Genomic DNA, 57,671 nt, shown 5'->3' on the forward strand with positions numbered 1-57,671 from the left:
ACTCGTATTCCAGGCCTTTCAAGTTGAGCCCGATACGCACTCGGTAGCTGGCGGATGAGCGAAAGTATCCGTAAAGGTCCATTCTCTTTCCTTTTCTTTGTTTTGGCGTTTGGCTGTTTGAATGTCAGCCTTCTTGGTGTTGTCTGGATGCGCTGTATTCATTTTGGCTTCCAGGAGTTTACATAATCTGTTAGCTCCACGGCATGGGCATCCGGGAGAATATCCCAGGGGGTGCGGCTGTCGATCATTACAGCAACTTCATCGGTTTCCTTGCGTGCATGCCGGGCCCCGGTAGCAAATGCCTTGGGGTGGGGGCCGTGGGTAAATCCCATGGGGTGGAGGGTAAGCATCCCCGGATGAATATTGTCGCGGCTAAAGAAGTTACCACGGTGATAGAAGATGAGTTCATCAAAGTCATCATTGTTGTGAAAGAAGGGGACTTTGAGTGCGCCCGGGTCACTCTCAATCGGGCGGGGTACAAAAGTCGCTACAACAAAACCTTGTGCGATAAAGGTGGTATGAGCTGAAGGGGGGAGGTGGTAGCGGTGGCTCATCAACGGGCGTATATCGCGCCAGTTGATGCGAACGGCCAGGTTGTCCCCAGTCCAACCACAGGCGTCCAGTGGGTTGAAGGGGTAGGTAATGGTCGACAGTTGTTGCCGGGCCTTAACCGCAACCCGCCACTTATCATCGCCCTGTTGATCGAGGAAGGCTTTATCTATACGAGGCACATCCAGCATCGCTTGGTCAAAAATCGCATTGGGGCCAAGGATCCCTTTTTCGGGGAGCTGAAAATGGCTGCCTATCGCCTCCACCATCAATAGTTCCAGTGGCTCATCCTCTGTCGGCGTCAGGCGCCATAAGGTGCCGCGGGGCAGCAGGATATAGTCTCCATCGCGAATAGAGAGATGGCCGAAATCACAGAACAAGTCGCCGCTCCCATTGTGTATAAACAGGAGTTGGTCGCCGTCAGCGTTGCGCACCAGATGATCCATAGGCTCCCGGCAGGTCCAGAGGGCGACCTGGCTATCCTGGTTTCGCAGGATCGGCTTTTGATCCCAGGGGCTTGTTCCCTTGTGCTTCATTTGCGTGGCATCAAAAGCGTGGGGACGCAGTGGACCTTCGAACTGGCTCCAGCCGGTGGGGGGATGGCGGTGATAGAAGTGGGTGCAGGGCCCAAAAAAACCCTCTTTGCCCATTTCCCTTTCAAAGCTGTTAGGTGGGAAATCTGCATGGGCTTGGCGGCTTGTATTTCCTTCCGTTCGCGGAAAGCTGATCCACTGTTTCATGGCGTGGCCTCGCTTCTGTGCGGATGGTTCGAAGGTGTGGCGAAAAATTGAGCATCTCAGCGCCACTTACACGCAAATTTCTTGCGCCATAGACCCAATTAGTTCGCAAATATGGCGCAAAAAAACCTATACTGTCCGGCCATTTTTTCGTATGGCCCGGTAACTTTTCCAGAAAGTATTTGTGCCGATAGTGGTTACAATTGAAACCAATGTTAGTTAAATTGAGTATCAGGTACAACCGGGACACCCGAGCAGGCAGGTTTGAGGGCAGCTATGACAATCGAACAAAACACGCGACCCACGGTTGTTGAGAACGACGAGCTGCGCCTCGAAAAGTTCTTACCCTACCGCCTCTCGGTACTTTCCAACCGAGTGAGTAATGCTATTGCGCAAGCTTATGGTGCGCGCTTCCACCTCACCATTCCCGCTTGGCGGGTGATGGCAATTCTGGGTCGTTTTCCCGATTTATCTGCCGCCGAGCTGGTTGAGCAGACGGCGATGGACAAGGTCGCAATCAGTCGGGCCGTCTCTTCCCTGTTAAAGAATGACTACATTACACGCAGTGAAGATCCCGGTGACCGGCGCCGGCAAGTGCTGAACCTGTCGGAGCTGGGGCGTGATATTTATGCTCGCATAGTGCCGCTGGCCCATCAGTACGAGAATGACTTGATGGCATCCCTCTCCACTGAGGAGCGGGAACAACTGGATAGCATTATTGATAAGTTAATGGTGCGCGCGAAGGAATGGTCTGAGCGCGGCCTCGTTGATGAATAAATGAGATAACTAAGAGGAGTTTTCAGATGTTTGAGCATTTAAACAGCCTTCCGCCAGATCCGATTTTGGGCCTTTTGGCCAGCTACCGCGCGGATGAAAACCCCAGCAAAATTGATCTCGGTGTGGGCGTCTACAAAGATGAGGCAGGCCATACCGCTGTCTTGCAAGCCGTCAAGGAAGCCGAAACCCGCTTATTACAGGGTGAGGAAACCAAGGCCTATATCGGCCCGGCCGGAACTCCGGGTTTCAACACCGCCATGCAGGAGCTGGTACTGGGTGCCGGGCACCCCGCGTTGGTGGGCGGTCGCGTTCGCTCAGCTCAAACTCCCGGTGGATGTGGTGCTTTAAGAGTTCTGGCGGAATTGATTAATCGCGCCAAAGCTGGGGCAACCGTGTGGGTGAGTGACCCCACTTGGGCTAACCATGTGCCGCTTCTGGGTAATGCGGGCTTGCAAATCAAGAGCTACCCCTACTACGACCGCGCTACCAGCAGTTTGCAGTTCAACAAAATGGTCGAGACCCTGAAAGATGTGGGTGAGGGCGACGTTGTTCTGTTCCACGCCTGCTGTCATAACCCCTGTGGTGCGGATCTGTCCCGTGAGCAGTGGAAAGTGTTGGCGGAAATGGCGCAAAAGCAGGGCTTCACGCCGTTTATCGATATGGCCTATCAGGGCTTTGGCGAGAGCCTGGAAGATGATGCCTACGGCCTGCGCTTGATGGCTGAATCTGTTCCAGAAATGCTGGTTGCAGCTTCCTGCTCGAAAAATTTTGGCCTCTATCGCGAACGTGTCGGCCTGGCTATGGTGATTTATGCGAATGGCGAAGCCGCCGATAAAGGCCATAGCCAGATGCTGAGCGCTATTCGTGGCAACTATTCCATGCCACCTTCCCACGGTGCTGCCATTGTAGAATCTATTCTTACTGATGCGGGACTGAAAGCGAACTGGGAAGCTGAGCTGACCGAAATGCGCGAGCGTATTAACGGTTTGCGTGCTGGATTGGTAGAAGGGCTCGCCGCAGCGGGTGCTGCCGGTGAGTTTGGCTTTATCCGCCAGCAGAAAGGGATGTTCTCATTCCTGGGTATCAATCCCGAACAGGTACAACAGCTGCAAAAGGACTATTCCATTTATATGGTGGACTCGAGTCGCATCAGTATTGCCGGCCTGAGTTCCAATAATATGGAATACTTCTGTAAGGCTGTTGCCAGCGTGCTGTAAATTCGGCACATTTGGGGGTGAGCAATATGCTCACCCTTAAGATTTATCCTTTAGAAGTAAGAGTGAAAGATGGAAGTTGAGCTAGGAGTCCCAGTGCCCGAATCCCCCACCCAAATTTGGACCCCCCAGAGCTGGCGAAACTTCACCGCACATCAACAGCCCCAATACACGTCTGCCGAAGATGTTGCCCAGGTGGCTAAACAGCTCTCTGGTCATCCGCCCCTGGTTTTTGCGGCAGAGGCTCGCGAGCTGCGCCGTCAGCTGGCTCAGGTTGCCGAGGGGAAAGCCTTCCTTTTGCAGGGCGGTGATTGTGCTGAATCTTTTGCCGATTTTAATGCAAACCGCATTCGCGATACTTTCAAGGTATTGTTGCAGATGGCTGTCGTGCTCACCTTTGCCGGTAACCTGCCGGTGGTGAAAGTTGCGAGAATGGCCGGCCAATATGCCAAACCCCGTTCAGCAAATACCGAGACGGTGAACGGAGTAGAGCTGCCCAGCTACCGTGGCGATATTATCAACGGCATTGATTTTACCGCTGAAGCGCGCATACCTGACCCTCAGCGGATGGTAACTGCTTATAACCAATCGGCAGCCACCCTGAACCTACTGCGAGCTTTCGCCCAGGGGGGATTGGCCGATCTGCATCAGGTGCACAAATGGAATCTCAGCTTCCTAAAAAATAACCCTCAGCGGGAAAAGTATGCCCAGCTGGCGGAACGCCTTCAGGAAGCTTTAGAGTTTATGGCGGTATGTGGTGTTACCTCAGAGAACTCTCCCGCAATTCGTGAGACTTCACTCTATACCTCTCATGAGGCGCTATTACTTGAATACGAGCAAGCGCTGACAAGAACCGATAGCCTTACTGGCAAATGGTATGACTGCTCCGCACATATGCTGTGGATTGGTGAACGCACTCGGCAACTGGATGGCGCTCATGTGGAGTTTCTCTCCGGTGTTTGTAACCCGATTGGGGTGAAAGTTGGTCCAAAGATGCAACCGGATGAGCTGCTGCGTTTGATCGATAAGCTCAACCCCGAGAACGATGCAGGTCGCCTTACACTGATTACCCGTATGGGCGCCGATACTTTGGGAGAAAAATTGCCTGCATTGGTGCGCGCCATTCAAGCGGAGGGGCGCTCAGTGGTATGGAGCACTGATCCCATGCATGGCAATACCGTTAAAGCGGGTAACGGCTATAAAACTCGCGATTTTGAAAAAATCCTGCGGGAAATTCGCGACTTTTTCTCGGTACACTGGGCCGAGGGAAGCCATCCCGGCGGTATCCATCTGGAAATGACCGGACAGCATGTTACTGAGTGCACCGGTGGAGCTTGGAAAATTTCTGAAGCAGACTTGGCCAGTTGCTACCGCACCCAATGTGATCCGCGACTGAATGCCGATCAGGTGTTAGAGCTGGCGTTTTGTGTTTCTGAATGGTTGCGCGCTGGTCGAATCGCTTAATTGGCTGTTCTCTTTAATTAAGAAATTCTGAATGTAAAACCTCTTATCTTGAGCCTTTGGCTCGAATTAGAGGTTTTCATTTCTCTCGACTGAAACTCCCTCTAAATCAGTATTCTATATTTGTCAGCCTGTATGTGAGGAGCTGCTCCTGTTGCAGTTAAGTCATTCAAGCTGAACATTCTCCAGGTTTTACTCCGACTGAAAATATTTAATTTTCAATTAAGGTCACCTTATTTATTAGATTAGGGGGTGGATATCCCTTAACCGACATTGTTGATAATATTTGATAGTTTGTTCTGTCAATTTTTGTAAAAGTAAATTGTAGGGTGGGGCAATGGTGCGAACTATAGAGTTTTTGTTGGGTTTATGTCTTGTTGGCCTTGGTATTTACCAGGGGATCACTGTAGAAATCGATGTTTACGCGATAATGCTAGTCGTATTTGGTATAGGTTTGATGGCACGATGGTTCGGTTCATCAAGTAGCGATGAGGACAATGGTTGGTACGATAGTGATTCTGGCAGTAGTTCGAGTGGCAGTTCTTGCAGTAGCGATGATTAGTTTCTGTTTGACAAGTTGTTCTTGGAGGCTGCTATATTTGCTGGTTGTGCGTGCGTTGACTCGCATTTATCGGGATGAGCTATTGCGCTGTTAATAACCGCCAATTAGAATTCATTCCCTGTGCAAGGGCCTTGATTTATTTGATGGGAAGCGGCTTTCCACTTTTATTTGGGAGGCTTTACCTTTGCTTTATTTATTCTATTTATAATATGAAAATTGGGGGAAGTTATGACCAATCCATATGTGGCACCAAATTCGGATGTGAATGTTGATGCTGATAATAATTCTGGACAGAAAAGTGACATTGTTCCAGAAGGAGTTAAAGGCTGGAGCTGGGGTGCCTTCTTTTTGAATTGGATTTGGGCTGCCTTCAATAAAACCTATATTGGTTTACTGGCTTTGATTCCATATATTGGCTTTATTGTTGCCATCTATTTGGGTATTAAAGGTCGTGAGCTGGCTTGGAAGAATAAGCAGTGGGAAAGTGTCGAACATTTTAATTCTGTTCAGAAAAAGTGGTCTGTTTGGGGCGTTTGCTTAATATTGATTCCGTTTGCATTAGGTATTGTACTCGCAGTCGCATTACCTGCATATATGGACTACCAGAATGCGGTAGGAGCTCAGTAGATCGGGTTCTTTATCGACAAAGGGTTTGGCTTCCTGTCATTCCCTTTCTGATTAATTCCCTGACTTTTCATTCCTCTCTCTATAACTAGTATGATTGTATTTTCAATGTAATTAATTCATGTTCAATTTCCTAGAAGAGCGCTACAAGCTTGTTGAAGAGTGTGGCGTTTAAATTTTGGTCGATTATGACAGGATAGGTTTAGAAATAAGGTGTAATCGATTTCGGTCTTTAAATCTGTATCATGTACCATTTTGTGCTGACATGAAGCTTAAGTGACTTGTCAGCAGTGCTAGCTAACCAGCTTGACGCTGGTTGTATAGGGATAAAGCAAAATGACAGATATGGTAGAGGGACATTACTCAGTCAGTCGCAGGAAGTTTTTGGCTGCAAAAATATTGGGCGTATTGTCGGCATTAGTAGCTGTGCTATGGACACTTACCCAGTATCTATTTCCTGAGCCCATGATTTATCTATACGGCATATGGCGCCCTGAGTATTTTGTAGCCTTTATGGCTATTGTGATTGTGTGCACTTCTCTATCTCTTTGTATTTGGAGCTACTTAAAAAATCGCTACCTATTTGGTGTGGTTGTGGTTTTAGCTTATTCGATCTCTTGTTTTTCATTTTTTATTCTGGGGAAGGAGTATCACAGTCCGGATTTTGTTGCGGGTCTTCCAAAAACGACTTCTGAAGGTGGTGTTGTTTACCTGCAAGGGGTCGAGATTCATCACAATAATTGTGTAAGACAGGGCGGTACAGTGCAGTGCCGTATGACCGTGACTAATCGGAGAAGTCGGCAAAAAGTAAGGCTTTCCTCCTGGCGCCTGATTATGAAAGATGGCGCTGTCTTCAAGGAGTATGAGGCATTTAGGGGTGGGCAGGAAGTGAGGGGAATGGTATATCTGGAGCTTCCCCGCGGTTCTGAGGCCGAGCTGGAAATCGTGTTTTTTGAAGTCCCTGAGAACTATACTGAAATCTTGAATCTCGGCTTTAAGGCCGGGAGTAAAGAGTTTGGATTTAAAAACATAAATGTCAGATAGTTTTTTCTAAAGATAGAAAGGTATTGGAATCGGTAGGCTTGAAGCCACAGAAATTTTCCACTTAGGTGTTGTTTGCAGTGTTATCAAGTGTGGATTTGAAACGATATATTCGTGAGTTTTGGTTGTTTGGCTTGAGGCAGGCTTATGCCTGTATTTTCGGTGGCTTCTTGCTGGGAATTATGATTGTCACCAACTATTGGTATCCACTGGAATCGATTCACCGGTATGACTTTATCTTTCTGGCTGCTATAGCCTTTCAGGTCTTTCTTCTAGCTACAAAACTGGAAACATTCAGGGAGTCAATAGTTATTGTCGTATTTCATGTCGTTGCGACCGTCATGGAGATATTTAAGACATCTGACGCTATTGGCTCATGGAGTTACCCGGAAGAGTATTTCTTTGGGATTGGTAATGTGCCACTGTTTACAGGGTTCATGTATAGCGCAGTCGGCAGTTACATTGCTCGAGTGTGGCGAATTTTTGAATTTGAATATTCTCACTATCCATCGAAATTGCTGACAGTTGTTCTGGTTGTGTTTATCTATGTCAACTTCTTTACACATCACTATATCTGGGATTTCCGCTGGGCGTTACTAGCGGGAACAGTGTTATTGTTTTATCGAACCAATATTTACTTTAAGGTCGTTGAAAAGCATCGCTCTATGCCGCTTCTTTTGGGGTGGTTGCTGGTAGCACTGTTTATTTGGTTTGCTGAAAATATTGCTACTTTTGCAAATATATGGATTTACCCTAATCAATCCCATGAATGGCAAATGGTATCTCTGGCGAAGCTCAGTTCATGGTATCTACTGATGCTGCTGAGTTTTGTACTGGTCTCACTGATTAATAACGTGAAGATCCGCTCCGAGACTGCTGGTGCTCCGAGTACGGAAAGCAGGTCGCCCGCTTAAGGCGACCTAGCTGCTTGCTCCTTAAAGGTTAGGGCATTGTGGGGTAATCGGTATATCCGTTTGCGCCACCGGTATAGAAGGTGTTTGGGTCTGCTTCATTTAAGCTCGCATCGGCTTTAAAACGCTTTAGCAGGTCCGGGTTCGCCAGGAATGGAACGCCGAAGGCAACCGCATCTACTTGCTGCTGCCCAATGGCTGTATTGGCCTCATCTCGCCCGTACCCCATATTGCCAATCAGATTGCCCTGATACAGTTCCCTTGCTGGAGTCAATACATCTCCGAGTTGCTCGCCGAGGAAGTCGGCTCGCATCAAGTGCCAGTAGGCCAAATTATATTCATTCAATTTTGATGCAAACCAGCGAGTGTGTCCCTCAGGATCGCTATCGCGCATGCTGTTGAATCCGTTTAGGGGAGAAGTTCGCAATCCAACTTTGCCGGAGCCCCAAACTTCGATAACGGCTTCCAGAACTTCAAACAGCAAGCGTGCACGATTCTCTAAAGACCCACCGTACTCGTCTGTTCTAAGGTTTGAGCCATCCCGCAAAAAACTGTCCAAGAGATAGCCGTTTGCGCCATGAACCTCAACTCCATCGAAGCCAGCATCTCTAGCATTGATTGCTCCCTGTTTAAAAGCCGCGATAATTCCTGGGATCTCCACAGTTTCAAGGGATCTTGGGGTGGTGTAAGGTTTTTTTCCGTCCGGTGTGTGAACCGTATCGTCAATAGCGATTGGGCTGGCTGCAACCGGCGTTGTGCCATTATTCAAATCGGGGTGACTGGCTCGCCCACCGTGCCAAAGTTGCAGGAATATCTTGCCGCCTCTCTCGTGAACGGCGTCAGTCACTTGTCTCCAGCCTTCGATCTGTTCCTGGGAGTAGATACCTGGCTCAGAAATAAAGGCTGAAGTTCCCTCTGCCACCATAGTTGCCTCGGCAATAATCAGGCCGGCGCCAGCCCTCTGTGCATAGTACTCAGCCATTAAAGGGGTAGGTACGTGGTTTTCAGCTCTTGCGCGGGTCAGGGGGGCCATCACCGCACGGTTGGCAAGCTTCACATCACCTAATTGAATACCTGTAAACAGATCCTGTGTCGCAGTCATCTTGTGTGCCTCAATGTTGTCACGAAAAGCAGTTGTCTATCGATGGCGCACAGACTAAGCTCACAGCTTATTGGAAACAATAAGGTTTTTGGAAATTGATTGTTCGCGATTTGGAAACTATAGACTTTCGAACTTTATCGATCTTTGTGACCACTTGCAGACTGCTGAGTCTCACCCAGTGTGCCGAGGAGCTGGGACTGCCCAAATCTACAGTGAGCAAAGCCATTTCGAAGCTGGAAGAACAACTACAAGCCAAGCTGCTGGAGCGCTCTACACGGAAAATTGAGATTACTGATGCGGGTAGGGTTACCCTTCGCCGGGCCTCTTTACTGGTGGAGGAGTTTAAATCCTTGCGCGAGGATGTGCGGGAGATAGAGCAGCAAGTACAGGGGTTGCTGCGTGTATCGGCTCCCCCGGCCATGGGGAGCTACCTGGCCCAGTATATTTTCCCTCCATTTCTCCAGCAGTGGCCGAAAGCCCAAATCTCGCTGGAGCTATCCAACACTTTTGATGACCTGTTTATTCAGGGTATAGACCTGGCAATTCGTGTCGGGCAGATCGCCGATGACCGTTTGGTGGCGAAAGAAATCGGGTATACGACTCAGGTTCTGGTAGCCAGTCCGGACTATTTAAGGGAGTACGGAATACCTGAGTCACCCCAGGAACTCAGGCAGCACAATTGTATTACAGCCGGGACTGCCCCTGAGTCTGCTTTTTGGACTCTGGTTTCCGAAAACAAAACGGAATCTATCGAAGTGCGAAGTAACTTCCATTGTGGCAATCCAGAAACGGCAAAAAGAGCTGCTGCTGGCGGGGTGGGAATAGCTCAAATTCCGGTTAACAGCATGATCTGTGAGTTGGAGAAGCAGGAGTTAATACGAATATTTCCCGAATGGCACGCGATATTTATGCCAATTTATGTAGTCTATCGGCCCGGAGTCAATAAGCCCAAGAGAGTCTCGGCAATGTTGGAGTATTTAAATGAAATTAAAGGCCGATTTGAGTTCGGTCCTGATCACCAGCTATGCCAATATGAGACCTGCCCGTTGACTACTGGGAATTTGTAGAATTTAGGTATGGGCAATTATCTGGAGGTGCCGTTCTCACTAAATAGAGACCTGATCACGGATTGAAACCTTTGAAATACAGTAGTTGCTTTAGCGGTAAGACCATAAAATCTTAGGTTTTACTATTCCCAATAGGGTGCTTTACGACATGATTTCTCATATAACATTAGGTACAAATAACTTGCCTAGGGCGGGGCTGTTTTATTGCAAGATTTTAGCCCCTATTGCTGCGGAGGAAGTTTATCGCTCTGATACAGTTATTTTCTGGCAGTTTAAAGGCTCCTCCACAAAACTTGCTGTTACTGCTCCCTATGATAAAAAGCAGGCGAGTATTGGTAACGGTACAATGTTAGCCCTTAACGTTGGCAGTATTGATAAAGTCGATAAGATTTTTTCTCTAGCGCTTGGACTTGGAGAGACATCTGAAGGTGGTCCAGGCTATAGGAATTCGGAATCTTTTTATGGGGCCTATTTTAGGGATTTGGATGGAAATAAAATAGCCGTATTTACTCGTTAGAAGGAGTTAAAGTGAGAAAATTGATAAGCTCCGGTTCATACCTTGAGAATCCCATAGGGTTTTCAAGAGCCTGTAGGATCGGGGGGCAAATCGCTATATCGGGGACCGCTCCTATATCGGAGGGCAAAACTGCCTTTATCGGTGATGTTTATGGCCAGACCAAACTCTGCTTGGATATTGCTGTCGCTGCTCTTAAGGAGGCTGGTGGACATCTGCCTGACGTTATAAGAACCCGGATTATGTTAGTTGATATAAAGCGCTGGGAAGATGCGGCCAGGGCACATGGGGAACTATTTTCAGATATTCGCCCTGCCTGTACTTTTGTGGAGGTTAAGGGGTTTATTGACTCTAATTGGTTAGTGGAGATTGAGATGGATGCCGTTGTCTCTGAAAGTTAATTTGAAAAGGGGGTAATGCCGACCTGAAATAGTAGCATTGGCAGTAAGGGGGGGCGGGGTTATTGCCTTAGTTTAAAGGCTAATAACCCCGGCAGACGTAACTTAGGGTTTATTCAAGGCAGCTCGGCTCAGCTGATGAGAAAGTGTTGCCTGACCAAAGGTTATTGTTAACGCTACATTCCTCACTCTCAAAAAGATCTTCAAGGTCGAATAAGCCGTTTCCTGTGGCAGTGTTAAAGACAATGTTATTGCCAATGGCGTTAACACCGGTAACTAATATACCGTAAGCTCCATTGTCACTACTGGTATTTTGACTGATGCCATTGTTGGATGCGGAAAATTCTAATGAAATTCCAGAAGATCCATTTTCTGTTGTTGTGTTATTTGAAACGGTGCATGAGCTTCCTTCAATTTCAATACCTGTATTGTCATTGTCTTGTACAATGTTTGAAACAAAGACAGAAAAATCTCCATCTAATTCGACCCCATCACTGTCGGACCCAGTAATAGTATTGCCGATTATTGTATTGGAAGTGCCGTCAACTTCCATACCCTCGTCACCGGATAACTCAATAATGTTTTGGGAAATAAAATTAAGGTTACCATTGATATCGATTCCATCATCTGAGTCATTCCCGTCACCAAGTGCATAATTGCCTGTGACGATATTGCTATCACTGCTTACAACAATGGCATCGTCCAGTGGAAGCAATGCATTTATGCCATATACAGTGTGCCCACCCGCCTCTAAGAGTAAAACTGCATCATTGCAACCATTTACTGTTCCGGTGGATAATTCAGCTGATGTGCCTATAAGCACGATTCCATTGCCTGCATCTGATCCTAAGCAAGTCAAGGAATGTCCATTCATATACAGACTTCCAGTTGGCCCCTGAATTGTTAAGGCAGGAGCATCCGTAAACTCACAAACTAGATCCTCGGTTAGGGTGGCGGGTTCGGTAATGACATCTCCGCAATCTACCGCATTGACCGTTAATGATAGGGAGACTCCTAAAGTAAATAGAGTCATGGAAAGGGTTTTAGGGTATTGGATAGGGTAGAACATAGGTAACTCCTTTTAACAGCTATAAGAAGTGTAGATATTAATACGGTGATATACTTTAATGAGGCAGTATTAGCTGTCTACATCTTTTATAGCGCTACGGAGTTTTTGGTGGTTTTTGGTGGTTTTTGGTGGTTTTTGGTGGTTTTTGGTGGTTTTTGCGTGCGCCTGGGGCCTGTGTGTAATTATCAGAAAATTATATAAAGCTCCTCATTTTTCTGGTTTACATAATCAAGACAGTAGGAGTTAGATATTGTGAATATATTGTTTTCTATGATTTGTTTGAAGTGAAAACTGGATTATCTACACTGAAATATAATCCGTTAATACTACCATTGGTTAGTTGAGCGCCCCTATTATCTCTATTTCTATACCGAGTTCGCTAGTGTTGTACATGGGGTTGTAGACATTAATATATAAATCTTATGCCAGAATAAGATCTGCGGACTCACTATGCTAGAACCTGATCGAAAGTGGTAGGTAGGGTTATCCGTTGTTGTCTGAGTTAATTAACATGTAGAGGATTGCGGTATATTTTCCTAGTTGATATTGTCGTGTGTTTAAGGGTGACCCTCTTTTTGAAATTAAAAGAGGGTCGTTTGTACATTTAAATTCTCAATTAATGATTTTTTTGCTGGCCATATGCTTATATGGTCTTAAATTATCAATTCAATCGAGGCAGCCCGGGTCAGAAGTGGTGAATGTATTGTTTATCCAGGTATTGCTGCTTATGCAAGCAAAGTTTTCTGGGTCATATAAGTCGTAGGTATGGCCCTTGGAGAAGTTGCCAGAAATCGTATTGTCGGTGGGCATACTGTCCGCAATATATATCCCATAAGTGCCATTATAAATAACGTTATTATTGGCAATATTATTGAATTCGCCCTGTAGTAGCTGGATTCCCGCAAAATCATTATCTGCAATCTTATTTTGCGCGATAGTGCCGTAGCTACCAGCAACTGAAATACCTTGGTAACCATTGAAGTTGGATGTGTTGTGGGTTACACGTGAAAAAATACCGCCAGCTACAATTCCATCGGTTGCACAAAAATAGACCTCGTTAAAATAAACATGATTGTAGGCTCCTGTAATTTCGATGCCAGGATTGTCAGTATTTCCAACAAAATTGTTGTTGACGAGATTGTTGTTACCCTGGATTAGGATACCTTCATCCACAACCCCACTACCTCCAGTGATTGTCATGTTGCTGACTACATTGAAATTGCTTTTGACATAAACAGCATTATTACCAGAATCAGTGATAGTGACACCTGTAACATAATGGCCACCATCACCTCCAACAGTCACAGCGTCGCCGCAACCGATTACGCTACCCCCGCTAAGCCGCGCACCACTTTCCAGTAAAATAATACCTGTGCCAAATTTATTGGTGGAACAGGTCAAACTGTAATCTCCCATTGAAAGGCTGCCAGATGGCCCTTCAATTGCTATTGCGACAGAAAATTCATCAGCAATAGTGCACACTAAATCACTATCGAGGGTGGTTGGAGTGGTTATTACGTCACCGCAGCTAACCGCCTGAGCTTGTGAGCCTGTGGCGACACCCATTGATAAAACCGCAACAGCTGCACCAAGTGGTAAAATGGATTTCTTTTGCATGAGTCTTTCCCTACTTTTAATCAGTTAAGCGAAAGTATGAATAAAATAAAAAGCTAGGTTTTCTGGGTTGATATTTGTGCCTAAAAAAGAGCGCCTGCTTTTTGTTTAAATATTGCCCAGTTTGTCTTGAGTAGATAAATATTGTTTTGAAGTTTTAATAGTGTTTTTTAATGGAGATAATTATGAAAAGTCGCATAAGTTAAGCGCGGTTGCTTGGCGTCTATAGCTTTATTTTCGAAGTGCATTGATACGTATGGCAAATATTCTGATATTTTTACCGGTTGTCGCTCATTACACTTCTCTGCAGGGGAATATTTCCGGTAGTCAAGGGTTTTATATTGAGGTGACTATTTTCAATAGAGAAAAATTTATCTAATTATAAATGGGAGCAGGTTTCCCTAAATATATTTAAATGTGTTTGTTTGTGTTTAGTTTGGGGGCGGTTTTATTGGTCGCTAATTGTCTTAAATGAAACTTGGTTTCCTGCTGGGGGCTCCTCTGATTTAAAGCATCAGTTTTAGGTGCGAGGTAATACTCTTTAGTTTTTAAAAAGGCAAACAAGGATGTGGAGCTGCAATAGCTTGTTGCCGAAGGCTTTGTTTGTGTTGGGGTTTAAGTGAGCTGCTGATGGTGATGGAAGTAAACTGACTATGACCGAGTAGGCGATATGGGCCGAATTTTTTGATTTGGTTCCTTCAGAAGGGACCATTGAATAGGAGAGGTGTGGGCAGCCTAGACCGTATGGTCAAAGCTGAAGGAAGTCGTCGTGTATTTCTTTCACTCTGCCGCAGCCTTGGCTGAGAATGGCGGTAGTATTGGCGGGCAGAGGCCAACTGGGGTTAAACTCCCGCTCTTAAAACTATTACAAAGCTCTATCCTAGAGGAGATACCGATGCGTCAAACAATGATCGCACTATCCGTGGCCGCAGCTCTTGCGGTAGTGGGCGGTTGTGGTGAAAAGACACAACAGGCTGAGGTGGTCAAAGATACCGTGAATGCCGAGAAGTCCATGGCTGTAAGTCCTGAGCACGCCAGCAACATGCTATTGGCGGAGTGGACAGGTCCTTTTGGTGGTGTTCCTGCGTTTGACAAGATGAATCTTGAAGATCTCAAGCCCGCAATTGAGAAGGGTATTGAGATGAATCTGGCAGAGCTGGACGCCATAGCCGCCGATCCTGCCAAGCCTACTTTCGCCAACACTTTCGTTCCGATGGAGCGCAGTGGTGCAGAGTTGGGTCGTGCATCTTCTTATTATGGAATCTGGGCCGGTAATATGTCCTCCCCGGAATTCCGAGAGGTTCAGCGCGAACTGGCACCTCTGTGGGCTGACTACGAGTCCAAGATTTACCAAAACAAGGCTCTCTTTAAGCGTATCCAGTCTATCTATGATCAGCGTGAATCAATGGATTTGGACGCTGAGCAGAAGCGCGTAGTCGAGTTGGTATATACCCAGTTCGCAACCAATGGCGCCACCCTTGAAGGGGAAAAGAAAGAGCGCTATGCAGAAATCAATAAGCGCTTGGCGGAACTCTATACAAAGTTCTCCAATAATGTACTGGCTGATGAGGAAGGCTATGACATCTTCCTGACTAAAGATCAGCTGGGTGGCCTGCCGGATTCCTTTGTCGCTGCTGCGGCGGCCCTGGCGGAAGAGAAGGGCGAAAAAGGTAAGTACGCTATTACCAATACCCGCTCCTCCATGGATCCCTTCCTGACTTACTCTGACAATCGCGAGCTGCGTAAGCAGATTTGGACCAATTACTACAGCCGTGGCGACAATGGTGATGAGCACGATAACAACGCTATCATCGCTGAAATCCTGAAGCTGCGCGACGAACGTGTTGGCCTGCAAGGTTTCGACAACTACGCTCAGTGGCGCCTGCGCGATCGTATGGCGAAATCGCCTGAGCGCGCCATGGAGTTGATGGAAGCGGTATGGCCGGCGGCAGTTGGTCGCGTGAAGGAAGAAGTGGCTGATATGCAGGCTGTGGCTGATGCCGAGAAAGCCAATATCACTATTGAGCCCTGGGACTACCGCTACTACGCAGAAAAAGTTCGCAAGGCCAAGTACGACCTGAACTCCGATGAAGTTAAACAGTACTTGCAGCTGGATAACCTGCGTGAAGCCATGTTCTATGTGGCTGGAGAGCTGTTCAATTTTGAGTTCACTCCAGTGAAGGAAGGCTCAGTACCGGTATTCCATGAAGATGTTAAGGTCTGGGAAGTTACCGATAAGACGAGTGGCGATCATATCGGCCTCTGGTACCTGGACCCATTTGCTCGTGCAGGTAAGCGTTCTGGAGCCTGGGCAACCATGTACCGCGATCACTCCACTTTCGATGGTAAGAAGAACGTTCTCTCTTCCAACAACTCTAACTTTATCAAGGGTGCTCCCGGTGAGCCTGTACTGGTAAGTTGGGATGATGCAGAGACTTTCTTCCACGAGTTTGGCCATGCGCTGCACTTCCTCGCGTCCAACGTTACTTATCCGACCTTAAATGGCGGTGTGCGTGACTACACCGAGTTCCAGTCTCAGCTGCTGGAGCGCTGGTTGTCTACCGATGCGGTTATCGACAATTATCTGGTGCACTACAAAACTGGTGAGCCGATTCCTGCGGATCTGGTGAAGAAGATCAAGAAGGCGGCTAAGTTCAATTCAGGTTTTGCCACTACTGAGTACCTGGCATCTGCACTGGTGGATATGAAATTCCACACTGCTGATCCTGAAGGTATCGATCCAGACAAGTTTGAACGTGAAACTTTGAAGAAGCTGGGTATGCCGGATGAACTGGTGATGCGCCACCGTTCTCCTCATTTTGGTCATATCTTCTCCGGTGAAGGCTATGCGGCCAGCTACTACGGCTACATGTGGGCCGACGTGCTGACCTCCGATGCCTCTGAGGCTTTCGCCGAGTCCAAAGGCGGCTTCTACGATAAGGAAGTAGCTGCGAGACTGGTGAAATACTTGTTCGCTCCTCGCAATGCGTTGGACCCGGCAGACGCTTACCGCTCTTTCCGTGGTCGCGATGCCAATATCGAAGCATTAATGCGCGATCGTGGCTTCCCGATCCCTGAAAAGAAAGCAAGCACGGTAGCTGTTAAGGACTAATTAGCAATAGTTCCCGTGACGAAAAAGCCGCATCCTTGGGTGCGGCTTTTTTTATTGGTTTAACTTGGTCTGTGAGTATTTCAGCTGGTTTCTGATCTCACCCTCTGTGAAGTTCTTTTACTTGTTTAGCCGCAGGCGCTAATTAACTTAGCTGGAAACATAATCACCTTGAATATATTCCCGATGTATAACTTAATAAATGGCTTTCATAATTGGAGGGTTTCTTGATAATAGTTAGTGTATAGCTGGTACTAAAATAGGGTTTGGGATACTGGGGGGATCTGATGATAAAAGTTGGCTGTGGGGGTCAAAATAAGCCATTATTTAGCTAACCCGAAACCTTAATACGGTTTTCAATTTTTCCGGTGCAACTTTTCTTGTGTCTGAAAGATAAATTTCCTTGTGTACCTTGGATAGGCGATTTAAGCCCTGATCTTTAGCAAAGGCTTCCATTTTCTCAAAGCTGATAGGCTCATCCTCAAATCTCCCTAAGTGGAGCATTTGTACACACTTCCCCTCTAAAATAGTCTCAAAGTTAACTTGATTCAGTAGTGGATTTGGTTTTTTGTTCTTAACGTAGTTAAGTATTTCCTTGAAAAAGGGTAGCTCGACAAAATCAGGCTGACGTATCATCAGCTTATAGATTAAATCTTCTTTTTTGATCTTCCCAGAATAACTCTCTTTGGCTTTTTCATTGATGTCCCAGACTCCCTCTAATGGATAGACTGTAAAATCAAAGTACCCCCTCGGCTTCTCATCCGTTTTTTTGGGAAGCATCTTGATAGCATAAGCCAAGGAATATAGAGCGTCGATACAGTTTGTGAATGCCTCCTCGGCAGGGCTGCCCTCTCCATGAATAGTAATGTAATTGAGTTTGGGGATATCGATAACTTCAGGTAGAGTTTTAGGGAGATAGAGAGATTTTTCTTTTTTTCGCCATTCATGCTTTACTGGCATAGTATTCCCTTGGTGCTTTCTAGGTCGCTTTAAGTTTACTGTTTATAAATACAGTGTTCAAGATGGGTGGTTTAATGTTGATGTTTGGCAGGTCAAGTTAGATTAGATGAAAGGAAATTTTCACTTATAACTGAATGGCGTTACGACGACTTGGAGCCCGGTGTGAAGAGTGATGATTGAAAGGCGCACGTTTATTATTTAGGGTAGTTATTACACCGCCGATAGCTTTACTACCGTCTACTTGTAAGATCTAGTAAGAGTCGCAATATGTCTTTGTGTTGGACTCCGCCTTCAATAGTGGGGCGATACTATTACTAGTAACGTGGGTAGGTTATATCGAGGTGGTAAGGTTAGCTCCGTCGCCGATCGCATATGCATCGACTTGGAGCCTAGCGCTAGTATTCAACTTGGAGAGGATTACCTTGACAGGGGAGTAAAGTGGTTTTAACTAGAGTCATCTAGATCGTCACCGGAGGGGCGGATACACGATCGACATGCTGGCCCGTTAATATTGCCCTTATGTGATTATTAGATTTGGTTGTGGATCTCTGCTGAGCTTATGCTGTGAGTATTGATCTATAAGGCAGAACTAAATTTCTACAGGTTAATTGCGCTCCGCTTCTATTTTCTGTTTGAGAACCTTGATAGGGAGGCCCGACATGCCGCCAATTTTATCACCTGCATAGGAGCCAGCTATCACCATCTTAGCGGGGTTGCCAGCCATAAATATGATTTGCCCGCTAATTTTATTTTTTCGAATGCCGGCCTCGTTTTCTATTTTTTCATTGTACACATCACCCACTTTAAAATGTAAATCGACACCATCGTCCAATTTAAGTACTTCTGAGACTATTTCCGTCAAATTGCCATTTTCTCCCTCTTTAAATTCGGTGGCAATGATTGCTGTTGCGGCTTCTATACGTTTATCAATACCCATTTTCCAAAGAGGAGCTTTTCTCTCTGCGGCGAAAGCACTCAATGGAGTAGCAGTGCCAAGGCATGCTATGCTAAATCCTAACCCAAAAAATAGTCTATTTAAGAATTTTCTTAGTGCTTGCATATTTCCTATGCTCGATAATCGTTATATGAGGTGGGTTTCCTGTAATCTCTTAATAGTCTAGATTACTAAAAGATAATCTCAGTTCTTTTCAAAATTATCAAGTTAGAATGATGGTTTAGATTGATATCATTTTAATAATTTCAGGACAATTGCGACAATTAAGCTTTCCTGTAAAAATTCAAGGTTGGGGCTTTGGCCTTGGTGAAGATGTGAGTGGGAATCTTTTTTAGAAAGTAAGAATGTACCAATTTCACTGATAAATCTTAGTCAAAAGATTTGTTGTTTTTTAGTTTTGTTGATTTTTTGTATGTCTTGTAATTTCTAATAGTAGCCTTAAGGCATCTTTGTGTTGTACCCCATCTTCAATAATGGGCTGATCGTAATTATGTAAGAAATAATCTTTAATGACGGTTTCAACCCTGAACCCATGGCGTTGGTAGAACGTTAGTTGGTAACCAAATGTACCGGTGCTCAATTCAACTCTATGAACTCCCCTGGTGATGAGCTCTGATAGAGAGAACTTTAACAGTTTTGATCCAATCCCTTGCTGTCGCATTTCAGGAGAAACTGAGATATTGAAAATCTCAGCGATTGCGGTATCAATTTCTTTTACTACGCATATACCTTCCACAACGCCAGCATCAATTGCTGCGAAACACCAGGATTCAGGTAAATAGCTGTCTATTTTCTTCTTTGAGGGATCTGCTTCGAGTAGAAGATACAAAGGTGCGTCGCTTACGGGTATTTGGATGTATTTCATAGCGCGGTCTATTTGGTTTCTATTTGAGGCATTAACCTATATGCGCTTTATCAATAAAGTTTTCTTGTAGCCACAAAAAGTAGTATAGCAATAGTGCAATACAAGGCTCTTGGTGAATTATGGGACGGTCGTTGTTTCTGCGAATACCGACTTTCGCCGGTATTCGCGGTTTGAAGTGCGGGAATAATGGAGGTTAGTGGTTGGCTACAGGGGTTTACGGTAGACCTGCTCTCCTTCAACCCAGGTCTCCAGAACCTGTACCTTCCAGATCTCCTGGGGAGCTATCGTAAAAATATCCTTATCCAGCAAAATAAAATCGGCGAACTTCCCGGCTTCAAGGTTGCCGATGACTTTCTCCTGATGGCTGGCATAGGCTGCATCCAGGGTAAAGGCGCGCAGGGCTTGCTCCAGAGTCATAGCTTCTTCTGTGCGCCAGCCTTTACTGGGGTCTCCCTGGCGGTCGCGGCGGGTAACTGCGGCGTGTAGACCGAAAAGCGGGTTTGCGGGTTCTACAGGGAAGTCGGAGCCTGCGGCGATGGAAGTGCCTTGTTCCAGCAGGGTCTGCCAAGCGTAGGCGCCGATCAGGCGCTCATTCCCCAGGCGGTCGCCGGCCATGTTCTTATCGCTGGTAGCGTGAGTGGGCTGCATAGAGGCAATCAAGTTGAGCCGGGCGAAGCGCGGAATATCTTCCATCTCAATAACCTGGGCGTGCTCCACGCGATGACGATAGCTAGCCTGGCTCTCTGCCTTGTTTAGGGTTTCCAAATGGTTCAATACGATATGGTTAGCCCTGTCGCCGATTGCATGTACGTTAACCTGGAAGTTATTGTCGGTAGCCAGCTTGAGCAAAGCCAACATTTTGTCTTCCGGGTAGAGCAGCAGCCCCTTTTCCTGAGGACGGTCGTGGTAGGGCTCCAGCAGGGCAGCGCCTCGGCTTCCCAAGGCGCCATCGGCGGAAAGTTTAATGCTGCGCATATACAGCCGGTCCGAAGGCTCTCCAATATGCCCCGCCTGAAGTAACTGGGCATAGTTGTGGCTATCTACTGAAAGCATGGGGTAAATACGCAACGGGATGGCTTTCTTATTTGCCAGGTCTCGGTAGGCGTTCAGGGTCTGTTCGCTGATACCCGCATCATGCACACTGGTTAATCCCAGTGAGAGAGCGGTGGTAAATGCATTTTGTAGACTCTTTTTCTCCTGGGCTAAAGTAGGTGCGGGTATCGCCTTGTACATCAGGCTCATGGCGTTATCGATCAGGATGCCTGTCGGGTTGCCGTTTTCATCCCGTAGAATCTCACCGCCATCTGGTGATTGGGTTTCCTTGTCGATCCCCGCTAATTGCAGGGCCCTGGAATTGGCCCAACCTGCGTGGCCATCGACCCGGCGCAACCAAATTGGCTGCTTTATTTCCAATTTATCCAGTTGTTTACGGGTTGGAAAAGCTTTGTTGGGCCAGGTAACCTGGTTCCAGCCACGGCCCGATAGCCATTCGTCGGGCCCCAGATCCCGAGCGTACTTCTTGATGGCAGAGAGTGCTTCTGCAAGGGAGTGATCGCGTAAGTCCAATTCCCTGGTGAGTTGGCCCAGGCCCAGCATATGGCCGTGGGCATCAATTAGGCCTGGGAGTAGAGTTTTACCCTGCGCATCAATTCTATCGGCTGTAGGGAATTGCTTTTCCAGCTGTTGATAGCTTCCAGTTGCCAGTACCTTACCTTGATTAAAGGCTAAAGCATCGAACGTGAGTAGTTGATCATCAGTAGTTTGGTAGCCGGAAACATTGTGAATCAGAGTGGTGGACTGAACACACAGTGAGGTGGCCATAAGTAGAGTGGCGGTAAGGGGGCGGAAAAAACGCATAGATAGCTTGCCTTATAGGGCGACTTTTGGACCTCGCCCCAACTAGTCGAATATCTTAAAATTCGAGTTATTGTTTTGCTGGATCTATGCGCAGTAAACGGCCTTTGGGGCCATCGGTCAATATGTAAAGACTGCCATCCTGGCCAACTTCTGCGTCGCGTACGCGCTCCCCAATAGGTATCCTTAGCTCGCCAATGGCAGCGCCATCTTTTATCTGAATGATCCTTAAATCTTCGCTAACTAACCCGGCGGAAATAAGCCGTCCTTTCCATTCGGGGAAGGCATTGCCGGTGTAGAAGGCCAGTCCCCCAGGGGCATGGGTATCGAGCCAGGCCAGTGCGGGCGAGGTAAATTCTGGACCCTCGATTTTGAAGGCTATATTGGAGCCATCCCGGTAGTCCCGACCAAAAGTGACCCTTGGCCAGCCATAGTTACTGCCAGCTTTGAGGCGGTTCAATTCATCGCCTCCTGCGGGGCCGTGTTCGGAGGACCAGATCTCCCCACTTTGTTGATCGATCACCAATCCTTGGGGATTGCGGTGGCCAAAGCTCCAGATTTGCGGCAGGGCATCTGCTTGGTTTTTGAATGGGTTGTCGTCGGGAATTGAACCGTCCCCATTAATACGAATAATAGAGCCGAAGTGGGTTTGTAGGTTTTGGGCCTGTTCCCGGGCAAAAATATCGAGGAATTCTTGTGGGGGATTACCGCCATCGCCAATGGTAGCCAGCAACGTTTTATCGGGTAGGAAGGCGAGCCGGGAACCGAAGTGTGCGCCGTTATTTTTACCCTGCGCGGACTTGAATATCTCTTCAAAGTTTTCCAACTTGCCGTTATTCCATTTAGCCCGACCAATGGCAAGTCGGTTGTTGTCCATATTGCCAATGGCATAACTGAAGTAGAGCATCTGGTCTTGAGGGAAGGTGGGGCTCACAGCGATATCCAGTAGGCCCCCTTGGCCAAGAAACAAGATTTCTGCTGGAAACCCGATAGGGTCCGCCAATAATTTTCCATCTTTTACAATTCTGAGTTGTCCGCTGCGCTGGGTGATAAGAAAACTTCCATCGGGCAGGCTGGTTATACCCCAAGGGTATTCAAGTGGGCCGGCGACTGAAGTAAGGGTAACCTCTTCGGCGAGCGGGATAGTGCCTCGGGAAATCAAAGGATTATTCTGGCTATTGGCAGCAGTGCTAAAAAAGATGCAGATTGTGACAACTACACTAAGGAGGTATTTCACCACATAGCCTCTATCGATTTGTCTCGGGATTGAGCATAGATAGAGTAGTCACTGGGGAATGTCCAGGCAGTACGCCAGGGTAATTGTCAGGGCGTTAAATCACTCTGTAGGGAGGTGAATAGATGTCCCGCTGGTTGATTATCGCAGGAATAATTTTAGTGTTGGTTGGGGTGCTATTGCACTTTTCCCCAGGGTTATTCAGCTGGTTCGGGCGCTTGCCGGGAGATATTCGTGTGGAGTCGGGGCGCACCCGTTTTTACTTTCCAATTGTATCGATGATTATCGTTAGTTTGGTATTGAGTTTACTGGTGAATTTATTTCGACGTTAATAAAAAACCGCCAGGGCAACTATCTCCTGGCGGTGAGAGGGAGTTTATGGAGTGTAGCGGAAGCGCATCAGCTTGTAGGGTGGCTTGGCATTACCAAGGCCAGAACTGAAAGCAGGATGCTGGTGAAGCTGATCCTGGGTGATATATACCCAGCCATTGCTAATAGCGAGGCTGTCAGGCCAAGAGAGCTGTTTGTCCTGTAACAGGATTTGGTAATTGCCCTGGGTGGTCAGTCCAATGGCGTTATTCTGCAGGTCGGTAACCAGCACGCCACCTTCCGGTGCCATTGCAATGCCATCACTGGGGTTTTTGGGGCCAAATTCTTCAACTTGTGCGGTTAGTTTACTCTCGGAAATATCGGCGTCCGCCAACTGTGCCGCAGGAAGGCGGAAGATTTTATCGCCGCTGAGGCTGCCAAAGTAGAGCCATTCTGCCTTCTCGTTCAGGGCAATGGGATTGAGACCAAAGTGCAGGCTTTTATTCGTATCACCTGCAGTTTTAGCCGCTAGCAAAACTCCGCCGATGATGAGATCCTGCTTTGGCGGCATAAATTCATTAGCGCTTTCCAGTACGCGCCGGGAGTGACCGGTTTTCAGGTCGACGACAATAATTGCCGGTTTGGTCGCGCCGTTAAAATTACCGAAAGACATATCGGCGATGTAGATTTTTTGGCGCTTTTCATCCAGGGAAAAATCCTGCGGAAATGAATTTTCCACTAATGCGGACTTGGAGATTTCAATCTGTTGGTGCAGTTTATTATTGACGCTGTCCCAGGCGACAAGTTGGGCGGGTGTATTTTCACCGCCCATATCCAAGATCCAGACGATGCCTTTGCTATCAGAGTGAATGCCAATTACTGATCCAAAGCCCACTTCACCCTGTTCAGGCCCATCCGCCCAATCTCGATTGGGAAAGGGTTGCTTGGAGCCGTTGGCCATTACCTCGAGTACTTTTAGTTTTGGCGCATCCAGTGGGTGCATGCTGACCAGTACCCGACCATTGGGGGTGACAGTGACACCGGCAGCGCGGGATTCGCTGAATTCAGTGACTGTTTGCAGGGACTCCGCTTTAGCTGCGTGAGTGACGCTGGTGGCTAAGCTGCCAACACCTGCAAGAGCCAGTGCGGCAAATAGTATTTTCGGGGACTTCATTGCGACTTCCATAAATTTTACGGTGTTTTAGTTTTTGGCTTGTTTGCGCAGCGCATCTTCCAAGGCGCTGAGCTTTTTGTTGCCGATATAAAGCTGGGACAGCGCAGACAGGGCGGCGCTGCCAATTTTCTGTTTGGCATCTTTGCGCACGATGAGCGTTGCTTCATCTTGAGTGCCGAGAAGCCCTTTGGGCTCTTTTAGTGCGCGGATGGTGTAGCGGTTGTGGAGAAATTGCGGGTGCCACAAGGGGATCACTACCCAGCGCTCCTGCGCTACGGCGTCTTCAAAACGGTTGAAGCAGTCCGCTTCTGTTCCCGGTCGGAATTCGTAACCTGCCTTATCGAGGCCATAGGAGTGGATCATTTCAGCGGAAAAGCGGCTAATACCCGCACCGGGATTAATTCCCTGGATCAGGCGATCCATACGGGTGAGAGCAGGTTCGCTGAGTAGGTCATCAACGCTGGCAATTGCTTTTTCGGGCACATAATCCGGCACACCCCAGATACAGTAGGGCTCATACAGCACGGTCACTTTTTCGACCTGGTCCAGTATGGGGTTCAGATAGACCTCGTGGCTGGAAGGCAGCCAGGCCGAAGTTAAAAGGTCGATTTCCCCGTTTTTTAGCAGCTGGAAGGCCGCCTCATGGGGGGCGGACTTGAAGCTGGTTTGGTGGCCGTGAGCCTCGAGAACCTTGGCGACTTCCCGAGCGCTGGCCTCGTGGAAAGAGAGCGCAATGTGTCCGATGCGAATACTGTTATCCATACCGAAACTCCCTAGTGTAAGTTTGTGACTGTGCAGTAGTTACTGCGATAGGGGTATTGTGGTTGCTTTGATTTACCGGATAAAATGCTATTAATAGAAATCAATATTCTGTATTTCCGATCAATGCTGATAGATAATCTCAAGTTGTTCCTGCAAATTGTTGATAAAGGTAGTCTGGTCGCCGCAGCGCGGGACTCGGGCCTATCTTCCAGCAGGGTTTCCGAGCGCCTTGCGGCACTGGAGTCGCACTTCGGTGTGGTGTTACTGAATCGAACAACCCGGGCAATTAGCCTGACAGAGGAAGGGCGCACCCTGATTGAGGGTGCTAAACAGATTCTGGGTGAAGTGGATGACCTTGAAAGCCGTATTCGATCAGGGGCGCAGACTCTGTCAGGTGGCATTCGCGTAAGTGCCCCCTGCGACTTGGGGCGTGCGATTGTGGCCCCGGAAATTGACCGCTTCTTACTGGATCACCCGACTATTTCTATTGAATTGCTGTTATCGGATGGTTATGTGGACATTGTCGGTCAGGGTATTGATATTGCCTTGCGTTTCGGCGCAATCACCGACAGTTCACTTCGGGTCAGGACCTTGAGCCAAAAGCAGCGCATCCTCTGCGCTTCTCCCAGATATTTACAAGAGCGAGGTACTCCACAAAAGCCCGGGGACCTGAAGGGTCACAACTGTCTGGTAATGCGTTTCGGTGAAAATCTGGATAACCACTGGCGCTTTCTCGGCGGCTGCGATGGATCGGGAAGTGAGCAAACTGTGGTGGTGCGCGGTGACCGGGTGACCAATGACGGGGAACTGGCTCGCCAGTGGTGCCTGAAGGGAAGTGGCATTATTTTAAAATCGGAACTGGATGTAGGGCCGGATATTCAGGCGGGCAGGCTGGTTCGCCTGTTAGAAAAGTACACTCCACCGCCAGTACCATTTCAAATGTTGTTCCCTCCAAGCCGGGCCCAGCCGCGCCGGGTGACGGTATTTGCAGACCGATTGGCCATGAAGTTTATGTCCACTTCTGCGAGGATTTAATCGCCCCTCTCAAGTTGATTGTTATCTTTATTTATTTTGAATTCAGGCCGTAAAGCTATGGCATTTTTTTATTCTTCTATAATTAGGCTTGTGACTTTCTAGTTCATTTATATCAGTGCCGGTATTAAGTTTTTTAGTGGTGGAGGCAGTTGATGATACTAGACATCATATATGCGGTAATTATTCTGTATGTGTTGATTTGCCTGGTGCTGTATTTTAAAGACAAGTCCTACTTCTACAAAAATGCGGCCATTATACAAGCCCCACCCGAAGCCTTGTTTGATTATGTGGTAGACCTACGAAATTGGGAAAGCAAATATCCGAACACTTTATTTGCGGAATACAATCTGGGGGGCGATAAGTCCACTGTAGGTAGCGTAGCGATCGAAAAATATTGGGGGATTACTGGCTACCACGCAATGAAGCATCAATTAATAAATTATGAGCGGCCCAATAAGATTTCCTGGGAGGGGAAGACGATTTACGGTGGTGCGCTGGTTCTATTATTTTTACCAATTACTAAACACATCACCGGCCATTTCAGTTACACCATTACCGAAATGAAGGGTGGGGCAAGTCACTGGGAGAGACAGTGTTATTTCAAAATGCACTCTGCGAACCCAATATATCAGCTAGTGTACTTGCTTTATATGCCGCTATTCAGGCTTGAGCTGTTAAAGGCATTGCGACTATACCAGGCGGAAGTGAAAGAAATGATGGAGAAGATTTACACGGATTAATTGTATTTTTTTGACGCCAAAAAAAAAGGCCGCATGGGAGTACGGCCATCAAGGGACTTATTTGCGAGATAGGAGAGTGTAAAACTCGTTAATTAAAAATCGTATCTGATTGACGCAGAGAAAGTACGTCCCGGCGCCGCATTGACAGAAAGATCGCTACCTTCATCCCAGCCTGCAACATTCAGGTAGGGAACGTAGTATTTATCCATCAGGTTGTTAACCGCCAAGTTCACAGACATGGAGTCCATTACCTGATAACCCAGGGTCCAGTCTACAGTGCCATAACCGGCAGTTTCAGTAGCGCCGTCGTTCACTTTTTCCATACGGTCTGCCCAGCGCACCAGTACTTGGCTGGAGAGTTTGGCTCCGCTGTAGCTTGCACCGACCACGCCAGAAAGTGGGCTGATGCTGGTAAGGTATTCACCGGTGGTGTCGTTTTCGCCGCGCTGGTAGCTGGCATTTGCAAACAACTCGATTGTTGGAGATAGGTACCAGCTGGCGCTCGCCTCTATACCTTTGATGGTGACAGACTCGATGTTCTGGTATTGGTACTGTTCAAATACATGGGAGAAACTGCCGTCATCACCATTTACAAATTCTTGGTGAATTAAAGTGGTTTCCAGGAAATCATCGTATTCGGTATAAAACGCTGCAGTACTGAAAGCTACCGGGCCCAGGTGCCCGCGCAGGCCGAGTTCGAAGGTGTCACTGGTTTCTGGTGACAGATCGTCGGCGGGCAGAACCTCGTAGATGTAACTGGAGGTCGGCTGCAGGTAGTGCTCGATATAGGCTAAATCGTAGGCCGGCACTTTAAAGCCCTGTCCGTATTGGGCAAAGGCGGACAGTTTCGGATTGATTCGGTACAGCGCACCCAGGTTGAAGGAAACATTGCTTTCTTCAATGGTGGCAAATGGAGTGTCATCAGACTTCAATGCGCCGTTCGGGTCCATTTCGTACCAGTCGTAGCGCAGGCCCGGAGTAACGGTCAGCTGGCCATTGGCAAATGACATTTCGTCATTGATAAACAGGCCGGCGCGCGCCACTTCATTTTCTGGGAATTTCTCGGTGGTGGAGTCCAGGGTGGAGCTACCTGCAACTTCACGGTATTGGTGAACGGTACGCTCGCTCTCAGTTTGCTCCAGGTCCAGACCGTAACCCAGGGTGTGGGTCTCATTCAGGGTTTTGCTGGCGTTGGACAGCAGGCCGATAGTGTCCTGGCGGTAGAGGCCGGTTTCCCACATATCGCGGATTTCGATCACACCGAACATGGGGGCGTTGATGTCCAGTTGGCCGTATTGCTCGTCTTCCTGTTCAGACTTGTTGTTGTACAAGCTGATATTTACCTGATCGTAAATCGCAGTTGGGGTCTCGCTGTGGTAGCGGAGTTGGTATGCAGTGGTCTCTTTGTCGGAAACAGATTGTTCAGCGACGATGTTGTAGCCGTAGTCGGCCAGTCCGCGGAAGTAATACAGCAGGCCATCGGCACTGTCACCGACAGTTTCCTGGTTCCAGTGGTCGATGCTGAAGCTGATGAAGTCTTCGCCACCCAGGTTGTATTTACCTTTGTACAGGATGCTCTTCGATTCAATCTCGAAGGGGTCCTGGGTTTCGTCGTAGTTCTGTTGTTCTTCACCATCGCGGAAGGTGGTGTGCAGCAGTTGCTCAAAATTGCCGGTGCGCAGGGCAAGGGTAGGGGAAACATTGTGCTGGCTGGTGATGCCGTTGTAGCCTGTCTTGATAGATCCGCCAAACTGCTCGCCATCTTCCAGGTAGTCGGAAGCATCTTTGGTGGTGAATACTACGATACCGGCAAGGGCGTCTGAACCGTACAGGGAGGAGGCTGCGCCTTTGGCAACTTCAACCTGCTTTAGGGTGTCCACTTCAATAAAGCCGCGACCAATAATGTCGTTTTGGCCATTGGCGCCATAACCCTCGTTCACCCGCATACCGTCTTTGATAATCAGTACACGGTCACCGCCCATGCCGCGCACCAGAATATTCTGCGCGCCGCCAGCCTCACCGGTTACTTCAACACCGGGCTCGTATTGGAACAACTGGTTCATGTCATTGAGCTGAAGCTGCTCAATTTCTTCATTGGTCACCACGGAAACGCTGCCCGCAACGTCTTTCAGGGGTTTTTCTGCGCGCCCGCTGACGACGATCAGCTCGAGTTCATTACTGGACGGAGAGGTCGGGGTCTCTGCGTACAGGTTTGAGGCGGAGGCTAAGCCCAAAATGGCCGCTGCTAGTGGGCGACGTTTCATGGTGAATTCCTTGATGTCGTTGATTCGGTCTGCTCGTAAGGGTCTCTGTGGTGCCCTTTCGCTTGGTCTTGTCGACCAGTTCGGAGCGAGATTATATGGATACTTATAAAAATGTAAAGCTAAATGCGAATCAATATCAATTAGATTAAATTTGACCTTAAAAGTTTCTTTGGGTACTTTCCGCTCAAATTTGTGAACGGCATCAATAGTGGGGCTTGGGAGGCTTGCAGTGAATATTCAATCAATTGAGACCTTAATGGCGGATGTGGCCGACCTGTTTATGGCCCCAGTATTACTGGCGATCCTGGTACTTTTTATCTACTCGCTTTATGCCGCCGGGCGCTTTATTTCACTGTGGATGCTTCGCCGCAAAAATGCCGGAGCCTATCGGTTGGCATTGAAGCAAGGTCGGGTTGAGCGCCTGCCGGGCTACCAAGTACACAACTTTTACGTGAATAACCCTTTGGCATGTGACGACGAACTGGAAGTTTTTGCGTTGAGAAAACTGGAACTTCTTCGCATGGCTACCCGGATCGCGCCCATGTTGGGTTTGATTGCCACCATGATTCCCATGGGGCCGGCACTTCGCGCCCTGGCCGATGGCAATATCCAGGGAATCAGTGAAAACCTGATTATTGCTTTCGCCGCTGTGATCTGGGGCTTGGTAATCTCCACGATTACCTTCTGGCCCGCCTCAGTGAAAAAACGCTGGTTTGCCTCTGAGCTGATCAATATCCGCAAACTGAAGGAGGCCGACTGATGCGCTTCCTCGACGAAGATGAAGAACTGAATCCTATTCTGAGTGCGGTGAACCTGATCGATGTGTTTCTGGTCATTATCGCCGCGCTGCTGATTGCCATTGCGCAAAATCCCTTGAACGTTTTTTCCAATGAAAAGGTCACGGTGATTAAAAATGCCGGCGAACCCAATATGGAAGTGATCGTCAAGGACGGTAAGGAAATCAAACAATACAAATCCACCGGGGAAATTGGCTCAGGGGAGGGCACCCGTGCAGGTGTGGCCTACCAGATGGCCGATGGCAGCCTGGTTTATGTACCGGAAGGGGAAGGTAAAGATGCTCCCGCCGGTGAAAAAGCTTCGGGGGGGAATTAGTGGTGCGTAATAAACTATGGGCACAGTTTGTGTGCCTATTGATGAGCTTGGCTTTTGCAACCTTTGCCCAGGCCAGTGATAAACCCAAAGTACTCTTGATGATGTCGAGCCACACGGCCAAGGCAAAAGGTACATTGCTGGCTGATCTCTCTGCAGACCAACCCTTTGAGCTGGAGATCTTTAACAGCAAAGGTAAGAGTGATGAGGAAATCGACCTGGCTTGGTCTTCCGCTGAACTGATAATGCTGGATGGCATCAACCCGGCGCTTTCTGCTTTTATGTTTGGCAAGTTCCAGCCAATGCTGGCCAAGCATCCGCAAGTTCCGGTGATTTCCCTGGGGGATGCAGATAATAAGTCCATGAACCAGGGGTTGGCAGAGTCCGAGCATCGGGCGATAGCCGCTTATTTTAATAATGCGGGCCGCAAAAACTACCGGCATATGATGCAGTTTTTGTCGGCAGAGGTATTTGACCTTTCCAGTGGCTCAGTACCGGAACCGATAATTGTACCCAAGGTGGGTTTTTATCATCCCCGCCTGGAGCAGCTTGTCACCGATAAAGAGGAATTTTTCTTTGACTGGTTAAAGCCCGCTGAGCAGCAGCCAGTGATTGCCGTGGCCATCCATCGCTCCGTGGTGGATTATGAACAGCAGCAGGTTGTCGATACCCTGTTGGATGGTCTTGAGTCTAAAGGTGCCAAAGCTTTTGCCTTCTTCTTTGAAGGTGAAGACTTGCCGCTTTCCTATCCGGACTTATTGCAAACTGATAGTGGCAATACCCGTGTCGACTTGATGATTAATTACCGCTCCCTGCACTATGTCAGCAAACGTCGCGCTGAATTTGAGAAGTTGGGAGTGCCGGTTATTCATGCACTCAATTACACCGAGGGCAGTGAAGAAGAATATTTTGCTGATAACAGCGGTGTATCTCCATCCCTGACACCATTCTTCCTGGTAATGCCAGAAGATGCTGGCAGCATCGATCCGGTGATTATCGCTGCTAATAAAGACGGCAATAAAGAAGTGATGGATGTACAGATGCAGGCCTTGATTGAGCGCGCCTGGAATCACGCCTCCCTCGCTTATCAAAGCAACACCAATAAAAAGGTGGCAACGTTTATTTGGAACTACCCGCCCGGGGAAAAAAATATCGGTGCGGCTTTCCTGGATGTACCCAGCTCGATTGAGTCGATTGCCCAGGCAATGCGCGAAAGAGGCTATGAGGTACATATCAGGGATTCAAAAACCCTTATCGATTGGGCCGGGCAGTTGTTGCGCCCCTATTATCGTCGCGAAGACAGCGTAGCCTTGATCGATAAAGGGCTGGCTGATTGGATGCCACTGACCACCTATCAAGCCTGGTTTGACCAACTGCCTGCAACTGTACGGGATCCTATTGTAGAGCGTTGGGGCAAGCCGGAAGACAATGCCATGTTGGCCGAACATAACGGCGAGCCTGCATTTGTTATTCCCCGGATGACCCTGGGCAATTTGATTGTGTTGCCGCAAGGCGTTCGCGCGGACAATGCCAAGGATCACTCTTCCCTATACCACGATATGAAAACCCCGGTGAACCACGCCTACCTGGCGGTTTACCTCTATGCGCGGGAAACCTTTGGTGCCGATGCCTACATTCACCTGGGAACCCATGGCTCCCAGGAGTGGCTCAGTGGCAAAGAGCGGGGCCTGTCGGTTTACGATGCACCCAGTTTGGCCCTGGGAAATATCCCGGTGTTCTACCCCTACATTATCGATAACGTGGGAGAGGCCATGCAGGCCAAGCGCCGTGGCCGTGCCACCATGATCAGCCACTTGACCCCAGGCTTCGCGAAAGCGGGCTTGTATGCGGAAGTGGCTGAGTTGTCCGAGTTAATTGGCAATTACCTGGTATTGTCTGAGGGGCAGACCCGGGCCAATACCCAAGAGCGTATTATCAGTCTGGCCGAAGAGCTCAATATGCTCAAGGATCTGGAAATCAGTGCTGAAGCCTTAAGTGCGGATTTTGATGGCCAACTGAGCCGCTTGCAGGATCATTTGGGTCAATTGGCAGAGATGAGCCAGCCGCTGGGCATCCATCGTTTTGGTCAGCTGCCCAAAACCGAACACCTCACCAGCACCATGCTGCAAATGTTGGGTGAAGGGTTTATCACCGCAGCGGATGAATATGAGGCGGAGCACGGGTTGCGTTTGCCGGAAGAGCAAACCCGGGACGAGCGCAATGTTGTGGCTTTGGAAGCGCAGGCGGGGTTCCAGTTGCTGGATACCTTCCTAGAGGGCGGTGAGCTGGAGCAGGTTTCTGAGCCCTTGCGGGCCCAGTTGGATCAGGCCCGGGAATACTCCGATAACTTTGCCAAAATTGCCGAGCTGGAAAACCTGATGTCGGCACTCGATGGTAACTATATTCCTGTAAGCCATGGGGGTGACCCGATTCGCAACCCGCAGGCGGTGCCCACCGGACGTAACCTGATTGGCTTTAACCCGGCTAAGGTGCCGTCGAAGGAAGCCTATGAAGCTGGTGTACAGCTGATGGACCAGACCATTGCTGACTACCATGCAAAGCACGGCCGCTTCCCGGACAAGTTGGCATTCTCCCTGTGGTCCCTTGAAACCATGCGCCACCAGGGAGCCCTGGAAGCCCAGATCCTGCACGCCCTGGGCCTAAAACCCAAGTGGAACCAGCAGGGCAATGTTACCGGTACAGAAGTTATTCCCTATTCAGAATTAAAGCGCCCGCGTATTGATGTCGTAATCTCTGCGACAGGCCTATATCGGGATGCTTTCCCCAACGTGATGCTGTGGTTGGCAGAAGCCATCGATAAAGTGGCGCAGATGAAAGAAGACAATAACTTTGTCTACCGCCACAGCCAGGCATTGCAACAGCAACTGTTGGAAGATGGCAACAGTGAAGAGGATGCTCGCTATTTGTCATCAGTGCGTATCTTCTCCAATGAAAGCGGCAACTATGGTACGGGCCTTGCCGCTGCCAGCCTGGCCTCTGACAGTTGGGAGGGGGATGACAAGCTCGCTGACCTCTATATGCGCCGCATGGGCTTTGCTTATGGCAAAGATGAATCCCGCTGGAGCGAGGATCAGCGCAGTGTTGAGCTGTACGGCAAGGTGCTGTCTGGCACTGATGGGGTGATTTTCTCCCGCTCCACCAACCTCTACGCCATGATGACCAATGACGATCCCTTCCAATACTTTGGCGGTATCGGTCTGGCGGTTCGCAATCTGGATGGCGCAACGCCGGAAATGTATGTTTCCAATTTGCGTCGCAAAGATAACGTAAAAGCGCAAACCCTTGCGGAGTTCGTTAACCAGGAAATGCGCAGCCGTTACTTCCACCCCCGCTGGATTGAGGCGATGCAGGACTCTGGCTACGCCGGCGCTACCGCTATCCTGGATCGTGTCAACAATATGTGGGGCTGGGAAGTAATGACCCCGGAAACCATTCGCGACGACCAGTGGCAGGAAATGTTTGAAGTCTACGTGGATGACAAATATGAAATGGACATGCGCGAATTCTTCGAAGAGCACAATGCCGAGGCCCTGGCCCAGATGTTGGAGCGAATGCTGGAAGCGGTGCGCAAGGGATATTGGGATGCGAAGCCTGAAACCCTGGAGAAAATGGTAGAGACCTACACCGAGCTGGCAAATCAGTTTGATGTGGCTACCGACAATGACAAGTTCAAGGAATTCGTCAATCAGCAGGCACTAGGGTTCGGCCTTGCGGCCCTGGCCAATGCCCAGGTATTGGATAACCCTCAGGTTAGCAGCGCCAATGCTGCGCAACAGGTCAGTGGCCAGAAGCTGGAGCAGGTTGCAGAGCCGACTCCCAGTGATAAGCCGGAAAAGCTGATATGGCTACTGTTGATGGCTATAGTGTTGGCTGGCTTTGTCAGCGGTTTCTTTGATCATAAGTGGGTGCGAACCAAGCCCGCTTAATGCCCTTCTTTAACGGCACCCGATCTGCTTAAGGCCGGGTGCCGTTAACCCCCCTCTGTTTTACCCCTTTCGTGTAAATAATCTTAAAGCTGCCTCGGCTACTGGGTTAAGAATTGTTGACCCCGGCAACTATTACTCTCTTACTGTGTTAGCTTTCTATATAGAAGGTGAAAAGTGTATTTTGATTACTTTGTAAATCATTAAGCTTGCAGCTTGTCAGATTAATAGGGCTACAGCTTGGTGAGCTTCTGACTAAAGCTGTCTCTTGAAAGGAGGTTGGAACGATGGGAAAACGATATCAGGCGGCCTTCCTGGGCCTTATATCGATTACGGCAAATGCCTGGTCTCTGGAAAACCCTTACTCGAGCAATGGGGCGGTGGCTGGTGGTTCTGCCAAAGTAGAAACGGAGAACCTATTTTCCTGTGCTTCCGGTCGCTCCCGGTTGTCGCCAATGGGGGTGAAGCAGGTAGAGGGCAAAGCCTTTACCGTTCCGGCTGAAGTGAATTACAGCAAGCGGTACTTTGCTGCGGATCTCTATAACCAGTGCTCTGGGGTCACTCCATCCTCATTGGATGATATTGATCTTACAAAGGTACCGGTGGTCGATATCGACAAAGAAGGTGAGGTGGTTACCGGTTATATCTTTGCCGACAATTATTTTGAGCTATATATCAATGGCAAGTTAGTTGCTGTTGATCCGGTTCCATTTACGCCGTTTAACTCCAGTGTGGTTAAGTTCAGGGTGAAGAGACCCTACGATATCGCTGTAAAAGCGGTTGACTGGGAGGAGAACTTAGGGGAAGGCACAGAGAGTAACAGAGGTGTCCGCACCCATGCCGGTGACGGTGGCTTTATTGCAAGCTTTTCAGATGGTACCAAGACGAATTCAAAGTGGCATGCACAAACTTTTTATACAGCACCTATTTATGATTTGGGGTGCTTGAAAGAGCGGGGAGAAGAGCGAACCTCCTCGGACTGTGCTGAGAGGCCCCCAAAACCAGGTGCACAAGTCTATTCTCTGCACTGGGATATTCCGAAAAATTGGAAAGTCGACGATCGCTATCTTTCTTGGCCTTATGCGACAGAGTACTCGGAGCAGCAGATAGGTGTGGACAATAAAAACGCGTATATGAATTTTCGGGAACAGTTTTATGGCAGTGGAGCTAAATTTATCTGGTCAAAAAACATAGTCCTGGATAATTTGGTGTTGTTGCGCTATCGAGCTGAGTAACAGTGTCGTCATTGGCCAATTAATTGCTGTGCGTTGAAGTCACTGCGCACAGCTTTATCTCTACCCAGCCAAGAATAAATAGATTGTCTGAATTGCCTGCCTAGTTACGATTTTCCAGTTTGTCCTTATATTCACTTTTTCTCACAGAAAATTCCATTCCAAAATGGAATAGAAATTTGAGCTTCAACTTTTTTCTTCTATTGCCTTTCGTACACTGAAATTATTAATTCTGCTTAAAAATCTACCAAACTTGTTTCTTGTGAAACTTATTTTTTGGTTTTTTGTAGGTGACTCCTGATCGTATTTGGGGGAATCTCGCCACTGGTATTTGGCTTGAACTAATTTGGTGTAAAAAGGGTTTTCGTGAAATATGTCTGCTTTAATTCCGACGTTCCCCACAGTTTTGAAAAATAATTTAGATTCTGTTCAATTTTTATGAAAATTATGTGAAAAATTTCCCAAAAAAAAGCTGCGTGATAATTAGGATCGATCGTCTCAACTAAATATCGAATGTTAAGAATCGTAAAGATGCCAACATGAGGTAGGGCTGGTTAAGCTGTCGATAGGACGTGCTTTGCCGTTGCACGTAGCATTATTTTGAGAGAAAAGCTTGTGAGAAAAATAATTCCTCTCGTCGCCATTGCAGTGGCAGCAGGGTATTTCGTTTGGGCCAAAAGCCAATCTGAAGGTCAAAAACCAGTCGCTGAGCTAGAAAAGCCCAAGCCAGCTATCAGTAAATCTGCTCAAAAAGCAGAGCCGCTTAAACCTGAGGAGGTTCAGGTGGGTGAAGAGGAGCTCCTCGAAAGTGATGAAGAAAAAGCACTTTGGGTTGAGTCAGAGCTGGCCAGGGAAGCTCTTCATGAAAATGGTCGCCTACCCGTAGATCTCAATGGTGAAACCTATCTCGAGCTGGATATTGATATGCTCCGGAATCTCACTGTTGGTGATTACGTCGACATTGACTTGCCAGGTATTGAAGGTGATTACGATGCTCAGGTTGGCAGTATCGAAGAGCATGCCAGCGGCAACAAAAGCCTACAATTAAATTTTCCGGGGATGACTCGCCTGCATGGCGCAACTTTTACGCTCGGAGCAAATTCTGTTTATGCACAACTAAACTTACCTTCCGGATCATATACTATGGAAGCTCAGGGTAGTTATGCGTGGATAGCGCCTAATGGTGCATTAATTAAAAACCACGTAGAGAAACACGATAAGGATATGTCCTCGGAAGCACCTCGTGAAAAGACCTGGTCGGATGACGATGTTCCGCTAAACGACTTCAAATAAGAAGAAATTGATTCAAGGTAATTATGCTTTGAGTTAATAGTCAGGCAAAGGAAGGCCCAAGAAAATCCTGCAGATACCGGGGGCTCGTCTCCTCAGGCGGTTAAAAGGCTAGGGATAGCTTTTTGATCGAGTCAGGGTATTAAAAGCGTATTGTTACTCCTTTGGGCAGCAATTTTATTTAATTGCTGGGGGAGGAGTGTGCACTACTTATTATAATAAAAGGAGTCTTATAATGAACCTGAAGAAAAGCCTGGCTGCTGCTATTGCAGCACTGACCGTTTCTGGCGCTGCGAGTGCCGATACTGTCGATATCGCTATTATGTACACTGCACCAGCTGCGGAGTATACCGGTGATATCTCAGCCAAAATCGATAACTATATCAGCTATGCCAACAATTCCTTTTCAAGGAATGGTGTTGATATCCAGTTGAACCTGGTAGACACCTGGCAAGCTTCCAGTTCAGATTTTCGTGTAAACGAAGAGACCCTGGACCTGATTACCTTCCACAACACTGTGAATAACTGGCGATCCTCTGAAAAGGCGGATATGGTGGTTTTCCTGGGTAAAGCTGAAGAAACCGTAATCGACGGCAATACTTACATTACCTGTGGTATTGCCTGGGTTGGACAGGGTAGCAATGGCACCATGTACTCCAGCGCAAAAGAGCGTGCTTACAGCGTAACTGGCGTTGACTGTGGTTATAACACCTTCGTTCACGAGCTGGGCCACAATATGGGTCTGCTTCACTCAACCAAGCAGGGTGATACCTCTGGTGGCGTTTACTCTTACGGTATGGGTCACGGTGTAGATAATAAGTTCTCTACCATCATGGCTTACCCTTGGAAATACGGCGAAAACGTTACCCAGTACGATTGGTTCTCTGATCCTGACTGGTACGAGTGTGGTGGCTTGGCCTGTGGTGAGCGCTCAAACGGCGTAGACGTTTCTAACGCTTACCGTGCTCTCGGTCCTATCACTGATGATATCTCTGGTTACTACTAATCGGCACTAACCTGCTGAATGTAATATAGAGATTACTGGCTTATAGCCAAGGGAAATCGGGAGGTGCTCTCCCGATTTCCCATCTGGAAGGAACGGTTAATTATTTAACCAAAAAATCGAATACTAAGTGGGTAGCGCCAAAATTGGCCTTCATTGGCCCGGATTGCGCCAATCACAATAAATATTACATTGATTATTGCTAGTGCAATCAGCCCAAAAATACCGATAATAAAAAATATCAGTATGGCGGAAATAATAGAATAGATAAGCAAGCTTAACATCCAGTTGAATATCATCTTGCCGTGTTTGTCAATTTCTGGAGAGCGGTCCCTTGTTGTTGCCCACATGACAATAGGTAAAACAAAGCCTGCGCCAGGTATAACGACCCAAGCCAATTGGCTTAGATGTAGCAACATTAGGAAGGTATTTTGTTCAATATCCCAGGGGCGATAATCTTCCATTTAGTGACTTCCCTTTCCTTTCGATCCAATATTCTGTGTAAACTGATTTATCTAGCTGGCTCGCCCGGTTGATAGATAAAAACCCCAGTCATCCCGCCCTTGGGCAATAGCAGCTCGAGCAGCTTTATCTGCATCATAACTTACTTTAATAAACTCTGTATTCCAGGCTCCATCTTTGTTTTTTTCAACCAAAGCGTAACTTGCATGGGGGCTAAAGGTTTCCATTATATGGGGTTGCGGTTCACTGTCAGTGTAAGCCGGTAGCCCAACGCTGCCTGGATTTACGACCAGCTGGCCACTACCGACAGAGACACAGCGGGGTTGATGTGTATGCCCACATAGAATGACTTTTGAGGAAACCTTTCCAAGGAGGTTGAGGATTTCATGGTTGGAACGTATCTGGGGGCGGCCGCTGCTGGTATCTTCCAGCAGATATATGAGGTCACTACTGGGTGTTCCATGGCAAAGAAAGACTTCATCGGTGATTTGTAAGCTGGGTGGTAACTGCTTCATCCATAATAGTGGTTTAACACCAAGGTCTTTCAGAATAAATTGCAGGGTTGGGTTGCTTTCTATTTCGGTAGATGTGGCTTCATATATTTGCCGGTCCTGATTACCGCGAATTGTCGTGTAACCTTGCTCCATTAAGCGTTCATAGGTGAGTCGTGGCGCAATAGGACCATATAAAATATCACCCAGGTTCACCGTTAGATCGGCGCCTCTCTTTTTTAGATCAGTAACAATGGCATCGAGGGCATAAACATTGCTATGGATGTCAGACAGGACCGCTATTCGCATTGAGCTCTCCGCTGGACTGCTGAAAGTACTTTGACTGCCGCTATATTTTCACAGAAAGCTTCCTGTCGTCCATAAAACTATAAAAATCAGCGGTCAAAAGCCAGGCGAGAGGCCAAGCCGAGGAAAATAACTCCAAGAAAGCCATCCAGGTGCCGCTGAATATTGGCCTGTCTAGCAAGAGATTTTCCCAGCTTGCTAAACGATAGGGATACCAGGGTGTTAAAAGCCAGCGCTGTAATGCTTAAGAGTACGCCCAATACAAGGATTTGGGTCGTGATTGCCTGGGATGACACAGTAAATTGAGGCAGGAAAAGGCTAAAGAAAAGTAGGGCTTTGGGGTTCATTAGGTTGTTGAGCAAGCCTCGGGCCATCAGCTGTGCTGCCGACAGTGCCACGGTATCTGGTTGGTTATTTTGTGCCACTTTATTTGAACGCCAATTGCGAAGGAGTGACAATCCAAGCCAAGCTAAATATACGGCTCCCACCAGTTTTACTACCATTGCCACCAGAGGCATCGTCTGCATGATATGTCCGAGTCCGAGAGCAACTAGCGCCGTTTGCACTATCCCAGCAGTAAAAATGCCCAGCGAGATCATTACTCCAGCAGTAAATCCGCGAGCCGAAGAGTAAGCAGATATTAACAGTAAGTCAGGACCAGGGGAGGCCGCTAGAACAATCGCTGCGATCAAGAAGGCGGGTAAAATACTGAGGTCGATCATATGAGGGGTGCCTTGAAATTGCGATTTTATCACAGCAGGTGTGTTTACTTCTATGATGGCCGTGCCTTGCTTTTTCCCGGGCTTCTACAATAGACGTGAGTTCAACGACAGGGTGCAACACTACCAGTGAGCCATATAGGCCGGGTGTTAGTGGTTGGTGCGGGCCCAACAGGGTTGGCGGCAGCTTGTGCTTTGTCTTTCTATGGAATCAAATGCCGAATAGTTGAACGCCGTACCAAGCCCAGTGAACTCTCTCGGGCAGTCGGTATTTTTCCCTGCACCATCAGGCGCCTTCTTAAGGTGGGCGTTTCAGATAACTTGGTCTCTGAGGCGATGCGACTCTGCAAAGTTCAATATCTTCAAGCGGGTAGGCCGCTGTTATTTTTGGATAACCGGGGCGATGCGTATAAAGAGTATGTGGGCTTTGGGCTGCCGCAAAATCGCACCGAGGAAATTTTGCGAGATGCTTTATTTGAGCAAGGCGTTTCAGTTGAATATGGCGTGGCTGCTACTGAAGTGGATTCTAGTGATCACAGGGTGGTAGTTACCCTGTCTGACGGCAGTGTCGAATGCTTTGACTGGTTAATTGCTGCTGACGGAGTTCATTCAACAATTCGTGAAAAGCTGGGCATTCCCTTTCCGGGTATAGATTTGCCACAACCCTGGGGGGTTGCTGATGTGGACACAGAGGAGAAGTGTGACCCTGACTTGATTAGTGTAGATATTCAGAAGCCCGGCAATCAATTTACGATTGTTTTGCCCATGGGGAAGCAGCGATTAAGAGTAGTTGCTACCCAGCCAGATGCATTAGCAGCCTTACATCAACCGTTAAACATCAGTAATATCCGCCGCTCCGGTAGTTTTCAAATTTCCATTCGCCAGGCGAAAAGTTATCGCTCCCAGCGCGTACTTTTAGTGGGAGATGCCGCTCACTGCCATTCTCCGGTAGGTGGTAAAGGTATGAACCTGGGTATTGCCGATGCGATAGCTGCGGTTGATGCCATTATAAACGGCACAGTAGATAGTTATTCTGATGAGAGGCATAAAATAGGCGCGGCGACTATCCGGAAGACAGAAATTATTAGACGAATTATTAGTTCAAATGCCTGGGTGAATATAGAGTTGGTTCGTATTCTGGCAAAGCTTATTGTAACTTTCCCTGTAGTGCGACATGCCTATATCCAAAACCTGACAAAGCTCTAAGAGGTTGGTTATTCCTTAAGGATTTTGTTGTAGCCATAGGTATCATTGCCGTAGACCTGGAAAGTGCTGACGTCGGGAATATCATATTCAATTAAACCCTCGTCAGTTGAATACATGTCCTTGCCATAAGGGGCTACTTTTACGTGGTTAGCAGTGCATCTTGCTACAAAGGAAAATCGCCCTTGAGTCTTACTGCTGTTTGGGTATGAGGCATGCATGTTTAATGATGAGAAAATCAAGCACTCTCCAGCCTTCATCTTAATATCCTTTACTTCGAACTGGTCAAAGAAATCTTCTCCAATCAACTTGAGAGCAGTAAATAGGACAAGAGCACTTTTGTTAAACGTCCTTCCATAAAAAGCGACCTTTACTGCGTGGTATAGATAAACTGGCGACAGGGGTAGTAAGGATAAGTAGAATATCTTGTTATTGGGCGTAAAATTATAAAGATAGTCGATCCTGGCGTCGGTAAAGGAGCCTGCCAGTATCCGCAAACATCCATTTTCGGGGGTGGAATCTGTGAGAGCAACCCAAGCATTTAGTTGGATTATTGCTGGAGAAGTTTCTTGAGTAGGTTGTAACTTCGCATATTTCCCGGCCTCTCTAAAAGTTGCATTTTGGTGCCAAGGGGTTTCGTCGGTTCCTGGTAATTTATGAAAGAACTGGCTGCGCCAACACAAAACTTCATGTCCGAGAAGGCTGGCGAGACGTTGGGATATTTGGGGCTTTCGGATCAACTCCCGAAATGGCTTAAGTCGCAGTGCTTGGTACAATCCCGCATAGTCTATTGACCAGCGTCCATGTTTCTTCTCTATTTGGGGAATATGCTGCCCCAAATAACAAGTACCCTGGAAATCACTGTCGTACTCCTCTAGGGCCAGTACCTTCAGTTGTTCGGCCCCCTTTTTGTCAATTGCTTGGAAAGGGGGGAGATATCCATTCTGCTCAAAAAACGAGAGGTCTCCATCGCTGAGAAAAAAGTTGTCATCTCCCCCTGCATTTGACCATTTTCTTGGTAGGTTTATCTTTAAGTCTTTTAGCTGATCAAGTGTTTCTAATAGCTTTTGTTTTTTAGTTTTCTGCCAGGGTAGGATGAATACTCGATAAAGTAATATTGTTGTGACTCCAGCTAATATTTTGAGGTGCTGAATATTTGAGATTGGAAAATTAGCAGTGTCCGCCAGGTTGCTCATTCCTCTGAACATTTTTTTTAGTGTATCGCTCACCGATTTATTCCTGCGATTAAGAGGTTGTCAGGCAAAATTTGGGGTCAATATTGAATCTGTCATGAACCTGTTTTAGGTGTCATTATTCGTTCATTAATACTAGGCAATTACTGAACCGCCTGTTGGCGCAATAGTTTGGAGTGTATCCTAGGTCGAGGAAGACGACATGATCTATGGGAGAAAGGGGGGTATTATTGGCCCAGGTCTTGGTAATCAATTGCTAGGATTATTGATTGCCAAATTTAGGACCTGTTGGGGCATTCTGTGTTACTAGCAGCAGTTTGATGCTGCTGATTCTTTAGCGCAAACACGGTTTTCATTTTTCTGGCAGATACTGGTGTCATCCCCAAGAAAATTCAACTCCAGCCTGCGAGCAGCTTGATAATTTCCTGCCAGCTCATCTGCAATAGAGCGAACCTGCTCATATCCCGTCAGCATTAGGAAAGTAGGTGCCCGACCATAGGATTTAATACCAGCAATATAAAATCCCTTATTATGATGGGATAGTTCTTCAGCGCCATGTGCTTTCATCGAGCTACATGAGTGGTGGTTTGGTTCTATCATTGGAGCAAGGACCTTAGGCGCCTCTACAATATGATCTATATCATGTAACGAATAGCCATAATAGGTTTTGTTAATGTATTTTCATCCGCTTTGAAGTGTGATTTATGGTGCCAAGAGATCCTTTTACGGAATGCTTGTGATGTTGTCATGCGATATTGAATATCAGTGAATCTAAAACGCCCTTGCCACTATGCACGCCACCCTCCATTTCCTGAGAGGATTTACTTCGAACTAAGTAGCCGGCAAAACCTTGTTCTGAAGTAGCTGGTTGACCATTGAAATGAACCGTAAACATACCTATTTCACTGATTAAATCGCCTACTAAATATAATTCAGAGTCTCTGACTACCAGGGCGGGGTTGCTTCTAGGGGGCGGGCTCAAGCGTGGCATTAGTGCCCAGGCAGGGTATTCGTCTACTGAGAGCTGTTTGAGTTTCAGCTTGATATCCTGGCCAAAGACACAGTGCCCGCCGCCTTCTCCCTGATTTTTGAGCACCCACTTAGAGGCGTTCTGCTGACCGAACCATTCTATCGTTTCTGATGAAATTGGTTGCATGTCGCCAAGTAATGACTTGATTAAAACCGCTTCATCCTGGGATACATTGAATCCGGTTAGCATTTCTACTGACATGGACGAAAGGATCATTTGTACACGCTTGCTGGTAGCCAGTTGTTGGCTTACGGTTGCATTAATTGCGATCCGATGGCTCTCAAGCAAAATTCGCGATTGCATCAGTGTTTCACAGCAGCGCTCGCTATCCAGGTCTTTGGCGACATAATCACAGTAGTTGTAGCCGGCTCGTAAATACACGCAATCTACAGGGCCTACTCCTTGCAGCAAGAGCCTATTGTTGGGGCCTGTTACCAGGCCCGCTTTGAGTTCACGAAAGGTCTTTCGTACCGTACGAATGCCTTTTTCAGCTAAGGCATATTCAAGAAGGTGTTGGTCGAAGACATTGTCTTCATGCTCCTGTATCACCATTAGAAATGTTGGGCTGCCACCATCTCCAAACTCGCTTTTGATGGCTCTTGTCGCATCGGCAAGGCCTTGGGAGAGTCGCTCAATTGCTGGGTTCTCTATAGGTTGGCCGTTCGAAGTATTGGACCAATCGGAATAGGTCTCAGGACTTTGCGAGCGGATGAATTGGTGCAACTCGTAAATACGCTGCCCAAAGGGCCCCATTCCTGCTGCGATTCCATTGAACTCAATGAGCTTTGGTCCCTGGCTCTCATCGTCCATAAAGTCACTTCTCATAATCAGGAGGGGGAGGCGGGGCGCATTTTTTATTTGACCATGCATGGCGAGTAAGGCACCGAAAAACGGGTCTCCATGTGCAACAGGCCTGATAGCTTCGTGAAGAAATTGGTGATCTTCTGAGACTTGATGGATCAGCTTTCCCAATAGGGGTACTGCTTTCTTTAACGTCTCAAACCGTTCCAGGGCGATAGTACTTGGGGTAAGGCTAAAAGGAACATGGCTCGCTGAGCCACGACTAGATTTGAAAGCCAGGCCATGGGCAAGCCCCCACTCTACCGCTTCATTGGCTGCCTGAATGGCGTTTGGATGGCTCTTTTTCATGGTTTCCACTGGCCTTTGTATGCTGGGGGGGCACAACTTAGATTATATGATATTTCTAGAATAATGGAAATATAAGTGTTAAGTAAAGGTGTGTGTTCGAGTTATTTCCGAGGTATCCAAGAAAGGTATCAAGGGAAGGGAGCCAACTAAAGCTGGCTATTTCTGTAAATGGTCATTCTAGCGGTGCTTGAAGCAGAATTTAGGGCCTAAATGTATCCATCGGGGTGAAGAGAAGAAAGTTCGGACGCTCCATCGATAGGGGGCGCCCGAAGCAAGAGCGACATTGTTCAGTGCTGATCCGGTACCGCACACTTGATATCAGGACACTTTATCGGTGTATTGAAATCATCGTGGCAGCATTCATCTTGTAAAAACTGAATAACCTCAGTCAAGTGCTGATATTCGGCTACGCAGTAGAGGGTGCGGCTCTCGCGTCGCTGGAAAATTAATCCTGCCGAAATCAGACTGGAAATATGGTGGGAGAGGGTTGATCCGGGGATATCTAATTGCTCCTGGATGTTGCCTACAGGAATACCCGGTAGTCCGGCTTTGACTACTTTTTTGTAGATCAACAAGCGGGTTGGGTGTCCCAGCTCTTTGAGCGATTTGGCTACTTCTTCGATTTCCATCATGATTTGGTCATAAGTTCTATATTTGTCGAAATATATACAGTTCAGTGCTAAAGATAAAGTGTCGTGTGGACGACTGCTCAAGCTAGTGCTGCTACTAATTGTTTAGGGTATTGAGAGGAAGCTGCATTACTTATATTTCTTTAAACTATATTACCAAACTTACCGAAATAACGCTTTTACTGCTAATTGCCCACACCAGGAGGGGGGTAATATCTATTCTGAAGTAGACGCATCATCATCCCGGATTTCATTGTAGCCATAAGAATCTTTACCAAACACCTGAAAATTGCAATGTGAATTCCAGCAGGCCCTCAATGGTTGAAATGTTGTCTTTGCCATAAGGAGCAACTTTTACGTGATTAGCTGTATACCTCATGGCAAACGAAAATCGAGATTTATCTTTTGATGTGTTTGCAAAGGATGTGTGCATAATTAGGGGTGAGAAAATAAGGCATTCGCCGGCTTTCACTTCCAGGTCTTTTACTTCCAGGTCGCCAAAGAGATCTTCTTCAATAATTTCCCTTGTACTGAGCAAAAGGAATAGCTTGGCAAGTCTGTATAAGGAGCGGGGTGATGCAGGGACTAGTGATAAGTATATTAATTTGTTGTCTTGTATATAATTATAGAGGTAGCTAGTTCTTGTATCGGTGTGTGACTTTGGAAGCATGCTAAGCCAACTGGTATCTTTCGTACTTTCGGTGAGCACAACCCAAACGATGTGTTGAATTAGGGTGGGAGAAGTTTATATGGTCGGTCGTAATTTTGTATATTTACCGACCTCTCGAAAGGTTGCATTCTGATACCAAGACATCCCCTCAATGTCGGGGCTTTTATCAAAAAATTGACTGCGCCAGCATATAACTTCATATCCTAGTAGAGTTGCCAATCGCTCTGAAATTTTTGGGGGTCGTAGGAGGTTCCTAAAGGGTTTTATCCGCAATGCCTGGTATAATTCAGCGTATCCAATTGTCCAGCGTTCCTCTCTTTTACCAATCGCCTTCACCTTGTCGCCAAGGTGCCTCACTACAATTGGAAATTGTTTTTAAAATCATCCAGTGCTATTCCCTTAAGCTTTTCGCCAGTTCAGAAGAGATACACGGAAGGTAGGAAGGAGTTCATTTTTTTAAAGAGTGGCCCGATCATCTTCGTTTAATTTTCAAATAATGGTGGTAGTTGTGCGCCAGATAGATGCTGAGCTTTCCAAGCCGATCTAGATTAGAAAATAATTTTTATTTTTTGCTCTTCTGTCATGGGGGTATTATGAATTTGTATGCAATTATTGTCATAACTAAGTCTGCGGCCTTTAGGTGCTTTCCTAAGGGTAGGGAGGTTACCTAAGTTTTTTTTCGTCACCACCAGAGAGTATATTGATCATGACGGATTGTGGATTACTCTTCTGTTTTGTCCTCATCGTCTAATATTCCATTGTAGCCATAGGTGTCTTTGCCATAAATCTGAAAGCTGATAACCTTTGGGAGTGTATATTCTATTAGTCCGCCTAAAGTTGAGTAATTATCCTTTCCGTAAGGGGCAACCTTTACGTGATTGGCTGTGCAGCGACCTACAAATGAAAATCGAGTTTTGTCTTTTGATGTGTTTGGGTAGGAGGCGTGGATGTTCAGGGATGAGAATATTAGGCACTCTCCGGCTTTCATTTCTAGATCTTTGATGTCAAAGCCGTCAAAAATATGATCACCTAGCAATTTTGCGGCACTAAAAAATACTACTGCACCTTTGTGAAAAATCCTTCCATACATAAAAGATTTGCATAAATGGTATAGGTACAGTGGGGAAGCTGGTAGAAGCGATAAGTAAAACATCCTGTTGTCTTGTAGAAATTCGTAAAGGTAATTTACTCTCGCGTCAGCATAAGATCCGGGTAGAATTCTAAGGCACCCGGTTTCTTTTGTGGTGTCAGTTAAGGCAACCCACGCATTTACTTGAATGAGCGCAGGTGGTGTTTCTCTTGTGGGCTGGAGCTTTGCATATTTCCCCATTTCCCTGAAAGTTGCATTTTGGTGCCAGGGTGTCCCATCGGAGCCTGGTTTTTTTTCAAAAAACTGATTGCGCCAGCAAATAACCTCATCACCTAAAATGCTTGCAATCTTTTCCGAAATTTCAGGCTTTCTCATTAAGTCCCTGAAAGGCTTTAACTCTAGCGCTTGATATAGACTGGCATATTCGATATTCCAGCGGCCCTCTTTCTTAGCAATTTCTTTAATTTTATCTCTCATATAGGAAACGCCGTTAAAGTCATTGTCATACTCCTCCTGTACTAGAGTCATTAAGCCCTGTGCTTCTTCCGCGGATAGAACTCTATAGGGAGGCAGATAACCATTTTCTTCAAAGAAGTGGCGATCTTTGTCACTTAAAAAACAACTTCCTGTGGCGGCACTTTGGGGAGGATTGGGTAATTTTGCTGTCAGGTTTTTAAGCTTGTCGAGTTCGGAAAACAAATGATGACGCCTATTCCTTTGCCAGGGGAGAATAAACACCTTATAAGCTGTTATTAAGATTACAGTCCCAATAACTTTACACTTTTGGCTAAATGAAATATCGAAGTCAGCCAGACTACGTTCATTGTCTGCGCCTGAAAACATTTTAGAGAGCGTACTGCCACCTTGATTTTTCATGTCATGCATAAGTTACTTCGGGGTAAAGTTAGCTTTTATTAAGACTAGCTTCAGCTCGCACAAAGGTGTTCTGAACAGTACCCATGGCAATACTTCACGGCATGTGACGGGAATTTTTTCGGGGTGGCTAATGAAGGAAGTAGAGCGGTGCCAGGCCAGAATATAACCTGGAGTATCGAGCTTTATTGAACTGACGCCCATTGGCTGCAGGGGTCGGTTGGAGAGTACCTTTGAGGGGAGCCTGGCATGTTTCTCGAATTTCTCAGCTCTATGGGCACCCCTATCCCTTTTAAGTGCCTTAGGCCGATACAGTTCGACATTTCCCAAATCAGCAACAGCCAATCAAGTAAAGTGGAAAGTTTTAGTTACCTTTCACCAAGTCGACAGATCCGTGATCATCACAGTGATCACCATGAACATGGTGAAGTCGCCCGTTAACCAGATAGTCAACATGATCTCCGTGGGGAACCTGCTCATGGCCACAGTTTTTGCCGTGGATATGGGAGCTGTCATAGCCCCCTGTAACAGGGTGGCAACCCTCCGGGTTTTGGGTGCTTACTTCCAAGACGTGCTCGTCGTAGTGGTCTTTGTGGGGATGGTGTAGGTGGCCATCATGGAGGTAGCAGATATGGTCCCCATGGCGAATGGCTGTGTGGCCACAGTGGCTATTATGGGTATGTGAATGATGCTCCGCCTGTTGGCACTTGCCTTTTTCCATGATAACTCTCCTGGCCGCTTGGCACTTACATGGAACCACTCGTCGTCGAATGCTTCTAGAGTCAATAATTTGGCGCCACATTTGGACAGCCCTACATACTAAATCTAAGAACATCCGGGTGTAGTTTCCAAATATGAACTTCTACCAATGGCAGAAAACCTGCCCCTACCCCTCAAATCTTGATCTGCGAAGGTCTAACGGATGACTAGTCACTCAAATCTAGCCATTAATTCAATTTGCAATCGATTGCATTTGCGCATTATAGTTAAAGCACGGTGCATCAAGTAGCGTTTAGCAACTCTTTATGCAATCGATTGCATAAAGCTTTATAAAAATAGCACCGAAGTATCAGAACAGATAAGAATGACGACGAGAGGGAAGAGTTGATGAGCAAGAAACCATTGGCGCAGGCCGTATCCATGGCCGCGCTCTCCGTTGGTCTTTGCGGCTATGCCGCAGCCCAAGAAATTAGCCCTGAAAACGATATGGTGATGGAGGAAGTCATCACAACGGGCACCCCAGGCGGTGCGGGCATGCGTAAGCTGGATGCCAGCTTTTCTATCACAACTTTAAGTGATGATGAGATTAGCAAAGCCTCTCCTTCAAGTACTGCAGACCTGTTGAAGTCCGTTCCTGGCCTGTGGGTTGAGAGCTCTGGCGGTGTTTCTGGGGCAAATATCGATGTTCGCGGTTTCCCCGGCGGTAGTGATGCACCCTTTGTCACGGTATCCATGAATGGATTACCTCTGTATCCAGCGCCAACACTCTCATTTTTAGAAAACTCTTCTCTATTTCGTGTCGATGAAACTATTCAGCGAGTGGAAGCTCTGCGCGGTGGACCCAATCCGGTTTTCTCCAATGGCCAGCCAGGTCTGACTACCAACTTTATCTTAAAAGAAGGTACTGAAGAGACTGAGGGGCGCTTTAAGTACACTTTATCTGACTATGATCTGCAGCGAACAGATGCCCTAATGACTGGTAAGCTCGCAGATGATGTTTATTACATGATCGGGGGCTACGTATCTTCCTCCCCAGGTATTCGCGATGCGGGTTTTGATGCGGAAGAAGGGCATCAATTTACCCTGCACATCACCAAAGAGATGGATAACGGCAAAGCGGGTTTTTACATCCGGGATACAAAAGATACTGGTACCTGGTATTTGCCCAATGCTGCATTCCTGGAAACAGATTACACCCAGGTAGGCCCCAGTAATCGCAAGGTTTCTGTACCTATCACTCAGGCTGACGGTAATGGCGGCTCAGAAACTACCTGGGAAACTTTCGATATGGGCGAAGGGCGCGGGTGGAATGGTAATGTAGCCGGTGCTTATCTGGAGCTAGACCTAGGCGATGGCTGGAGTCTCACCGAACGCTTTGGACTTACCGCAGGTAACGCTGATACTTTGGGTTTTGTTCCTAATGGTGCGCCCGTATCGCTAAATTCTCTTACTGACCAAGCAGTAGTAACCGCCTCTGGAAACGAACTTAGTGGCGATACTGTGGTACAGCAGTTTGGTGCCTGGGTAGTACGCAAAGATATCGAGGCTACGACAAATGACATTAGCCTGGCAAAAGAGTGGGATAACTTTAAGGTAACTGCCGGTTATTACACCTCTAGCTGGGAAGTTGATGAATGGTGGTCCCTGGGTAACCAGAAATACTATGTATTGGGTCAAGATGGGGAGCTGATCACAGGAGCTGCAGATGGCTCTGAGCTCACAGGAGACCTTGCCTGTAATACATCCGCCGATATCTCAACTTGTGACTGGAAATATGATGTGGATGCTGTGGGTGATGCCCGTGAAAACGCGCTTTACCTTGCCGGCGAGTTTTACTTAGGAGATTTCACTTTCGATCTGGGAGTGCGTTCCGCAAACCGGAAAACCAATTACTCCGTGGATCATGGCGAACGTGACGGTAATTTTACCACCTATAAAGCAGACGAAAATGGTACTGCCTACACTGCGGCAGTGGACTGGGCATTTGCCGAAAATATGGGCACATTCTTCCGTATAAACTCCGGTTATAAATTCGCAGACTTTGACAACTATCGAGAGTTTGGTGACAGCTTCATTGCTGGGTCTGATCTTGTGATCGACATTGACCAATACGAACTGGGTTATAAATTGCAGGAGCAAGATTATTCCCTCTTTGCGACTCTGTTCTACAACGAAACCCAGGGCATGCCTGACTGTATCATTGGCAGCAGTACCTGTGCTCGTTTAGAGACTGAGGCGCTTGGTCTCGAATTGGACGGTAAAGTTCACTGGGGAGATTTCACCTTTGGGTTAAATACTACCCTGCAAAAGCCAGAAATCACGAGTGGTGAATATGAAGGCAACCAGGTTATGCGTCAGCCTGAATACCAGGTGCGCCTGAGCCAGAATTATGATTTCACACTGAATGACATTGATATGGCTGTGTATACCGATATCAGTCGGGTAGGTGATCGCTTTAATGGAAGCAACAATGAAATAACTTTGCCAGCCTATACAAAAGTTGACCTGGGTGCGGTGGCTTATATCAATGATATTACTGTCCAGTTGGCTGTGGACAACTTAACTGATGAAGATGGTATCACCGAAGGTGATCCCCGCGATCCGCTAGCGTCTAATGTCCGCTACATCTTACCGCGCAATATCAAGCTTAGCTTCGCGTACGATTTTTAACCTCATGCCTCTCCCATAGGCTTCCAAGCTTTGCCGCACACTTCTCCAGTGTGCGGCTTTTTTATTGCCTGAAAAATTTAACTACAATCCATTTTCAAATCCATACAAATAATGAAGCTTCGATCTTTGTGGTCTAACCCAAATCCTTCCGGAGGCTCCCCAATAAAGTATGTGGTTAAACTGCTTTCATGAAGCGAAATTAGAGTCGAGGTGGAGAGCCCTAAGGTCATTGCAGGTGTGAAACCTTAACGTTCGTATACAAATTTAAATTGGCAGTGGGAGATAGTTCTACTAGGTTATGAGTAGTTACTCCAATTCCTATTGCTAGCTGTATGTTGACGTTCGGACTAAAAAGTGGCATTAAAGTGGCGTAAGGGTTTGTTAGCTGTACTCTTTTCCCCTACTTTTTATTAGTTTAGTAATGTTTCATATGTATTGGTGATTTTGGGTTGGTACATTTTTGGTAATATGAAAAAATTTATTGGCGTTCTTGTTATTGTTTTGGCAATACCACTGCTCGTCTATTTTTCTACCTATAAGGGGGAGAGAAGTTTTACCAATCATCATGGCCTTCCAAATGTTAATCTGGTTGTCGATAATGCGTATTCTCTTTGGTTTACGCCTTATGATCCACTGATGGGGATGTATAATAATATAGGAGGGAAACTTGGATTTATTGTCTGTAGTGATGTACCTAATATCGCTTACGGAATGGCTGGATATTCATTTCAGGTCTTATTGAGAGATAGTTTTGTAAAAAATCCAAATTTTTATGATGCTCGAAATGGTAATAATCCAGAGAATCCATTTTTCCATCGCCGAGCAAGAAATCTATATTCCTATTTCCAGTCAATTCAATCTTTGAAACCAGCATCTTATAAGCCGCAGTTGGGGGATTTGGTTTTTTATAGAAAGATTGAAAAAGGATATATTGCCCATGTTGCTATAGTTACTTATGTTGATAATAGGGGGTTTAAAATCATGGAGTCAGCACCCAAAACCCTGTTCGCCAGGGAAGTAGAAATGGATTCTCCAGTGAAAAGGGGCTGGATCTTGGCGGGCTTTGGTAAAGTGTATTGAGGTGTTGTCCATGATTCGTAGTCATGAGGGATATTGTTCTTACAGTGATATATGCATCCCAGTGATTTTTGTAGCCTAATTTCTCCTAGGCTCAATTTCTGTTCACTGATAATTGAGATATATTGCTGGTAGACAGCTTACATCCAGATGGGTATTTCAATACATCTAACATGTTTTTAATGGTAAGAAGTTTGATTAATCGGCTTTGACAGGGTCGGTTGTACTTAGCCCAATGGTTTCAGACTTGCCAAATTGGCATTATGAGGTAATTTAGGTGATCTGGCGCCTAATAAGGTTTCTAAATGTAAAAATTAGAGATCATGCCATGTTTTAGGAGCATATTTATCCTTATTATCTAGTAGGATAATAGGTATTTTTCTACAGTTACTTTTTCAGATTTGAAGCACCGATAAAAGCGCCACAATGGATGATCTCTGGATTCCCACTGATCTAGCTTTTCAGAAGCAAGGCGCTAACTTAACTTTCAACTAAAAGAGGGTTGCCGATGTCTATTGAACGATTGAGAACTCCTGAGGAGCGCTTTTCTTTACTACCGGGTTTTCCGTATACTCCTAACTATATTGATAGCCTGGAAGGCTATGATTCTATGCGTATGGCATATATCGATGAGGGGGAGCAGGATTCGGATACCACCTTTCTTTGCCTCCATGGGGAGCCCAGTTGGGGTTACTTATATCGGAAAATGATCCCAGTTTTTGTTGGGGCAGGACACCGGGTAATTGCTCCAGATTTGTTTGGATTTGGTCGCTCAGATAAGCCCGTCAATGAAGATGTGTACACTTTTAACTTCCATCGTAACAGCCTGATGCGTTTGATTGAGCATTTGGATCTTAAGAATATTACGCTGGTTTGTCAGGATTGGGGTGGACTTCTGGGATTGACACTTCCAATGGATATGCCGGATAGATTTACCCGATTACTGGTAATGAATACGGCTATCGCAGCAGGGGATGGTGCTTCAGAGGGGTTCTACCACTGGCGGAACTTCTCTGTCAATGTGCCTGAAATCCCTGTGGGAGGGCTCATTGCCAATGATGCTCAATCTGAGGTCAATTTATTCGATATAGTTGCCTATGATGCGCCTTTTCCAGACAATCGCTATAAGGCTGGCGTTCGTCAATTCCCGTCAATTGTACCGGTTGATCCAGATATGGAGGGAGCAGAGCTAGGGGTAAGGGCTCGAAAATTCTGGTCTAGGAGCTGGGGTGGTGAGAGCTTTATGGCGATTGGAATGAGGGACTTTGTACTTGGTGAGAAAGTGATGGAGTTGCTGAGGGGAACCATCAAAAACTGTCCAGAGCCTCTCAAACTAGCGGAGGCGGGCCACTTTGTGCAGGAATATGGTAAAGAAATTGCTGAAAAGGCGCTCAGTCACTTCAAGCTTTCCTCTACAGTAACTGAAAATTAAGGGCGTACTAGTGCCGGGATAAGTTATATTCCGGCTTCTATTCTCAGGTAGCCCAAGGCATTCAGACTGCTCTTACATTTCATAACTAATTTATAATCGGTGGCTCTGTTTATAGAATCTGTAGTCTTTATTAGAGAGTTTAAAGTGAAGTTTAAAGACAGTCGTGGAATTATTCTGACTATTTTGGCAATGCTCTGTTTGGCGGGTATGGATGCAACAGGTAAGGTTCTCGTTCAGAACTATTCTATTGTTCAAATAATGGCGATTCGTTTCGCGATATTTTTCTTCATCGTTATAAGCTTGGCAAGACTCAAAGGGAGCTTGGATATAGTGCGAAGTGAAATATTTGGCACTCAATTAGCTCGCTCTATTGTTCTCGCTCTTGAGGTGTCAGTATTTATTTTTGCTTTTAGTATGATGTCTTTGGCTGATGTGCATGCTATAGCTGCGACCGCTCCATTATTCGCAATATTAATGGCTGGATGGTTTTTAGGGGAGAGGATAGATACAAGGAGCTGGGTAAGTGTTGCGGCTGGATTTATAGGTGCCCTTATTATCATTAGGCCTGGAATGGGAATGATGGGTTGGCAAACCTTGATCCCCATCTTGGGAGCTATCCTATGGGCCGCATATCAAGTGCTTTCACGCCGTGTTTCACACTTTGATAGTGCCGATACAACCGTTTTCTATACCGCGACCATGGGTCTTATTATTTTTGGAAGCTTAGCACCATTTTATTGGGTAGAGCCGACAGTATCAGGGTGGCAATTGTTGATTTTAAATGGGCTCTTAGGTGCAATGGGCCACTATTTACTGATTAAGGCACTGGCACTTACTCCAGCTTCTATTTTGCAGCCCTTTAGTTACGCTTTACTATTTTGGGCTATTGTTATTGGCTTTGTAATCTTCGGAGATCTGCCTGATGGAATTACATTATTTGGCGCCTTCGTAATATTGGCTGCGGGATTTTATGCCTCAGACCTAGGCCGCGCATTGATTGGTGTTTCACAGATTAAGGCCAAAAAGGGGAAGGATGATGCTGAATCAGAGTCAAAGTTAATGAGTTAAAAAACCAATTTGATAAAGGGTGCTCTAATGATGATAGTTGAGCCCCATTAATATATCGGTGGCGAAATTGTTTAACGCCACCTTGAATTCAGTTAGTGATTAGGTATCTGTTCTTAGAATATTTAAAAACTCATGCGTCACGATGCTCAAGGAAGCCGCCATCTACCCAATTGATTATCAAGTCAACATACTCTTGTCCAGCATCTTCCGATGAGAAGTGAGATGCGTTGTCAAATATAACTAGCTTGCTATTGGGGATATGCTTGGATAAGACAGTCGCATTATCTACTAAAACAAATGGATCTCTCTTACCCCAAGTGATCAATGTCGGAACTTTAATACCATTTAGCTTTCTCTCAATCCATGGAAGCTCTTTCGAATAGCTTCCAAAGAAACTGATGGCGCACTTGTGACTATCACTATTAAAGGCTATGTCATAGTACTCTTGGATAGCTCGTTTGCTGGGTTTGTAGTTGTGATAGCCATCTTTTACGGCAGTCAGAAAATTGGTTTTCATTACTGACTCCTTGTTTAAGCCTTTTGCTATCCAGCGAACCATTCGGGATCTGACAACGGCCATAAGAATAGGAGAGAGTTTTGGAGGGAAGGTGCCTGGGCCGTCAAAGATATTGAGACTCAAGAATCGTTGAGGGTGGTTAATAACGGCCGCTAAAGCAATAGGCACACCCACATCCGGCCCTACCAGGTGGGCCTGCTTGATGCCAAAATGGTTCATTATTTGAACAAGGGCTTCGCTCAGGCTGCTTGGAGACATATCTCCTTCCTCCGCTTTTGATAAGCCAAATCCTGGGATATCAAAGGCTAGTACATCAAACTTTTCACTAAATGCTTCAATGGATGACTCCCACATGCGAATACTTTGGGGTAGACCATTCAGCAGTAGTAGGCTGGGAGCCTGAGGTTTTTCCTTGCGTAGAAAGCGAATGTTAAATTTCCCTACAGAGACAAACTGCGGTGTAAATATATCGTCAGCGGTTGAGGGTCTATTGGAGGCGTATTGGGTGAGGGCCTTGTCTAAGAGAGCTTGGGTCATAACAGGGTATATATCTATATGGGTCTATAGGTGATTTCGGGTTAAGTTACTTATTTATACTAGGTTACTAACTTGAGAGTTGGTTGCCAATAAGGCACTATTAAGTGGTTAAGTTACTTTTTGATAACCTTTGGAGTGGAAGGGTGGGGACGCAGAATAAAAATAGTGAGAGGCGCGTGTTTGTGAATGATGATGAGTGTCCCGTTCGCAATGTGGTAGCTCAAATTGGTGACAAGTGGTCCATCCTGATATTGTTTGCCCTTGTTGATGGTCCAGATCGCTTCAACTCCCTGAAGTCGCGCATTGAAGGGATTTCACAGCGAATGTTGACGCAAACCCTACGTGACTTAGAGCGCGATGGTTTTGTACTCCGTACTGTCTTTGCGCAGGTTCCAGTTAAAGTGGAGTATGAATTAACTGACCTGGGAAGGGGGTTATCTGCAGCTGTGTGGAAGTTAGTCTCTTGGGCAGATGAACATCATCCCGAGATTCGTAAAGCGCGCCTAAGATATGATGAGGATAATCAATCGTAGATTAAGGATTCTACCTTCTATTGTCCCCATTTAGGGCTTCTCTCAAAAATTATCAGCCTGCTTTGTAGTAAAGCATGATCTGTACTTGCAATTTAGTTCAATAGGGTGTTTTGTGGCTGGAGCATTGCTGTAAATATATAGTTAGAATGATTGGTGATTTAAGTTTTCTTGACCTCAAGGCATAACGGAATAGGGCTTACAAGTAGATTTAAATTTCTTACCCTTAATAATTAAATATAAGTGACTAGAAGGTGAGTTATGGATTTTTTTGAAATTAACCGACACTCCTGGGATAGCCGCACCCGTATTCATGTGAAGTCTGAATTTTATAATGTTGATGGATTTCTAAGCGGAAAATCTACTTTAAATGAAGTTGAGCTTTCAGATATAGGTAATGTGTCTGGAAAAAGTTTACTTCACTTACAGTGTCACTTTGGCTTGGATACCTTATCTTGGGCTCGATTGGGGGCGAAGGTGACGGGAGTTGATATTTCTTCTGTAGCCATTACTGAAGCGCAGGCTCTTTCTGACCGTTCAGGTTTACATGGAGAGTTTATCTGCAACGATATCTACAGTTTTGGAGAGTCAAATAATAAAGAATTTGATATCGTCTTTACTTCCTACGGCGCACTCTGTTGGTTGCCGGATATCGAGCGGTGGGCATCAGTTGTTGCTCAATGCTTAAAGCCGGGGGGGACTTTCTACATCGCAGAATTTCATCCATTTTATGATATTTTCTCTGGTTACACATACTTTCATCGAGCCGATCCAGATATTGAAGAGCAGGGTACCTATACAGAGAATGATCGGGGTGACAAGTCTACCCTAGCCACCTGGTCACATCCGATTAGCGATGTTGTGAGTGCATTATTAAAATATGGTATTCAAATCGCTCAACTAAAAGAATACCCGTATAGTCCTTACAACTGTTTTGATGGCATGGAGGAGCGTGAGAAGGGGAAATACTACCTGTCTTTTAAAGGACATGAGATTCCGCTAATTTATACTATTAAAGGTGTCAAAGTTACTTGAGACAAAGAGCAATAATAGTAATCAGGCTAGCGGTAGATTTGCGCAGATTTTTTTAGGGGAGGGAAAAGGAGGGTAATGAGTGCCGCCCCCTTAAACTTCCCATGTAAAGGCCCACTGGCTTCATATCCAACACTGCTTTCTTGCGTTTTGTCTAATTGGCGTAGATAGCCACTATTTACCATTCACAGATGTTTAGATTCCGTACTTAGTTGCCATTTCTTTAAGAGAGATTTCTTATAGCCCTTTTAGTAAGCTGGATCACACTCTGTTCAGGAGAAGGTCATTATTAACTGATTTTATAGAGGGTAGTAAGATGGCTATATGGCAATTACAAGGTATGAAGTGTACTTTATCTATATTTGCAGGTGCTTTTTGCTTGCTAATATCCGGGCTTGCATCGGCGGTTGATTGTGGTGATACCATTAACACCCGAGAAGTTTTGGATGATGATTTGGTATGTACAGACAATATCGCGATAACCATTGTTGGCCCAACTGGTGGCCTGGATATGAATGGTCATACCATTACTTGTGACAATAATTCTGCAATAGGCATAGATGTTGTCGGTCTTGTGGGGTATTTGGAGGGCGCAGGTACTATATCATTCTGCCAGACGGGCGTTAGATTGGCTGGTGATGGATTTCATAATGTAACCAATATTTCTGCTAACAATAATGACTTTGTAGGGTTGGCGGTATCGAGCGACTTCAATCTAATTACTAATTCAAGTGCTAATGGTAATGGTAATACTGGTATATTAGTTACGGGGCTAAGAAATACCTTGATCTCA

The 57,671-nt window shown here is 46.7% G+C and carries 52 protein-coding genes (2 of these 52 cut by a window edge); 28 read left to right on the forward strand and 24 right to left on the reverse strand.

The window, feature by feature from the left end; genetic code table 11:
• Both maiA and ACJJI8_RS14640 read right to left on the reverse strand, forming a co-directional pair.
• Window positions 1–82: the start of a maleylacetoacetate isomerase gene (gene maiA, locus ACJJI8_RS14635; protein ID WP_444927426.1), read on the reverse strand. The gene continues 548 nt to the left of window position 1, outside the view; the window shows 82 of its 630 coding nt (coding positions 1–82); it begins with the start codon at window positions 80–82; its stop codon lies off the left edge, out of view.
• Between the two features lie 76 nt (window positions 83–158).
• On the reverse strand, window positions 159–1,289 hold the full coding sequence (locus tag ACJJI8_RS14640; RefSeq protein ID WP_444932789.1) for a homogentisate 1,2-dioxygenase: 1,131 nt from the start codon (window positions 1,287–1,289) through the stop codon (window positions 159–161).
• 273 nt (window positions 1,290–1,562) lie between these two features.
• Between ACJJI8_RS14640 and ACJJI8_RS14645 the strand changes: the two genes are divergently transcribed.
• The 7 genes from ACJJI8_RS14645 to ACJJI8_RS14675 all read left to right on the forward strand — a co-directional run bounded on the left by ACJJI8_RS14645 (window position 1,563) and on the right by ACJJI8_RS14675 (window position 7,879).
• Window positions 1,563–2,063: a MarR family winged helix-turn-helix transcriptional regulator gene (locus ACJJI8_RS14645; protein ID WP_282933355.1), complete on the forward strand. Its 501-nt coding sequence runs from the start codon at window positions 1,563–1,565 to the stop codon at window positions 2,061–2,063.
• Window positions 2,064–2,089: 26 nt separating this feature from the next.
• Entirely contained in the window at window positions 2,090–3,280 is a 1,191-nt protein-coding gene (locus ACJJI8_RS14650) for an amino acid aminotransferase (protein ID WP_444932790.1), read from the forward strand.
• A gap of 69 nt (window positions 3,281–3,349) precedes the next feature.
• On the forward strand, window positions 3,350–4,741 hold the full coding sequence (locus tag ACJJI8_RS14655) for a class II 3-deoxy-7-phosphoheptulonate synthase (protein ID WP_444896762.1): 1,392 nt from the start codon (window positions 3,350–3,352) through the stop codon (window positions 4,739–4,741).
• A gap of 334 nt (window positions 4,742–5,075) precedes the next feature.
• Window positions 5,076–5,300, forward strand: a complete 225-nt coding sequence (locus ACJJI8_RS14660; RefSeq protein ID WP_444932791.1) for a hypothetical protein — start codon at window positions 5,076–5,078, stop codon at window positions 5,298–5,300.
• A gap of 228 nt (window positions 5,301–5,528) precedes the next feature.
• Window positions 5,529–5,927, forward strand: coding sequence for a hypothetical protein (locus ACJJI8_RS14665; RefSeq protein ID WP_444932792.1), 399 nt, complete (start codon window positions 5,529–5,531; stop codon window positions 5,925–5,927).
• Between the two features lie 333 nt (window positions 5,928–6,260).
• Window positions 6,261–6,968, forward strand: a complete 708-nt coding sequence (locus tag ACJJI8_RS14670; protein ID WP_444932793.1) for a hypothetical protein — start codon at window positions 6,261–6,263, stop codon at window positions 6,966–6,968.
• A 95-nt stretch (window positions 6,969–7,063) separates the two neighbouring features.
• Window positions 7,064–7,879 (forward strand): DUF817 domain-containing protein, encoded by an 816-nt coding sequence (locus tag ACJJI8_RS14675; protein ID WP_413665245.1) that lies wholly within the window; start codon window positions 7,064–7,066, stop codon window positions 7,877–7,879.
• A 28-nt stretch (window positions 7,880–7,907) separates the two neighbouring features.
• Here the strand turns inward: ACJJI8_RS14675 and ACJJI8_RS14680 are convergent, their stop codons facing one another.
• Window positions 7,908–8,978 carry an alkene reductase gene (locus tag ACJJI8_RS14680; protein WP_444932794.1) on the reverse strand — a complete coding sequence of 357 codons (1,071 nt, stop codon included), beginning with the start codon at window positions 8,976–8,978 and terminating at the stop codon, window positions 7,908–7,910.
• A gap of 95 nt (window positions 8,979–9,073) precedes the next feature.
• Between ACJJI8_RS14680 and ACJJI8_RS14685 the strand changes: the two genes are divergently transcribed.
• The 3 genes from ACJJI8_RS14685 (at window position 9,074) to ACJJI8_RS14695 (ending at window position 10,960) form a co-directional block, all read left to right on the forward strand.
• Window positions 9,074–10,045 carry a LysR family transcriptional regulator gene (locus tag ACJJI8_RS14685; RefSeq protein ID WP_444905700.1) on the forward strand — a complete coding sequence of 324 codons (972 nt, stop codon included), beginning with the start codon at window positions 9,074–9,076 and terminating at the stop codon, window positions 10,043–10,045.
• Window positions 10,046–10,193: 148 nt separating this feature from the next.
• Window positions 10,194–10,562 (forward strand): VOC family protein, encoded by a 369-nt coding sequence (locus tag ACJJI8_RS14690; protein WP_444905699.1) that lies wholly within the window; start codon window positions 10,194–10,196, stop codon window positions 10,560–10,562.
• An 11-nt stretch (window positions 10,563–10,573) separates the two neighbouring features.
• Window positions 10,574–10,960, forward strand: coding sequence for a RidA family protein (locus ACJJI8_RS14695; protein WP_444916150.1), 387 nt, complete (start codon window positions 10,574–10,576; stop codon window positions 10,958–10,960).
• Window positions 10,961–11,069: 109 nt separating this feature from the next.
• Here ACJJI8_RS14695 and ACJJI8_RS14700 read toward each other — a convergent pair whose 3' ends face one another.
• The gene (locus ACJJI8_RS14700) at window positions 11,070–12,026 is read right to left on the reverse strand and encodes a right-handed parallel beta-helix repeat-containing protein (RefSeq protein WP_444932795.1); all 957 of its coding nucleotides are present in this window, start codon (window positions 12,024–12,026) and stop codon (window positions 11,070–11,072) included.
• Window positions 12,027–12,692: 666 nt separating this feature from the next.
• Complete coding sequence (locus ACJJI8_RS14705) at window positions 12,693–13,643, reverse strand: right-handed parallel beta-helix repeat-containing protein (RefSeq protein ID WP_444932796.1); 951 nt, start codon at window positions 13,641–13,643, stop codon at window positions 12,693–12,695.
• Window positions 13,644–14,535: 892 nt separating this feature from the next.
• Between ACJJI8_RS14705 and ACJJI8_RS14710 the strand changes: the two genes are divergently transcribed.
• Complete coding sequence (locus ACJJI8_RS14710) at window positions 14,536–16,752, forward strand: M3 family metallopeptidase (RefSeq protein WP_444932797.1); 2,217 nt, start codon at window positions 14,536–14,538, stop codon at window positions 16,750–16,752.
• A 324-nt stretch (window positions 16,753–17,076) separates the two neighbouring features.
• Here the strand turns inward: ACJJI8_RS14710 and ACJJI8_RS14715 are convergent, their stop codons facing one another.
• The 5 genes from ACJJI8_RS14715 to ACJJI8_RS14735 all read right to left on the reverse strand — a co-directional run bounded on the left by ACJJI8_RS14715 (window position 17,077) and on the right by ACJJI8_RS14735 (window position 22,620).
• The gene (locus ACJJI8_RS14715) at window positions 17,077–17,709 is read right to left on the reverse strand and encodes a GyrI-like domain-containing protein (protein ID WP_444932798.1); all 633 of its coding nucleotides are present in this window, start codon (window positions 17,707–17,709) and stop codon (window positions 17,077–17,079) included.
• Window positions 17,710–18,313: 604 nt separating this feature from the next.
• Window positions 18,314–18,769: a hypothetical protein gene (locus ACJJI8_RS14720; RefSeq protein WP_444912696.1), complete on the reverse strand. Its 456-nt coding sequence runs from the start codon at window positions 18,767–18,769 to the stop codon at window positions 18,314–18,316.
• Window positions 18,770–19,055: 286 nt separating this feature from the next.
• On the reverse strand, window positions 19,056–19,529 hold the full coding sequence (locus ACJJI8_RS14725) for a GNAT family N-acetyltransferase (protein ID WP_413665255.1): 474 nt from the start codon (window positions 19,527–19,529) through the stop codon (window positions 19,056–19,058).
• A 204-nt stretch (window positions 19,530–19,733) separates the two neighbouring features.
• Complete coding sequence (locus ACJJI8_RS14730; RefSeq protein ID WP_444932799.1) at window positions 19,734–21,386, reverse strand: amidohydrolase; 1,653 nt, start codon at window positions 21,384–21,386, stop codon at window positions 19,734–19,736.
• A gap of 67 nt (window positions 21,387–21,453) precedes the next feature.
• Window positions 21,454–22,620 carry a PQQ-dependent sugar dehydrogenase gene (locus ACJJI8_RS14735; RefSeq protein ID WP_444905691.1) on the reverse strand — a complete coding sequence of 389 codons (1,167 nt, stop codon included), beginning with the start codon at window positions 22,618–22,620 and terminating at the stop codon, window positions 21,454–21,456.
• A 122-nt stretch (window positions 22,621–22,742) separates the two neighbouring features.
• Here ACJJI8_RS14735 and ACJJI8_RS14740 point away from each other — a divergent pair, with 122 nt between their 5' ends.
• Complete coding sequence (locus tag ACJJI8_RS14740; protein WP_282933328.1) at window positions 22,743–22,949, forward strand: DUF2905 domain-containing protein; 207 nt, start codon at window positions 22,743–22,745, stop codon at window positions 22,947–22,949.
• 44 nt (window positions 22,950–22,993) lie between these two features.
• Here ACJJI8_RS14740 and ACJJI8_RS14745 read toward each other — a convergent pair whose 3' ends face one another.
• The gene (locus ACJJI8_RS14745; protein ID WP_444932800.1) at window positions 22,994–24,100 is read right to left on the reverse strand and encodes an L-dopachrome tautomerase-related protein; all 1,107 of its coding nucleotides are present in this window, start codon (window positions 24,098–24,100) and stop codon (window positions 22,994–22,996) included.
• 27 nt (window positions 24,101–24,127) lie between these two features.
• The gene (locus ACJJI8_RS14750) at window positions 24,128–24,862 is read right to left on the reverse strand and encodes a glycine betaine ABC transporter substrate-binding protein (protein WP_444932801.1); all 735 of its coding nucleotides are present in this window, start codon (window positions 24,860–24,862) and stop codon (window positions 24,128–24,130) included.
• 84 nt (window positions 24,863–24,946) lie between these two features.
• Between ACJJI8_RS14750 and ACJJI8_RS14755 the strand changes: the two genes are divergently transcribed.
• Together ACJJI8_RS14755 and ACJJI8_RS14760 are read left to right on the forward strand one after the other, a co-directional pair.
• Window positions 24,947–25,897 carry a LysR family transcriptional regulator gene (locus ACJJI8_RS14755; protein WP_444932802.1) on the forward strand — a complete coding sequence of 317 codons (951 nt, stop codon included), beginning with the start codon at window positions 24,947–24,949 and terminating at the stop codon, window positions 25,895–25,897.
• Window positions 25,898–26,049: 152 nt separating this feature from the next.
• Entirely contained in the window at window positions 26,050–26,637 is a 588-nt protein-coding gene (locus ACJJI8_RS14760) for an SRPBCC family protein (RefSeq protein WP_444932803.1), read from the forward strand.
• Window positions 26,638–26,729: 92 nt separating this feature from the next.
• Here ACJJI8_RS14760 and ACJJI8_RS14765 read toward each other — a convergent pair whose 3' ends face one another.
• A complete protein-coding gene (locus tag ACJJI8_RS14765; protein WP_444927446.1) occupies window positions 26,730–28,901 on the reverse strand; it encodes a TonB-dependent hemoglobin/transferrin/lactoferrin family receptor in 2,172 nt (723 codons plus the stop codon).
• Between the two features lie 229 nt (window positions 28,902–29,130).
• Between ACJJI8_RS14765 and ACJJI8_RS14770 the strand changes: the two genes are divergently transcribed.
• From ACJJI8_RS14770 to ACJJI8_RS14795, 6 genes are all read left to right on the forward strand, one after another.
• Window positions 29,131–29,661 (forward strand): MotA/TolQ/ExbB proton channel family protein, encoded by a 531-nt coding sequence (locus ACJJI8_RS14770; protein ID WP_413665263.1) that lies wholly within the window; start codon window positions 29,131–29,133, stop codon window positions 29,659–29,661.
• Window positions 29,661–30,014, forward strand: coding sequence for a DUF2149 domain-containing protein (locus tag ACJJI8_RS14775; RefSeq protein ID WP_413665264.1), 354 nt, complete (start codon window positions 29,661–29,663; stop codon window positions 30,012–30,014). Before ACJJI8_RS14770 ends, ACJJI8_RS14775 begins: the two co-directional genes overlap by 1 nt.
• A gap of 2 nt (window positions 30,015–30,016) precedes the next feature.
• A complete protein-coding gene (gene cobN, locus ACJJI8_RS14780; protein ID WP_444932804.1) occupies window positions 30,017–33,958 on the forward strand; it encodes a cobaltochelatase subunit CobN in 3,942 nt (1,313 codons plus the stop codon).
• Window positions 33,959–34,242: 284 nt separating this feature from the next.
• Complete coding sequence (locus ACJJI8_RS14785; RefSeq protein WP_444932805.1) at window positions 34,243–35,190, forward strand: hypothetical protein; 948 nt, start codon at window positions 34,243–34,245, stop codon at window positions 35,188–35,190.
• Window positions 35,191–35,802: 612 nt separating this feature from the next.
• Window positions 35,803–36,480 (forward strand): protease inhibitor BamI-like protein, encoded by a 678-nt coding sequence (locus ACJJI8_RS14790; protein ID WP_444905682.1) that lies wholly within the window; start codon window positions 35,803–35,805, stop codon window positions 36,478–36,480.
• A gap of 232 nt (window positions 36,481–36,712) precedes the next feature.
• Window positions 36,713–37,483 carry a zinc-dependent metalloprotease family protein gene (locus ACJJI8_RS14795; RefSeq protein ID WP_444932806.1) on the forward strand — a complete coding sequence of 257 codons (771 nt, stop codon included), beginning with the start codon at window positions 36,713–36,715 and terminating at the stop codon, window positions 37,481–37,483.
• A gap of 104 nt (window positions 37,484–37,587) precedes the next feature.
• Here the strand turns inward: ACJJI8_RS14795 and ACJJI8_RS14800 are convergent, their stop codons facing one another.
• The 3 genes from ACJJI8_RS14800 to ACJJI8_RS14810 form a co-directional block, all read right to left on the reverse strand.
• On the reverse strand, window positions 37,588–37,944 hold the full coding sequence (locus ACJJI8_RS14800; RefSeq protein WP_444932807.1) for a DUF4870 domain-containing protein: 357 nt from the start codon (window positions 37,942–37,944) through the stop codon (window positions 37,588–37,590).
• Window positions 37,945–37,995: 51 nt separating this feature from the next.
• A complete protein-coding gene (locus ACJJI8_RS14805) occupies window positions 37,996–38,742 on the reverse strand; it encodes a metallophosphoesterase family protein (protein WP_444932808.1) in 747 nt (248 codons plus the stop codon).
• Window positions 38,743–38,828: 86 nt separating this feature from the next.
• A complete protein-coding gene (locus ACJJI8_RS14810; protein WP_444927450.1) occupies window positions 38,829–39,461 on the reverse strand; it encodes a LysE family translocator in 633 nt (210 codons plus the stop codon).
• 126 nt (window positions 39,462–39,587) lie between these two features.
• Between ACJJI8_RS14810 and ACJJI8_RS14815 the strand changes: the two genes are divergently transcribed.
• Window positions 39,588–40,664, forward strand: a complete 1,077-nt coding sequence (locus ACJJI8_RS14815; RefSeq protein ID WP_444932809.1) for an FAD-dependent oxidoreductase — start codon at window positions 39,588–39,590, stop codon at window positions 40,662–40,664.
• An 8-nt stretch (window positions 40,665–40,672) separates the two neighbouring features.
• Here ACJJI8_RS14815 and ACJJI8_RS14820 read toward each other — a convergent pair whose 3' ends face one another.
• The 7 genes from ACJJI8_RS14820 to ACJJI8_RS14850 all read right to left on the reverse strand — a co-directional run bounded on the left by ACJJI8_RS14820 (window position 40,673) and on the right by ACJJI8_RS14850 (window position 48,016).
• Complete coding sequence (locus tag ACJJI8_RS14820) at window positions 40,673–41,890, reverse strand: phytanoyl-CoA dioxygenase family protein (RefSeq protein WP_444905676.1); 1,218 nt, start codon at window positions 41,888–41,890, stop codon at window positions 40,673–40,675.
• Window positions 41,891–42,160: 270 nt separating this feature from the next.
• Window positions 42,161–42,421, reverse strand: coding sequence for a hypothetical protein (locus ACJJI8_RS14825; RefSeq protein ID WP_444905675.1), 261 nt, complete (start codon window positions 42,419–42,421; stop codon window positions 42,161–42,163).
• A 178-nt stretch (window positions 42,422–42,599) separates the two neighbouring features.
• Entirely contained in the window at window positions 42,600–44,033 is a 1,434-nt protein-coding gene (locus ACJJI8_RS14830; protein ID WP_444916169.1) for a hypothetical protein, read from the reverse strand.
• A 287-nt stretch (window positions 44,034–44,320) separates the two neighbouring features.
• Window positions 44,321–44,665 (reverse strand): ArsR/SmtB family transcription factor, encoded by a 345-nt coding sequence (locus ACJJI8_RS14835; protein ID WP_444905674.1) that lies wholly within the window; start codon window positions 44,663–44,665, stop codon window positions 44,321–44,323.
• A gap of 268 nt (window positions 44,666–44,933) precedes the next feature.
• Window positions 44,934–45,392 (reverse strand): phytanoyl-CoA dioxygenase family protein, encoded by a 459-nt coding sequence (locus tag ACJJI8_RS14840; RefSeq protein ID WP_444935170.1) that lies wholly within the window; start codon window positions 45,390–45,392, stop codon window positions 44,934–44,936.
• A 661-nt stretch (window positions 45,393–46,053) separates the two neighbouring features.
• Entirely contained in the window at window positions 46,054–47,307 is a 1,254-nt protein-coding gene (locus tag ACJJI8_RS14845; RefSeq protein WP_444932810.1) for a phytanoyl-CoA dioxygenase family protein, read from the reverse strand.
• 352 nt (window positions 47,308–47,659) lie between these two features.
• Window positions 47,660–48,016, reverse strand: coding sequence for a hypothetical protein (locus tag ACJJI8_RS14850; protein WP_444932811.1), 357 nt, complete (start codon window positions 48,014–48,016; stop codon window positions 47,660–47,662).
• A gap of 386 nt (window positions 48,017–48,402) precedes the next feature.
• Here ACJJI8_RS14850 and ACJJI8_RS14855 point away from each other — a divergent pair, with 386 nt between their 5' ends.
• The 4 genes from ACJJI8_RS14855 to ACJJI8_RS14870 all read left to right on the forward strand — a co-directional run bounded on the left by ACJJI8_RS14855 (window position 48,403) and on the right by ACJJI8_RS14870 (window position 54,262).
• Entirely contained in the window at window positions 48,403–50,685 is a 2,283-nt protein-coding gene (locus ACJJI8_RS14855) for a TonB-dependent receptor (protein WP_444932812.1), read from the forward strand.
• A gap of 468 nt (window positions 50,686–51,153) precedes the next feature.
• Window positions 51,154–51,765 (forward strand): CHAP domain-containing protein, encoded by a 612-nt coding sequence (locus ACJJI8_RS14860; RefSeq protein WP_444932813.1) that lies wholly within the window; start codon window positions 51,154–51,156, stop codon window positions 51,763–51,765.
• 505 nt (window positions 51,766–52,270) lie between these two features.
• Window positions 52,271–53,194, forward strand: coding sequence for a haloalkane dehalogenase (locus tag ACJJI8_RS14865; protein WP_444905669.1), 924 nt, complete (start codon window positions 52,271–52,273; stop codon window positions 53,192–53,194).
• Between the two features lie 144 nt (window positions 53,195–53,338).
• Window positions 53,339–54,262: a DMT family transporter gene (locus tag ACJJI8_RS14870; protein ID WP_444932814.1), complete on the forward strand. Its 924-nt coding sequence runs from the start codon at window positions 53,339–53,341 to the stop codon at window positions 54,260–54,262.
• Between the two features lie 130 nt (window positions 54,263–54,392).
• Here the strand turns inward: ACJJI8_RS14870 and ACJJI8_RS14875 are convergent, their stop codons facing one another.
• A complete protein-coding gene (locus tag ACJJI8_RS14875; protein ID WP_444932815.1) occupies window positions 54,393–55,316 on the reverse strand; it encodes an alpha/beta fold hydrolase in 924 nt (307 codons plus the stop codon).
• 104 nt (window positions 55,317–55,420) lie between these two features.
• Between ACJJI8_RS14875 and ACJJI8_RS14880 the strand changes: the two genes are divergently transcribed.
• The 3 genes from ACJJI8_RS14880 to ACJJI8_RS14890 form a co-directional block, all read left to right on the forward strand.
• On the forward strand, window positions 55,421–55,849 hold the full coding sequence (locus ACJJI8_RS14880) for a winged helix-turn-helix transcriptional regulator (RefSeq protein WP_444896800.1): 429 nt from the start codon (window positions 55,421–55,423) through the stop codon (window positions 55,847–55,849).
• Between the two features lie 258 nt (window positions 55,850–56,107).
• Entirely contained in the window at window positions 56,108–56,881 is a 774-nt protein-coding gene (locus tag ACJJI8_RS14885; RefSeq protein ID WP_444932816.1) for a class I SAM-dependent methyltransferase, read from the forward strand.
• A gap of 313 nt (window positions 56,882–57,194) precedes the next feature.
• Window positions 57,195–57,671, forward strand: partial view of a right-handed parallel beta-helix repeat-containing protein gene (locus tag ACJJI8_RS14890; protein ID WP_444932817.1) — the 5' portion only. It continues 330 nt past the right edge of the window; the window shows 477 of its 807 coding nt (coding positions 1–477); the start codon lies at window positions 57,195–57,197; its stop codon lies beyond the right edge, outside the window.

The sequence above is a fragment of the Microbulbifer maximicatervae (SeqCode) genome (genome assembly GCF_052467695.1).

Bases quoted from the DNA above. Each gene is read 5' to 3' on its own strand.
- ACJJI8_RS14640 (WP_444932789.1), bottom strand. From the start codon at position 1,289: ATGAAACAGTGGATCAGCTTTCCGCGAACGGAAGGAAATACAAGCCGC.
- ACJJI8_RS14645 (WP_282933355.1), top strand. From the start codon at position 1,563: ATGACAATCGAACAAAACACGCGACCCACGGTTGTTGAGAACGACGAG.
- ACJJI8_RS14650 (WP_444932790.1), top strand. From the start codon at position 2,090: ATGTTTGAGCATTTAAACAGCCTTCCGCCAGATCCGATTTTGGGCCTT.
- ACJJI8_RS14655 (WP_444896762.1), top strand. From the start codon at position 3,350: ATGGAAGTTGAGCTAGGAGTCCCAGTGCCCGAATCCCCCACCCAAATT.
- ACJJI8_RS14660 (WP_444932791.1), top strand. From the start codon at position 5,076: ATGGTGCGAACTATAGAGTTTTTGTTGGGTTTATGTCTTGTTGGCCTT.
- ACJJI8_RS14665 (WP_444932792.1), top strand. From the start codon at position 5,529: ATGACCAATCCATATGTGGCACCAAATTCGGATGTGAATGTTGATGCT.
- ACJJI8_RS14670 (WP_444932793.1), top strand. From the start codon at position 6,261: ATGACAGATATGGTAGAGGGACATTACTCAGTCAGTCGCAGGAAGTTT.
- ACJJI8_RS14680 (WP_444932794.1), bottom strand. From the start codon at position 8,978: ATGACTGCGACACAGGATCTGTTTACAGGTATTCAATTAGGTGATGTG.
- ACJJI8_RS14690 (WP_444905699.1), top strand. From the start codon at position 10,194: ATGATTTCTCATATAACATTAGGTACAAATAACTTGCCTAGGGCGGGG.
- ACJJI8_RS14700 (WP_444932795.1), bottom strand. From the start codon at position 12,026: ATGTTCTACCCTATCCAATACCCTAAAACCCTTTCCATGACTCTATTT.
- ACJJI8_RS14705 (WP_444932796.1), bottom strand. From the start codon at position 13,643: ATGCAAAAGAAATCCATTTTACCACTTGGTGCAGCTGTTGCGGTTTTA.
- ACJJI8_RS14710 (WP_444932797.1), top strand. From the start codon at position 14,536: ATGCGTCAAACAATGATCGCACTATCCGTGGCCGCAGCTCTTGCGGTA.
- ACJJI8_RS14715 (WP_444932798.1), bottom strand. From the start codon at position 17,709: ATGCCAGTAAAGCATGAATGGCGAAAAAAAGAAAAATCTCTCTATCTC.
- ACJJI8_RS14720 (WP_444912696.1), bottom strand. From the start codon at position 18,769: ATGCAAGCACTAAGAAAATTCTTAAATAGACTATTTTTTGGGTTAGGA.
- ACJJI8_RS14725 (WP_413665255.1), bottom strand. From the start codon at position 19,529: ATGAAATACATCCAAATACCCGTAAGCGACGCACCTTTGTATCTTCTA.
- ACJJI8_RS14730 (WP_444932799.1), bottom strand. From the start codon at position 21,386: ATGCGTTTTTTCCGCCCCCTTACCGCCACTCTACTTATGGCCACCTCA.
- ACJJI8_RS14740 (WP_282933328.1), top strand. From the start codon at position 22,743: ATGTCCCGCTGGTTGATTATCGCAGGAATAATTTTAGTGTTGGTTGGG.
- ACJJI8_RS14745 (WP_444932800.1), bottom strand. From the start codon at position 24,100: ATGAAGTCCCCGAAAATACTATTTGCCGCACTGGCTCTTGCAGGTGTT.
- ACJJI8_RS14750 (WP_444932801.1), bottom strand. From the start codon at position 24,862: ATGGATAACAGTATTCGCATCGGACACATTGCGCTCTCTTTCCACGAG.
- ACJJI8_RS14755 (WP_444932802.1), top strand. From the start codon at position 24,947: ATGCTATTAATAGAAATCAATATTCTGTATTTCCGATCAATGCTGATA.
- ACJJI8_RS14760 (WP_444932803.1), top strand. From the start codon at position 26,050: ATGATACTAGACATCATATATGCGGTAATTATTCTGTATGTGTTGATT.
- ACJJI8_RS14765 (WP_444927446.1), bottom strand. From the start codon at position 28,901: ATGAAACGTCGCCCACTAGCAGCGGCCATTTTGGGCTTAGCCTCCGCC.
- ACJJI8_RS14775 (WP_413665264.1), top strand. From the start codon at position 29,661: ATGCGCTTCCTCGACGAAGATGAAGAACTGAATCCTATTCTGAGTGCG.
- ACJJI8_RS14785 (WP_444932805.1), top strand. From the start codon at position 34,243: ATGGGAAAACGATATCAGGCGGCCTTCCTGGGCCTTATATCGATTACG.
- ACJJI8_RS14795 (WP_444932806.1), top strand. From the start codon at position 36,713: ATGAACCTGAAGAAAAGCCTGGCTGCTGCTATTGCAGCACTGACCGTT.
- ACJJI8_RS14800 (WP_444932807.1), bottom strand. From the start codon at position 37,944: ATGGAAGATTATCGCCCCTGGGATATTGAACAAAATACCTTCCTAATG.
- ACJJI8_RS14805 (WP_444932808.1), bottom strand. From the start codon at position 38,742: ATGCGAATAGCGGTCCTGTCTGACATCCATAGCAATGTTTATGCCCTC.
- ACJJI8_RS14810 (WP_444927450.1), bottom strand. From the start codon at position 39,461: ATGATCGACCTCAGTATTTTACCCGCCTTCTTGATCGCAGCGATTGTT.
- ACJJI8_RS14825 (WP_444905675.1), bottom strand. From the start codon at position 42,421: ATGAAAGCACATGGCGCTGAAGAACTATCCCATCATAATAAGGGATTT.
- ACJJI8_RS14830 (WP_444916169.1), bottom strand. From the start codon at position 44,033: ATGAAAAAGAGCCATCCAAACGCCATTCAGGCAGCCAATGAAGCGGTA.
- ACJJI8_RS14835 (WP_444905674.1), bottom strand. From the start codon at position 44,665: ATGATGGAAATCGAAGAAGTAGCCAAATCGCTCAAAGAGCTGGGACAC.
- ACJJI8_RS14845 (WP_444932810.1), bottom strand. From the start codon at position 47,307: ATGCATGACATGAAAAATCAAGGTGGCAGTACGCTCTCTAAAATGTTT.
- ACJJI8_RS14850 (WP_444932811.1), bottom strand. From the start codon at position 48,016: ATGGAAAAAGGCAAGTGCCAACAGGCGGAGCATCATTCACATACCCAT.
- ACJJI8_RS14855 (WP_444932812.1), top strand. From the start codon at position 48,403: ATGAGCAAGAAACCATTGGCGCAGGCCGTATCCATGGCCGCGCTCTCC.
- ACJJI8_RS14860 (WP_444932813.1), top strand. From the start codon at position 51,154: ATGAAAAAATTTATTGGCGTTCTTGTTATTGTTTTGGCAATACCACTG.
- ACJJI8_RS14865 (WP_444905669.1), top strand. From the start codon at position 52,271: ATGTCTATTGAACGATTGAGAACTCCTGAGGAGCGCTTTTCTTTACTA.
- ACJJI8_RS14875 (WP_444932815.1), bottom strand. From the start codon at position 55,316: ATGACCCAAGCTCTCTTAGACAAGGCCCTCACCCAATACGCCTCCAAT.
- ACJJI8_RS14885 (WP_444932816.1), top strand. From the start codon at position 56,108: ATGGATTTTTTTGAAATTAACCGACACTCCTGGGATAGCCGCACCCGT.